The following is a 57,671-nucleotide window of genomic DNA, read 5'->3' on the forward strand; positions in this document are numbered from 1 at the left end:
TGCGGGATTACATAATATAAAACAGAAACAATCAGAAAAAACATTAAAAATTTTATTGAAGTAAATTGCATCATATACCTTCTTTCCATTACATAACGATAATTATAGACATATTTCTACAGCATATACTAACATATCTATATAGAATATACTTAAATACTAATAAAATAATGTTTAATCTAGGTGTCAATATTGTTAATAATTTGTAAACAATATGACAAAGTATTGTGTCACTATTAATCTATTCCCCACAAAAAATCAAAATAGAACTAAGAAAACTCACTCCTTAGTTCTATTTTAATTCTATATTAACAGCAGTATATATTATTTAAACTGCATGTTGTAAAGGTAAGAATATACTCCATCTTGCTCTATAAGTTCATCGTGTGTTCCTCTTTGGTTTATTCCCTCATCAGTAAGTACTACTATCTCATCTGCATTTTTTATTGTACTTAATCTATGAGCGATAACTAAAGTAGTTCTATTTTTCATAAGCTCTTCCAATGATTTCTGAATAAATTGTTCATTTTCATTATCAAGAGCAGAAGTGGCTTCATCAAGTATTAAAATTGATGGATTTTTTAAAAATACCCTTGCTATAGATATTCTTTGCTTTTGTCCACCAGAAAGCTTTACTCCTCTCTCACCAGTATAAGTATCATAACCATGCTTAAGACCTATAATAAATTCATGAATATTTGCCTTCTTGGCCGCCTCAATTATTTCATCTTCCAATGCCCCTGGCCTACCATATAATATATTTTCTCTAATGCTTCCAGCAAACAAATAAACATCCTGCTGAACTATTCCAATAGATTTTCTAAGTGATTTAAGTTTTATATTTCGTATATCAATACCATCTATTGTTATGCAGCCGTCATTTACCTCATAAAACCTTGGTATTAGGCTAGAAAAGGTTGTTTTACCACCACCTGATGGACCAACAAGTGCAATATTCTTACCTGATTGTATTTTTATATTTATATTACTTAATATGTCACTACTATTATTATAACTAAAAGATACATTGTTAAATGTTATCTCTCCCTTAGGATTCACTAATTCAACTGCATCCTCTCTATCTGTTATTTCTGGCTTTGTGGTTATAACTTCAACAAATCTTTGAAATCCTGAAAGCCCTCTTTGAAACTGTTCTGTAAAATTTACAAGCTTGTCAATAGGATTTAAGAACGTATTTATATAAAGTATGTATATTACAAGGTCAGTTACTTTTAATGAACCGTCACTTATAAATATACCACCTGCAAGAATAACACTAAGATAAAGCAATCCTTGAAAAAAGGTATTACCACTAAAAAATCTGCCCATTATAAAATAGCTATCCTCTTTAGTCTTTAAATATTCATTATTACCTTTAGTAAATTTAGCATTTTCGATTTCCTCATTAGCAAATGATTTCACTACTCTTATACCTTCTAAGCTGTCCTGGATTTGCGCATTTACTCCTGCTATCTTTTCCTTATTTTCCACAAAAACATTTCGCATTTTCTTATTATAAAAGTATGAGAAATATAACATTACTAATGTAAATAAAAGAAGTATAAATGTTATTTTTAAATTTATACCTGCGAGTATAACAAAAGATCCAACTATTTTTAATATGGATATGAATACATCCTCTGGTCCGTGATGTGCAAGTTCTGATATATCAAAAAGGTCTGTAACTATTCTCGACATGAGCTTTCCAGTACTTGCTTCATCATAATAAGAAAAAGATTGCTTTTGAAGATTATCAAAAATGTCTTTTCTCATATTTGCTTCCATTTTTGCCCCCATTATATGTCCCCATGAGGTTATGAAATACTGACAAAAGTAACGAACAATATACATAATTAATAACGCTATACCAACATATATAACATACTTAATTATCTTATTTCCATCTTGTAATACATAAACATCATTTAACAAATACCTTACTATTAACGGAAACACCAAATCTATTGCAGATAAAATTAATGCACAAAACATATCTGCAAAGAATAGAGCCTTATATGGCCCATAATAACTTATAAAATTTTTAAACATTTTCATTATTCTTGTAACCCCTTATCCTTAAAATTAGTTTACTCTTTTCAAAAGTTAAACTTAGTTAAATTATAACATGTTTTTTTGCTTTATGGTTCACCTACCTAACACCTCAAACTTAACTTTGAAGATGTTTGTCATAGAATACTAATGTCATTTTGCTATTTATAATTTTAGTCCTTCCAGTTTTCACATAACCTAATTTTTCATACAAATAACAATTCCGCGATTCTTGTAATATAGTATCTAATTCCCATACCTTTGCATCATAATATACTTCTTCAATAATTTTAAAACTCTTTTGTGCGATCCCAAACCCTTGGTATTCTGGTAAAATGAAAATAGGGCTAACACGATAGAGTTTATTATCCTTTTTCACTATTCTTATACAACCAACAGGTGTATTATCTCTTTTAATAATATAATAATCTGTAAATTCTTGATTTAAACGCATAATAGTTTTTTCTATTGATTCATTTGCAGGACTGGTTTCAAAATCTTGATATTTCGATAGTAAATCCATAAATGATTTGATTTGCATGACATGAATAGTTTCTGCATCATCTAGTATTGCTTTGGTTAAGTATATATCCATTGCCTTATTCCCTCCCATTATTATTAAAAATATAAACTATAATCCCCCGTTGGAATATCATCTTCTAATCCAACAACTTTAGGCCATAATCCTGTTTCTGCAATAATAAATCCCATAATCATTCCCATGTGACTGTGTAAATGCCTATGTTGTGCAAGAATTAACGTAAACCTTGTCCACTCACTGTTTTCAGGTTTAGCTAGAAGTATATCATCTGTTAAACTATTGTTGTATTTATTTATTTTCTCTTCAATTATTAAATAATAATGTCTTAATTCCTCTTTAGATAAAATTTTATCTGTCTTTACGTCCAAATTATTTAAATTTTCAATATGAAATAATGGCTGAGAATATTTTCGTGGATTGATATACCACATATCCAAAGAATGTAGTGTATGATAAATATGTTTCCACAGAGGCATTTCACAATAATTTTCATTCCAATATTCAATGGGTACACACTCAATAACATTGCTTAAACTCCACAGAGCACGCTTTGTTTGCTCTTTTATTATTTCAATATAACTTGCTTCATTCATTATGGTATACTCCCCTCACAATAGTATTCAACTATAGATTGTTTTTTTATTAAATTAAATATATAAGTCCATTAGTATTTCATCGTCAAAATTAGTTCTGGTATTCATGCATTAAGTTTAGCCATAAAATAATACCTCTTTGTTTAATTATCATATAATCATGTCTAAAATGTCTTCTCTACAATCCATTGAGCAGCCTCTAATAAATTATTTGCTACATAGTCCGGATCTATTTGTGACCATCTATATCTATCTTTCCCTAATGTCTCTTCACCAGCTCCAGTTAATACAAGTATTTTCCCCATATTAGCTCTCTCCGCAGCCACCATATCGCTCCACCTGTCCCCAATTACAAAACACCTTGATATGTCAAGTCCATATTCAATTTTTGCTTTTAATAACATTCCAGCTTCAGGTTTCCTGCATTTACAGTTATGTTCGGGGGTATGAGGGCATATATAAGCTTTTTCAATTCCAAATTCTTTTAATTCATTAACGAAATCTTCTTCTGTAGCTTCTCCGGCTGAAATACCAGGTTGATTTGTAAATGCAAATACTCTAATTCCGTTCATCTTTAGCATTTTTATAGCCTTTTCTGTAAATGGATATAAAAGAAATTTATCAGGATATGTTACATCGGTATCCCCGCCCATTGTGCCATCTCTATCTATAAATACTGCTTGGACCTTTTTTAAGCCAACCATATCATTTACTCCTTAAATTTTTATTTTCTATTTTCTACATATTAACAGTGCATGGTTACTACTTCCCAAAATGCTCTTCTCTCTACAACTACATAAATTATAATAAATCCATGCTTCATATTCTTCATCATTCATTTCATCTACAAGCTTTCCTAATAATGGACTTATCCCATCAGTTGCTACATGGTCAATAATTTTAATCTTAAATTTTGAAACTAGTAACTCCATGTCTGTTGGTGTGGTGAAAAATGCATCTGTCCAAAAACATTCTTTTTCACCTTCCTCTATAGTCCCACCACTTAAAATTTTATCAATAAACCCATGAGTTAAAAATTTTTTATCTTGAGACATAATATAATTAAGCACATAGTGTTTATTTATATATGCAACTGCTAGTATTCCTCCTTTTTTTAATATTCTTAAATTCTCACTAATACACGCTTCTCTATCCTTTTCATTTACAAGATGGTACATTGGTCCAAGACATAATACTACATCAAAACTTTCAGAATCATATTGCTTTAAATCTATAGCATTAGCTACTTCTGCCCGTAGTTTAATAGTGTTACTAGCTTTACTAAGCTTTTCTTTAATAATTTCTACATGCTTAGGCGTTATATCAGTAGCCACTACCTCATTTTCCTTATTTGCATAATAAAAAGAATACACCCCTGTCCCCGCGCCTAATTCTATAATTTTATCCTGATGTTTTATATATTCATTTAAAATACTTGTTGTTACATTAAATTCTACTTTTCTTGCTTTATTGGTTGAAACCCTGCTTTCTTCATCATATTTATTATAAAAATTAACGATATTATTCATAAAAACACTCTCCCTACATCTAATTATTTTTGAAAATGCTCCAACTCATCTGATTTATAGACATTTGTCCAATGGTACGCTTGCAACTCATTAAGTCTTACAAATTAAATAATATCCGTATTAATATCCTTAGTATCTCTCCTAGCTAACTCTTCAATATGTCTATTATCAGTCCCACAACATCCCCCTAATATTTTAAAATTGTTGTTATCCTTTAGTTCAATCATTGAATTAATTAATATATCAAAATCATCGGTTTGCAGCTTAATATTATCATTTAAATCTTCTGGACTTGCTGTAGATGTATTTGCTTGGATTCCTATTAGACGTTCCCTCACTAATGCTGTTTTATTTAGTGGGTTAGAAAGTGCCTCTTGTAATACAATCGGATGTACGCAATTTACCATATAACATAAAGGTTTTGGAGTTATAGTATTATCAATTTCCTCTATAATATCATTTATCTTTATTTGCAAAAGAAGACTCCGTTCTCTGTAGACGGAGATGAATTTTGTTGCTAAATTATTTTTATATAAATTAATATTATAGGCTCTATTACGGCATAATATATATTAGAGATTATAAAAAAGGTGGCGAATATTTTGAGGATAGAAACTAATTCTTCTACAAGAATATATAAAGATAAGCTCCGTTGCGAAAATTTTAATAACCTATCGAATATACTGTATGTTGTTAATGAAGCTAAAATTAAAGCTTATTCAATTCTTGTTTACAATCAGGAGAAAGGTCTTTCTAAGAGTATTCATTTAACTATTAAAAATATGTTTAATCTTAATACTTATTATACAAACTACGCTGTTTGTGAAGCTAAATGGAATAAATCTTCTAATGTTGAATTAAACAAAATGTACATAGATGATTTAAAGCAGAACATTAACCATAGAGAGAAATCTGTTAAGGATTTAACTAATAAAATTAAATTTTGGAGTAAGATTCATACTCATATTATCGATATATCTAAGGCTATTAAAAATAGTAAAAGTCTCCCCAAATTTAAGTATTATAGACCATATTATTTTTATATGTCAGATAATAAGATTTTTGTTGAGGCCAATTATAAAAATAAATCAATTATATATAATATATACGATTTTGAACATGCTCTTGTCGTAAAAAAAATTAGCAGATTAACTAATAAACTGAATATGATTAAGCGTGGTATAGGTTATCAAAAACAAAAACTTGCAAGGCTTAATACAAGTGTAGTAAAATCATGTTTTGGTACTAAGAGACTATTCAAAGCTCAGCATACATTATATAACGATCATTTTGCATGGAAGGAAGACTTCTATAAATCTAGACATAAAACTATAGAACTTCAAGGACTTAACACAGTTACACAAGGAAATGCTTGTATTAAATACAACTACGAAACCAATTTACTAAGTATCCAACTGCCCTATGAAAATAAAATAGGTGCATATCATAGTTCACAATGGTTTGAAGTAGAAAATGTTGATTTTCCTTACCATAAAGACTTATTAATAGAAGCTCTAAACACTAAAAATTCCCTTGTTTCTTGGAGAATTGAAGACAAAGGAGATTACTTTTTGTTTAAGCCATCTTATAAACTATTTAAAGATGAAAGTCAAATTAATTATTCTAAGGCAAATGGAATTGTAGGCTATGATATAAACTATGACCATATTGCATGGAGTGAAACTGATTGCATCGGAAACCTATTAGACTTTGGCACTATACATTTTAATATAGCAAATAAAACTTCAGGGCAAATTTCAAAAATTTTAGAAAAGAGTGCCATAGGGCTTGTTCAAATAGCCAGGGATAAAAATAAACCACTTGCTGGTGAGGATATTAAAAATATCAAGAAATCCAAACTAACATATGGGAATACTAAACGAAATATGAAAATCAGTATGTTTGCTCATAAAAAAATCATTGAAGCAATCAGTTCCAGGGCTTTTAAAGAAAATTTAGCCGTATTTTATGTAAATCCAGCATACACTAGCCAAATGGGTAAAATAAAATATATGAAAGCTAAAGGAATATCTATTCATGTATCCGCTGCATACTGTATATCTCGTAGAGCTCTTGGGTATAAAGAGAAAATACCTTTGATGTATAGAATATTTACAAACAATTGGAAGGTACTGTCCAAAGAAATTAAAACGCTTAAAGTTCATTACCTCTATAAAGTTTCAAGCACCTTCGGATACTCGAATTTAAAAGCTTTTGTAAAAGATACTATAGTAAGCAATTATGCTGTCTTCAAAGAAAAGCCTATTATAAAGTTTAGTTTTAATTAAATTATTCAGATAAATTACTTTAATATAAAAATAAAAAATTGCTTTATAGCTTATAGTTACCCTAAAATCTAAGGTTGCTACGCAGTGAAGGCACTTACGTGATAGGGGTGCATTAATTATGAGCTACTCATGAAATAATTATACTTGTAGCTTGTTTAGAATACTAAACAAGCTCTATGTTACAAGGATATTGTTTCTTACGGTTCTTAGTTCAATGAGAACTGGACCGCTTTTGCGGTTTACAATCGCCCACTTCTATAAGTGGTGCGTATGTTGAATATAGTGCCATCTAATAAGCTACCAGCTTTTCTGATTACAAAACTCAAAATATAAGGTATGCCTGTTTCAGCCATAGCTTTTGCTATACCAATTGCCTCCGATTTTGCGGGTAAGACCCCTGCAAATAAGAAATTTACATTTGTTTGTTTAAACAATTCTGCTTGAAGTTTATGGAATTTATATGCTTCAGACGTCTCTAATGCCTCATTAGGATTATAAGCATCACCCTTACATCCCATTAACCCTCCAATAAAGATTTTATTTTTATGAGCTGGGTAATTTTCTCGCAAATCTTCTAAAAATTCTACACAATCTTTTATAACACTCTTATCATGATAATTTGAACGATTAATTCTCTCTACGGTTGCTCTTCTGGTAGGTGTCATAAGCATTATAGGAATATTATAAGAATCAGCTATATCAATATACTGCTAATAAATTAAAGATAATATCTCAATGCCTTTTTCATCATATATTAGACCTGCAGGCAAAATATCCTTATCTAAAGGAATACAAAATTCCCTTTTTAATCTCTCTATAATAGCTCCTTCTGTTAATAAAAATGAAGTATTGTTAAATGTATTTAAAAACGAATTTTGTGGCTGACTATTATCTTTCATAAATCCTCCTTTTAAATTCTTTATCTTCTTTACATCATCCGACAGTGTTAACAATATCTTTGTTTTATTTTTAATAAAATTAAATTATTACTTAGCAAATGCTATAAAATAAAATACTCTCACCTCCAAGAATTGTATATCTTGGAGATGAGAGTTACTTGTTTACTCTTCTTAACATCACTTTATTATATAAAATTATTTTGTTAAATTATACATCTATATACTCATATTGTAAATATTATTTTCTTTTTTAAAAAAAGTTTTCAATATAGAGTTTGTCATCTATTTATTATTGTTTTGCCATGGTTTTCTAACGTAATGGCCATTTAATTTTTATTTTCTTATTTATTTTCATTAACAATTTTGTGATAAATAACATATGAATATACAGTAGGCACAACTACCATTACTACCAAAATGATTATGAAAACTATTCCATTAAAAGTTACACCTATAACAGTTAATAATATATTTACTATTCCTCCTATAACCCATATTGGTCCCGCCATTCTATGAGTTTTCCTCCATACTTCTTCATTTGCTAAAGTCCAAGGAGTTTTTATTCCCACAAAATAGTTAAACTTAAATCTCCCCATTATATTTCCTAATAAAATAAATAACAATGAAACCATTATTTGCGTGAAATCTGGTTTATTAACAATAGTGCCTGTGGCTATTAAAAGCGCATACACTTCCATTGCAAGAAAAAATATAATTAATAGATACTTTAAATATTGATAGGTTGCCTGAAATGCTTCATAATTTTTTCTTTTAGGATCTATATAAGGTAAAATAATAAATAATAAATACATTCCTAAATTTATCAGAGCTAATCCAAATGCTCCGAAGAATTTACTCCCATAACCATTTATTTGTCCATTTGAATTCCAATGCATAGGTATTCTACTTGGGAGTGATGGATAAAAATAAACTCCAAGTGCAAAACCTACAAATATAAGTATTAAAATTCCCTTATCTTTTTTTAAAACATTACTTATCTTTTTCATTTTCACTTTCCCCCTCATTAACATGTGTTGCATTAAAAAACCAATTAGTTACTTCTTGGAACACTGTAGTATCAAGCGAATAATAAATATATTGGCCCTTACGTTCATCTGTTACCAAAAGCGATTGTTTTAAAGCATTAAGATGGTGAGAAATACTTGGTTTAGTCATATTAAAATGTTCTGCTATTTCTCCAGCAGTCAAATCTTTCTCTTTCAATAATAAAATAATTTTTCTCCTTGTTGGGTCTGCAAGTGCCTTAAACGGTAAATTGAGAATTGACATATTAATTTCTCCTTATATTTTTTTTAGGTTTAGATAATCAATTAGATATTTAGATAACTGTCTAACCTTCTAATTGTATTGTATTCCCATTCTCTTTAAATGTCCACACTTTTTCATTCTTTATATGGTTATAATTTTCATATCTATAAAACTATATATACAAAAAAATAAAGGCTGTCCATCCCCCACCTGTACAGGATGGGAGAATTACACCTATTATTGTTAAAACACTTACCTTTGCTGTTTTTATTTTGTTTCTTATAATATCACGTCCATTTCTACCTTACATAAAAAACAGTATTGGCACAGAGTAATACTTAATGTGACTACTCCAGTCCTCATATATTCTAAAACAGTATTTACTTTTTCTCACATTCAATATATGCTATAGGAACATTAATCACTTATTATAGTTTGAATTTCCGTATGCATCTCCCAAACATCACACTCTCCATTGAACATAGTTTTATTGCTCAAAATTATAATTGTTGCATCAATCTCTGGATAATATGAAAGCATTGCACCTACACCATCGTTTAGGCCCTCTTTACGCATACAAAATACATTACCATTAACTTCAACGAACTCAAAGGCATATCCTTTTCTTAAGGTTGCGTTAACTGAAGGTTCACCACAATTAAATGGCTTGGCAAATTTACAATGAGGTGAAAATAACATATTCGTATATTCTGAATTTAATACCACATTTGATTTTAGGTTTCTTATAAAAATATCAAGGTCAAGTACTGTTGTATAGGCTCCAGAATCAGGAGATCCAATAGGTGGATAAGAGTAAATATTTTTTCTCCATTTAATATGATCCTTATTTTTTGCGTAGTGTCCAACATAACCTTCTGCCACATTTGCATTCACTTCATCCATAGCACAAAATTTTGTATTTAACATACCACTAGGCACAAAAATATTATCGGTGACAAATTTTCTATAACTCTGTCCAGATATTCTTTCTATCGCTAAACCCAATAAGACAAAAGCACAATTATTATATCTAACATTAGTGCCTGCCTTAAATAAAGGTTGTTTATATGCAAATTGCTTAAGAAAATCGCATGTATTTCTTATAGCATAATTAGGTTTATCAATAAATAAATCCGAGTAAATTTCTCCTGCTTCTTCGTCTGCGTCATCAGCGATTCCAGAAGTATGATTAAGCAAATTATAGATATTTACATCCTTAGGAATTGTAGTTCCTTTTAAATCAATAATACTTGTAATTTTGTCATCGAAATGTAACAACCCTTTTTCTATTAAGATCAAAATGGCCGTTGCAGTAAAAACCTTAGTTATTGACTTAACCAATGTTAACTTTAATTTTGTACGTGTATAAGAATCAACTTAATTACCATCTTCATGTCTTGTGAACTCAAGAATATAATTATACTCTTGCTCAGTCGACCTATTTACTCTAAAACTTTCCTCCCCAATACAATACCTCCACTTTTAGTTTTTACATAGTTCACGTTCATGTATTTAACTATACTTTTTATACAATATTTCTATCTACTCAAAATTTCATATAAAAACTATAAAAACTATCCATGTTTTTTTATAATCAATCAGTATATTCGGATTTGAAAATATTATAGTATAAGGTGGTAACTTCTTTATTATTTAATAGTTTTAACCTCTCAGTTTTTTGAAATCTATATTTAAATCCGCATTTTTCAATTACTCTTTTAGATTTAGAATTAAAATCAAAATGTCCACACCAAATTAAATCTAAATTTAATTCATTAAATCCATATTTTATTAAATAATTTACAGCCTCTGGAATAAACCCATTTCCCCAGTACTTAGGGTTAAGAACATATCCTATTTCCTTCTGCTTCAAGTCAGAAAGACTATCATCAGGTTTTCTATTATGCAGTCCTATACCACCAATTACTTTGTTTTCTGATTTTAGAACTACAGCATATGTTTCATTACTTTCAATGAACATTCTTATTATTCCTTTACCTTCTTCCTCATTCTTATGAGGTGGCCAGCCAGCACTTGGACCTACTAATTCACTTTTAGCATACTCATATAAATCAGTGCTATCACTTTCTTTCCATTCTCTTAGTATTAATCTATTAGTTACTAATGTTTCCATATTTGTTCATCCCTTTCTCTAAAAGTACCTACTCTTGACAACTAGTTTATTTGTAATTATTTTTATATTACATCAAATTTAGGATATTTATATTTTATTCTTTATCTAAATTTTTCTAATCTGTAATGTCCTTCATCATCAACAAATATTGTTAAAAGTATACTTTCATCTTCTTTTCCCCAAAAACTTGAAATTGCTCCACAAGCAATAATTTTCTTATCTAAACAAAAAACATACATATGTGCGTTCCCGCACCGCATATCGCCCCCCACTACAATTTTCTCCACATCTCTATACTATATTTCTAATTACACCAATCTTTTATGATGCTTACTTTCTTATTTGTAGCATCAAGTTCAATTTTACATCCTATTGGTAGCGTCATCATTGGGTGCGTATGACAACAATCAAAATCGGCAATAAACGGTAACTTATTATCTCCTAATACTTCTACTAAAATTTCATATGGTTTTCTACCTGTCTTCAAATCATCAAATAATTCATGTTTTCCAAGTATAATTCCAGAAACTTTATCAAATACACCATTTAATTTTAGAAAAGAAAAACTTCTTTCTATCGTTGCAGCATCTTTTAAAGAATCTTCTATAAAAAGTATATCTCCATCCTTTATATCAGGCATATATTTGCTGCCCCATATCCCTTGAATTGTATTTAAGTTACCACCCATTACCCTACCTCGGACATTTCCGCCATAAATTGTAATCCAAGAGTTTTCTCTTTTCTCTTTGCTTCTATCTTGTGTTTCCCAATTAACGTACTCATCTGTCCAGTATTCTGGAGTTTGAAAGCCATAAGGAAAACTCATTTTATCCATAGTGATTTCTTTGAAATATTTATAAGTAAGATCAACAAATGGCGTAAATTCCCCAAATGATGCCACTAATGCAGGTCCATAGTATGTACTTATTCCTGTTTGTGCATATATAGCAAGCAGAATTGCTGTAACATCTGAATATCCTATTATTATCTTAGGATGTATCTTAAACTCATCATAATTTATATAAGGAAGAATTGAATTTGAATTCATTCCACCGATTGTTGCCATGATACATTTTACTTCTGGATTTCTAATTAAACTATTTAATTCCTCTGCTCTTTGCATAATACTCCCTGACCTATAAAAATCATATTTCCCTGTTAAACTTCCTTCTATCAACTTAAAGCCTTTACTTTGTAAATATTTCTTGGCTTTATCAAATCTATTAGGACATGAATATGTTATAGGTGCTGATGGCGAGAAAATACCTATCGAATCACCGGCCTTTAATTTGGCTATTTCATCCATGTATATCCTCCTAAAATATTTTATTTATTTTCAATTTTCCACCATATTAATTCTTCATCTTCCTTATATTTAATAGCACCCACATTTTTTAATACTTTATGAGATTCTATATTATCCTTTTCTGTATCTGCAATTATATATATAGCCTTTGGATTTTCGAAAATCCATTTTTTTAAACCTTGTAATGCCTCCGTAGCATAACCCCTATTTCTGTACATATCTTCAATACCATATCCAACTATTACTTCACCATTTTCATTAGGACATCCTTTAATCATTATAAATCCTATTATCCTATTTTCTTCTTTAAGAACGATCGCCCAATTTGTTAACCATAAATAGTTTTTATTATCTTCAAGTACCTTTCGCAACCTTACTTTCATTGCATACTCCATTTCATCATCAAGTATTGTATTAGAAACACTTAATCCCAACTCACTCTCCATTTCCCCATAGTTATCTACAGCTAAAGAGAGGTGTTTTGCCTGTAAAGGTACTAAATTTAATCCTTCACTTTCTAATTTTATCACGTGATTCCTCCCCAATGATTTATTGAATAATGTATATTATTTGTTGGATGATAAAACACCAATATTCTACCTAATGCTAAGTTTATTCATCCTCGAGAATACTCATCTTAATCAATGACCAGTATTTTATGATTTCAAAACTATAAATTATTTTATGAATATTCCGTCTATTTTATTATTAGCTCACTTATAAATTTCTTTATACCTCCACTACTTTTCAAAATAATAATATTCAATTATGAGTGATTTTTTAATAATTCATAAATACGGGGACGCATAGCTCATAAGAAAAGATGATATGACATTAAATCTTTTGCTTATTATACCATATTCCCCAAATAAACTTAATATTTCATAAAAATTATATATCTTTCATTAAAGATTCATCCTTTTGCTCAGTTTCTTAATAATGTAAAAAAAAATAGAGCTAAGGAAACTCAATCCTTAATTCTATCAGAAGTCCGTGCACTTGGAGTAGATTATCACATTTTTAACTAAATATTATCCTCATTATTTATAACAACCATATATCTTAAAACTGTTTTTAATTTGGATTCTTCAGTTTTCCTTGCGTCAGAAAGATATATTTCTTTATGATGCACATTTGATACAATTCGTAGATTATTATCCATACAATATTTATCCATTAACTCAAAACTTTTAGGTTCATCATCATATGAGCCAATATGAATCATTTGAACAGATAATCCATCTTCTATAGTTTCAAAAATTACATCATCTAAAAAAGAATTAGGTTTTTTCTTTCTAACATTTTCAAATGCTAGATCCACTATTTCTTGTGTAACAAAATCAGGCTGTCTAATCATAATTGTATACACTAATTCATCTTTATTCAATTCTTTAAATTGTCTTCCTTTTTCAGTCAAATCCCATGTCGCCTCAAGTGGGTAAACAGTATATTCGAAATATCCATTTGGAATATACCCTTGTTTAGGCATCATTCTAATAGCATAAGCTAAAGAATACAAAACACCTATTTTCTCAGAGTACTCCTCATCATTAGGATTTCCTTGTCCACTTAACATAAAAAACTTTTGCTTCGGAACCGTTATTAAATTTGGTTTGCCATTTGGTAAGTATAAATTTTTCTCTTGCTTTCTCCATTCATATTTCATAATATCCCTACTTTCTACTAAATTTAATGTATTAAATCTTCTAAAACCTGTACTACTTTATTTACCCCTCCAAGATTTAATAACCGTTCTCCTGATTTTTTAGAATTATTAGCATAGATAGGTTTTATGTTTAACTCCTTAACTATCTTCTTAATTGTTTTGGCATTAAAATCACTTGATTCCAATGAAACTCCTGCACCTAAATGAACTATTGAAGATGCATTATACCGCCTCTCAAAGTTATTACCTGGACATATAATTTGAGGAACTCCATATATTAGACCTGTCATAATACTATTTTGACCTCCATGGTTTATGTAGGCTACTGCTTCTGGCATAAGTTCACTAAAATCAAATTTTCTATCAACATTAATATTGTTCTTCTTGAATGGCTTTACTTGTTCCGTTGCAATATATATTTGGAATTTACTCTCCTCGAATACTTTAGCCAAATTGTATATAACTGTCTTTGGCGTAATTGTCCCATATCCCATATATGCTATAATTTTATTCCTTGGTGTTTCTACAGTTTTTACATTAGGCACAAAGAATGGACCCGTAAAAACTATCTTTTTATCGTCAATCGGTTCTAATTCATAGGAACTTGGAACTACTTTTAAATCAGCCCAATCAAATATATCAAGGACTGACTCGATTGATGGCAGTTTATTTTCCTGTATAAACACTTTAACGCCTGCACTATATTCAGGATTAGAAGCAAAAGACTTCTGAACAGGATAACTAAAACCTGTAACAACTTTAACATTTTCCAACTTTGAAGCAACAATTGCAGAAATTCTAAATTCCGCATATACTACATCTGGCTTAAAGTTTTGTATTGCCTTTCTTATATAAAACACATCTTCTAAAAAATGATTATAAGTGATTGCTCCAATAAAATGGAGCACCTGTTCATAACTATTAACGCTTTTCTTCTGTTGAATCCCTAGTAACTGTACTATTTTAATCATTCTTTTCCCAATAAACATAGGCATACCGAGCGGTGATGGAATAGGTGCATAATAGTTTTTTATATTTTCTATAGGTTTGTAGTTTACATCCTTGGCTGCACAGAATGCGACTTCATGCTGTTTCTCATTCAATTTATGACATAAAGCAACTGCCCTTGAAAAAGGACCACTTGTTTCTGCCATTGCTGACATAGGTGCAATTAAAACCCTCATAAAATTAACTCCTTTACATGGTGTATTTACTTCATAACTAATTAACCCTTACAAGCCATTCTTTCACTAATGAATTAAATAATTCTTCCTGTTCTATTTGCAAACTATGTCCCGCTCTATCTAGTATAGCGAAAGTCGCTCTTGGAAAATTGTCTAATATATTCCATGAATCTTTATATCCAACACAATTATCTTGTTTTCCTAACAATATAAGAGAAGGTTTATCAAATTTATTATTTAACTTATCTACATCGAATGTGAATACATATCCATCTTTTTTAAGAGTTTTCAAAAATACCCTATCAGCTATTTTAGCTCCGGATATTATTTCATTTTCACATCTCTCATATATTTTTTCACTTTGAACTACTACACTAGAATTAAAGCCTTCAGCCACTTCTGGTGTCAGTTTAGCTAACAACTTACTATCTTTAAGCAAAACAATATGCTCCGGAACATTGCGTTTATTATGATCTGCTACTATAACTGGGCAAATCAATAAAACACCATCAACTCTATCTGCCATTCTATAGATTACTCCTCTTGCCAAATATCCCCCATATGACTCACCAGCAAGTAAAAATTTTTCATTTGGAATAATCTTATCAATGAAACTAATTACAATATCAAGCATAATATCAGAATCAATAATCCATTCATCACTCTCTGATTTGCCCATGCCTGGTAAGTCAACATATATCCTTTTATAACCATTTTCAGTGTTAAATACAGGTTCCATACATCCTGCCATTAACCTGTGGTCTACATTATAACCATGTAACATAATAATTGGTTTTCCATTTCCTATTATTTCATAGTTTATAAATATGTTTTTTATTTTGCATTTCATCCTTTTATCTCCTTTATTGAATTACTTTTACTCAATCCCTTCTATCTCTAACTTTAATCTATTAAAATATTCTTTCATGAATTCAAGTCTTCTTTTCCCTATTTCCTTTGCTTTTTTTGTATATAATTTATCGGGGATTTTTTTAAACTTTACTTCATATTCAATAAAAGGTGTATGTTTTGAAACATCTTTTATCCGCCCATTTTCAACAGTATTGGTATTTAAATAGTTATCAAGCGGTTCACCAATTGTTAATCTTTGTCCAAATTGTCCTGCTAACATAAAAGTACGTGCAATTCCACTTGCCCCTATAACATCAAGTTTATCTGAATCGAAAAGTATTTTTGCTTCTATCGTATTAGGCTCATTTCCAGTTCTAAATCTATGTGCTATAATGCAGTGTTTTATCTTATCTATCTTTTCTTCTTCATATTCCAAGTTCATTAATATTCCCTCTGCAATTTCACTGCCTAAAACAGCATGGTCAATTTTTCCTGTTTTATCTTCACTCTCTTCAACTCTTGCAATGTCATGCAACAATGCTGCTGGAATAAGAACCTCTAGATCAACATTTTTTTCATCTTTTGAAATCAACAGACAAAGATTGTACACCCTAAATATATGGTCTAAATTATGAGCAGAACAAGTTAATTTCTCCTTAACAATTGCTATAATTTTTTTATGTTTCATTTCCATATCCATTAATATTGCTCCCTTTTATATGTCGTATACAGAAGATTTATTGTTGATTCTCCTTGGTTAATTTTATTTCTTCAAATCTTTTCTCTGCTGCTTTTATAACTTCAACGCCTGTTTTACATAACACATTAATACCTTTTACAATAGTTACAATTACAAACGCTTCTACTAACTCTTCCATGGTTAAACCTGCTTCTATTGCAGCAACAGCATGTGCTTTTGCACCACTTACTTCATTATCTAAGCTATCCAATATCGTAAAAATTAATTCGCTTGTCTTTTTAGGCAAATGACCATTTTGAACGGATTCACGCATTACCAAATAACCTTTCAATCCCTCTGGGGAATATTTAGAGAGTATGTCAGCAAAAGGCGGATTCCATTTTAATTCATTCTTATAATAATTAAGTATATTTTCAACATTATCCATAATAAATTTAACCTCCATTTTATCAGAAACATTAGTGACTAAAAAATTTAATCCATAGACAAATTATGTAGCTCATTTAATTTCAATGCAAGTTCTTTGGCTTTATCTAAAGCCTCAATATCTTCTTTTGCTGGTATCTCATTAGTATGAATCGACCTTACACTACCAATTGGTGTCGTATTCATCTGGTTAAAAATAATATTCGCAGTTTTTTCTGAACGATCATAGTCACGTGTATCTCCACCTGCTGAAATAACAAGCACACCATTTTTCTTTTTCTGCTTAAACTCACTGTCTTTCCTTATACATCTAGCTGCATAAAATAACTGTAGTCTACTTGCAAAGCTTAAAAGTTGACCTGTAAGTTCAGAAAAATATAATGGTGAAGCTATTACAACATTATCAACTTCATTAAGCAGTTGATATACTTCTTGCATATTATCGTTAATAGAACATCCCTTGTTATGCCAACAATATCTGCAATCTACACATGGATTAATATTATTATAAGTTTCAATTATTCTTACTTCACCATCAAGATATTTTATCATTTCATTAACCAAAGTCATAGAGTCTCCGTTCTTTCTTGGTGAACCACTAATAATTAATGTTTTCATATTTTTTACCCCCTTTGAATGGATTAGATAATATTTTACCATTGCGCTGCTCTTTAAGAATGCTTCCTCTTAAACTGTTAGTTTTATATTAGTCAAAATAATCATCAACATCAAAAACATTATTTTTATAGTAATATTCGCGGTCTTCTTCAGTAATTTCACGAATAACCTTGCATGGATTCCCTACTGCTATCACATTATCTGAAATATCTTTAGTAACAACACTTCCCGAACCTATAACAACATTATTTCCAATGCGAACCCCAGGATTTACAACAACATTTCCACCAAGCCAAACATTATTTCCTATTGTTATACCAATACCATATTCATATCCAGAATTTCGTGAATCAGGATGTATTGGGTGACCTCCTGTATATAGAGAAACATTTGGAGCAAATTGAACATTATTACCTATGATTACTTTTCCCACATCTAAAATGGTACAGTTATAATTCGCAAAAAAACAATTTCCAATTTCAATATTCTTTCCATAATCACAATGAAAAGGAGCTTCAATATGTATATCTACACCTGCTTTACCAAGAATATCTCTTATTATTTTATCAATTTTTCCGTATTCATCTGGTAGACAGTGATTATACCCATATATCTTCTTTTTATTCTCCATTCTTTCTTCTGCTAATCCGTCTAACCACGCCTTATATGGCAAACCCGCCAACATTCTATCTTTCTGATTCATAATTTTTCACACCTTTCAGCCTATATTAATATGTACCATAATCTCTTTTCCCGAAAGAATCATATATTAAGGCCTCCTTATTTCTATCTTTTAAATTTCTATACTTTTCTTCCCAGACATCTAAATAATTTTGATTTATATCAATATTATTAATTTTATTACTAGTGTTAATGATAAATTTCTTTCATCATTAAGAACTCGGTTACTCCTGTTTTATACAAGTTTGGAATAACTCCAACTTCTGTATAACCAATACTCTGATATAATCGTTTAGCTTCTGAATTAAACTCTGCAACAACAAGAAATAACTTGGAATAGTTTTTAGAAGTTACTTTCTCAAAGTGTTTTAATAATTTTTTTCCTATTCCAAGATTACGAAACTCTTCTTTTACAGCTATAATATGTAAATACGGAAAGCTGTGAAAAGCACCATTAATAATAAACCAAACAAACCCTAAACATATACCTTCTTTGTCTATCGCAACAAAAATCTCTCCTTTAGAAATTCCTTCACTTAAAGTTTTAATTGCTTTATCTTCTTCTTCAAAATATACTCTTCCTAATTCAGATTTCATTAAAGTCACTGTACAGTCAATTAAGTGTTTTTTTTCTGCTTTGATAATATTTATATCCATTAACTATCTTCTCCAATCAATTTTATTTCACAGCTTCCCATTCATCTTTCAATATGCCATAACTCACAGAATTGTAATATTTATTATCAACAATTCTTGCTTTCCTATAAACAGCCTCTTTCTTCAAACCTATCTTTTCAGCCAGTTTCATCATTCTTTCATTTCCAGACCAAGTTGATAATCCAATCCTTATGAGCTTTGGGTTCTTTGCAAACACTTCATCAATCCACATTTTTAAAGCTTTATAACCAATACCTTGTCCCCAATAATCATCATTGAAAATAACAATTCCAATTTCCATCCAAAGAGTTTCTTGTGATTTCCAATACCAATTCACTTGACCAATTATCTTGTCGGTATCTTTGTTTGCTATTATCCTTTTGTCTTTGAGTACATTCTTTTCCCCTTTTAATAGTAATAATCTTAAATCTTCCACATGTTTTCTTAATTCCGTTTCACTTTTTTTCACGTAATATGGTCCATTAAATTTCTGGAATTCGCGTGATGGATGATTCAAATACAAATAATCCTCTAAGTCTTTAATTTCTAATTCTCTTAACACTATGTTTATTGATTTATTCATTTTATTTCTCCTTAAATTTTAAAAATATTTTCGATATTAATTTACTATAAACCTTATATCAAAGTTTAATAGTCATACCATCATATGCAAACCTAACATTTTCATAATCTTTTTCTAAATCAAGATAGTCATCATATTATTTTTACTTTTACTCTGAAAATATATCTTCTAAAATACCTACGGCATCCATTATTACTTTAGGACAAATACTATTAAAAAGTCCCTTTTAATATCGTTATATTATGGAATTAGCCAATTATACACTAATAATTTAAAACTCTAAATTGTAATATCTGTTACTAATTTTTCTACTTTATACTTGCTCTTAAGCCTTCCAACTGCTTGTTTTTTGCTAATTCCATCACTACTATAACAAATATCATCGAATATATTAAAAAATGCAAATTTCTTAGAAATACCCAAAACATACTCTTTATTCCCATTTGAACAAATGCACAGAGTATACCCTTTTTCCTTTAATGTATTTAAGCAGTTCAAAACCCCATCATATAACTCTCCATATTCTCTTATATATTGATTGCTTTTATATCTACAGTCTCCGTCCTAAAAAGTGTTCCATCTAAATCAAATATAACAAGTTTTATATCTTTCATAATAATCACCTATCTCCACTTTGTTAGCTATCATTGTCCATCAATTCATACTCTATCTCAAACCAGCTTACTACTTTATCTTTTTCAAACCCTAATTTCACTGCTAACCTCATTTATTTATCATACTATAAGTAATTTGATAATTTATCCACTGACTGCTTAAGCCCCCTAATAGTCTTTATTTCAAGAACTATGCGGCACTTATGTTCTCTCGCAAGAGAAATTCTTTCCTTTATATTAATTTCTCCTATACCTAACGGAAGGTGATTTTCTCTCCCCTTCCCGTCGTGAACGTGCATGTGATAAAGCCTGTCTATATGTTTATTTATAAATGCTTCATCGATACCATTCACGCTATGACTATGACCGATATCAAAGGTTAATGCAAACACATTGCTTTCTAACAAAAGCTCTATACCTTCTAATGCAAAATCTTTATAACCACTACAATTTTCAATACATATTTTGATATCGCTGTCACCTATAGCTTTTTTACACATATCTCTAAACTTCTTTAACTTAGTTAGGTAAATTTCTTTATATTGATTAAATAAAAATATTTTTTCATTAGGTAAAGTAAAATAAACTCCATTTGACATATGCATATTAAGTACAGGAATTTTCAGTTGTTTAGCAATATCAATAGTAGCCAATATAGTTTTTATATATGCTTTTGAAATTTCATTGTTAAAATCGCAAACATTAAAATTTTCATCAATATGAATTGTGAAATATATATTCTCATTTTCACAAATTGATTTAAATTTCTGAATATCTATACTTTCAATCTGATATTGAGGTAAATTCATATTTAGTTCGATGAAATCTAAAGCCAACTCTTTGCATAATTTAACACAGCTTTCAATACTGTTTGTCTCAATAAGTGTTGGCATACCAAAATCAACTGTTTTCATAGTACCCCTCCATTACTTTTTACTAATATTATATATAGTTTTATTCAATATTTCACATCAGTTTTACCTATTGGACACAAAAATAATTAAGTTAAAGAAATATTCAATAAGTATTTATTTACTCAAAGTTATATGTTCTCAATTTCCTAACCCTCAACATATTTTGATTCAAATGGGTATTTTGAATAAGCCGTTTTATGTTTTTTAAACCCTAATTTCTTATAAAAACCCTCATTCCCAAATGTTGAAGTTAGGTGAATTGTCATATGTTCTTCACCTTTTAAAAGTAACCTCATCAACCCTTTCCCAATGCCTTTTTTCTGATATTCAGGTAATACTGCAACATCAAAAACAGCCCCATAGCATATACCATCCGATAACATTCTACAAGACCCCACCAAAGTATTTTCTTCCCAGGCTGTAACAACCTTGTAACTCACTTGAAATGCAGACTGAATTTTATTAAATTCTTTACTTTCTATAAAACGCTTTAGCATCCCTACCTTTTCATATAAACTAAAAAGTTGAGACCACTCAATACACTCTAATCCAATTTTATAAGAAATCATTTTTATATCTCCTTCACTAAATTCATATTGAATTTTTTTCTATCTAAATGAATTTATGATTTAATAGAACTTAATATTTACTTATATACCACTTCAAATTCCTCAAATACTACTAACATATCTTGAGAAAATTCCATTTCCAGCTCTTTCAATTCTCTTGTAAAAAAATCTATATGTACCTTTCTCCAATACTCTAAAGACTTATCACCTTCACCTTCTATTTCCGCAAATTTTTCATTTACATCTTTAAAAGGTAATACTGTTACTTTTTTAGTTTTTATAACACATTGAGCAATTCCATTCCAAGTTGTAATAATGCTATGATTATCTTCCATAGGCAACTCTTCATTTTCTACACCATAGAAATAATAAAGTGAACATGTCCCTCTTTTAATTTTTCCTCTAACCAATTTTGCTAAATCATTCGCACTTTTTTCATTATCACAAAAATGCCATGAAGTATAATTTTTATCAGTATTGTACGTAGACTCTCCTATAGATGTTAAATACTTTCTCCACATTTTTTCTACTGATTTATGTTCTTGTTCCATAATTTAAATTCTCCTTTGCATATATAAGTTATAACGTTAACTTTATTAGTTAAACTTACCTTCACAATTTTAATTTTTTCTTATTTGAATATGTAGTAGTTTTCTTTTCTGACATAAAAATATAGTAACCATCAATTTCAGTTATTTTTACACCACCAAAAATTGAAACCAGCTTGTTCTTATACCAGTCTTTTCTTTTAGTAACCATATATATTCTCCCACCAATGGCTAATCTATTAAATCCTTTTTCAATAAACTCCTTTGGAACAGAAAAATCCGCATGATACGGAGGATTTGAAATAATTAAAGTTAAGTCTTTTTCATTAATATTCTTGAATCCATCACTTTGGTATACTTCAATTCCTTTAACATTATTTAGTTCAATATTTTCTCTTGTAAGCTCTACTGCTCTACTATCTATATCTGTCATAACTACATTAGTCGCTCCTACTACTTTCGCACAAAATATTCCAACTATACCATAACCACACCCCAAGTCTAGCACCTTATCATCATTTTTTAATTCAATAATTGACAACATCGCTAAAGTACCTTTATCCACATTTCGAGGTGCAAAAACTTCATTTGATGTATTAAATTTCATATCAATATCTTTTACATTTACATTTAACATTATTATATGCCTCCAAAGGTTTTCTTAACTTAAAATTTGTTCTATTATATATTGCTATTGTTATGTAACTATAATAAATTATACCATTATATACAATAGTTAACTACTCTCGCTGTATTTACATTTAATTGGCCATTTAGTATAATTTACATGAAAGGATAAAAAGTTAAAGATATATCCTTTTAAAATAATAATAATGTTAGGGGTTTATTCTATGGAAAATATTATAAATGTAATTTCTATGAGGTGGTTTACTACCTAAATCAAATTTATAGGTATTACTCCACCTTTAATTCTTTAATTCTATAAAATTATTTTAAATTGAAAGGTGGAAAATAAAGTGGATTTAAAAAACATACTTACAGACAGATTAATACTAATACCAGTAACATTTGAAATTACTCAATCCTTATTACGAGGAAGCAGTACTGAAATTGAAAAGCTCGGAGTAAAAACAGATAAGCAATGGCCTACTAAGGATACAATGGACATATTGCCTATTGTTAATAAATCCTTAGAAAAAGATAGGATACCAACTGGATTCGAATTTTGGATGATTGCAAAAAAAGATACTATGCAAGTAGTTGGAGACATAGGTTTTCACGGAAGGCCTAATGAAAAAAGTGAAGTTGAAGTCGGTTTTGGTTTAGTAGAGGATGAAAGAAGAAATGGTTTCGGTTTTGAAGCACTAAAAGCAATTATAAATTGGGCCATTTCTCAAGATAGTGTTAAAATTATTAAAGCAGATTGTTTGATTAGTAACAACCCTTCCGCACGGATATTAGAAAAGGTTGGTATGAAAGAATATAATAGGGACCAAAATTTGATTTATTTGGAGCTTGTTAAACCAATAAAAAGCAGGCATATATAAGATTTTTTTGTTAGTTAAAAAGGCAGCAATGTCTTTTTAACTATTTTAATATATACTAAAAATCTATTATTCCTAATATAAGCGTTAATTCTCGTCCTATATAATCTATCGTACATTACCCATTCGGATACGAATATGTTTCCCGTTTTAAAAGATGTTTCATCATATCAATCCACTTATCCGGATTAAATACAAGAAATTCTTCATGATGCATTCCCCCCAAGGCAACCAGTTCAGCTTTAGGAAAATGCTGTATATAACGTCTAGTCAACGTTTTGGTATCCTCCTTAGTACCATAAGTACAGTAGATTTTAGTATTTTGTAAAACTATATTATCTGCCACAGGAGTTACCAAATCCGTATAATAGACGTTGTATAATGACTTGTATGAGATGCCTTTATACATTACTCCCAATACTTTTGAGGAATCGCCATATATTTTATCCAAAAAATTTCTAAGCATTTTAACAGGATGCTTGGCCTTAACTAAGTAATAGAAAAGCGGGGTAATTAACGCAGCTGATAATGTGGCCCACGGATTAGCCTTTTGCTCAAAGTCAGTACTGCCAGTTATTGCAATATCAATTTGTACATTGTTTCTTTCAAGCAGCTTTCCAAGAACAGAGCCTCCTAGAGATGATCCATATACACCGTATAAATGGCCGTTATAATGTTCTTTAATATATTTTTCTATTCCAAGTATCTGGTCGTTAATATGCCGAAACGTATTATGATCATTTTTATCGTGTCCGTCAAAACCGACGCAGATAATCCTGTAATCTTCTGCAAGTCCATCAATTACCTCAGCGAATTCCCCCTGCCAACTAGAGGCTGTACCGTGAATCAACAAAACAGTCAGATTACCTTCTTTTCCAAATTCATAAAATTGCATCTTAACACCATCCTTTACACGTATATTTATTTTATCCGTTTTAATTACATACCGCAGCAATTATTACCATTTACTAATTTACCTTACGAATAAATGCTATGTTTTTTCTCATAGTTGTATAAACTATCCTTTATTTTTTAAGCATTTCCACATATTCTTTCGGATGATTTAACAAATATTCACAATGAGCATAACTTATTTTTTTCAAAATATTACTGTATTTATATTTTTTTAATCGAAATATGCATATACGGGCTGGTTCCTTGGTTCCGTATATAAAAGTAACTGATTTCTGTGCTGTTTCATCTAACTTCGGTAATGGAAAGCTATAGCATGCTCGAGACAGATTTTTAACACTTTCCTTACTTATATAGCAACACACATTAGACATCAGTTTACCTAAACCCGGGAATAATTTGTCTAATCTTTCAGTACCATTTTGGGGCCTTAGTCTCATTAAATAGCAAATACGCCAAAATTTTTTCATTGCAATCTTCTGAAATAGTGAACCAAATTTCAAAAATGGTCCTCCATCCAAAAACACTTTATTTATATGCACTATATTTCGATGATATACTGCAAACGCAATTATTGCACCCAAAGATGTACCTAATATAAAATCTAATTCGTCAATATTATTTTCTTTCAAATAAGTCAATATTTTATCTACTTCATCATCAATAGATAAAAAAGTGGAACTTTCCTCTACATCATGTCCATCTAACGTAGGCATAATTATAAAATAATCTTCTTTTAAATATTCTACCAAATTTAAAAAGCTCTTATACGTCATAAACATAGCATGTATAAGTAATACTTTGGGACCATTAGGGTTACCAATGGTTTGAAATTTCATGTGATTGTCCTCCTTTTTTATTTTTACGTATATAATAGCTAGTCTTTAGGTCGTAAGTGACCTAAGATGGTCATTTTATTTCAGTATTTATAAATTTAAAATCATAGTATTCACCACATTCCTTCCACCATGAGTTATAAAATTTATCCTTTATTTATATTATATAGAAATTCTTATTGATAATCAATATCACTATGACAAAATAATTAATAGACAGTATATTGACAATTATGAAATATTTTGCTATTATTAATTTAGACAGTATACTGTCAATAAAGGAGATATTAATGGATACTTACAGAGAGTTATTTTTAATGCAACAAACTTACGCAACACTGTTTTCCCTTGCCAATAAACTTCAAGTAAAAGGCGATGAATACCTTGTGAGCATGACGTCAAGACAGTATATGTTAATGGTAGCAATTGCTCATTTAAAGGAAGATGAAACAACAATTAACAATATTGCGCGAAAGTTAGGTACCACCAAACAGAGTGTAAAACAAATGATAACTATTCTAGAAAACAAAAAATATATAATAACTGTACCTAGTCAAAAAGATAAGCGTGCTATTAATGTTAAATTCACACAATATGGAAAGCAAATTTCGATGAAAGTTGCTGAAAGAGGAATTTATTTTTTTGCAGATCTTTTTAAAGATTTCAAAAAAGAAGAACTGGAGATATTGTGGATATTATTAAAGAAACTTTATCGATTCGACGGGGAAGAACAAGATGGATTTGAAGAAGAAGGTGTTGTAGAAATGGAGGATGAAGAAAATTGTAATAACGAACAAACAAGAATATTAAAGGAATTTGAACGAAGAAGAAATCAATCAAGAAAGGAACAATAAAAATGAATAATGTTGTTACCGTTAAAAATTTAGAGAAAAGTTATACTACAAGAAAAGCCGTTAATGGAATTGATTTTGTCGTACGTAAGGGCGAAATTCTTGGACTCTTGGGACCTAATGGGGCTGGCAAAAGTACAATCATTAATATTTTGGCTACCATTTTATCACCTGACAAGGGGGAAATAAGCATTTTGGGTCATGATCTAAGAAAAGATGTAAAACCTATTAAACTTGAAATTGGGATAGTCCCTCAGGACTTAGCCATTTATGAAGAAATTACTGCCGAGCAAAACGTTAGTTTTTTTGCAAGTCTTTATAAACTCAAAGGAGAAAAACTGAAAGACCATGTTAAAGAGGCTTTGGAACTAGTAGGGCTTTATGATAAAAAAGATGATAAACCAAAAACCTTTTCTGGTGGCATGAAAAGAAGACTAAATATCGCTTGTGGTATTGCCCATCAACCAAAACTTATTATCATGGATGAACCAACAGTAGGTATCGATCCCCAATCAAGAAATCATATACTCCAATCCATAAAAATTCTAAAAAAAAGGGGTGCAACAGTTATCTATTCTACGCATTACATGGAAGAAGTCGAAGAAATTTGTGATCGGATAATTATTATGGACGGTGGAAAGATTATTGCAGAAGGCACAAAAGAAGAATTAAAGCAGAAAGTAAATGATGAAATTACCTATTCTTTCCACGTTAATAATTTAAATAAATTAAGCACTAAGGAGTTTTATTTAATTGACGGTGTTACAAACGTTAAAATATCACAAAATATTATTGAAGTAACTATAGAAAACTCTAAGGACGATATCAATGAAATCATATCAGTTATAACCTTAAAGGGCTGTAAAATTGAAAGTCTAAACAGTAAAAAGGCATCTTTAGAAACTGTATTTTTAGAATTAACCGGAAGAAATTTAAGAGATTAGAGGGGAGAACTATGAATTTTATAAAAATTATAAAATTTGATTTTATGAATATTATTAGAAATCCAATGCTGCTAATTATAAATACAATATTTCCATTAATACTAATTGGAGTTATGGGTTTTGTAATGAGCAACGTTTTTGGTTCAGGAAAGATGAGTTACTATGATTATTATGGAATAAAGATGATGATTCTTGTAGCTTTATTAATTGCAATGACAGCTACTAATACATTTATGGAGGAAAAGGTCAAAAGTGGAAACAGTCGTATCATATATGCTCCAGTTTCAAAAACATCAATATATTTATCTAAATTAATTTCCACTTATATTTTGGGCACAATTTCATACAGCATACTGATACTTATAGGCCAATATTTGTTACACATTAACTTTGGTGGAGATAATATCCTTTATATTATATTATTAATCAATATACTATCTTTATTTGGTTGTAGTTTAGGCACCATGTTTTGTTGCCTTTTCAAAAGCGAAGAAGGCGCAAATAGTATTATGCAAATTCCATTAATATTATTTATATTTTTCGGAGGAATAATTTTTGGCGCACACCGACTTGGAAAGGCAGTAGCTGAAATGTCAAATTTATCTCCAATCAAGTGGGTTAATGAATGTGCTATTCGTATAATTTATGATAATGACTTCAGTATATACCTACCTGTACTTGCATTTCTTTTAATTGCAACTGTTGTTTGTATCATAATATGTCAAATCACCTTTAAACCGGAGGAATATGTATAATGAATATAATTAATCTATTTAAAAATAAATTAGACAGAATATTATCCAAGAAATCATTAATTATAGTTGCAGTGGTAGTTATACCAATTATGATTGGTATTGCTGTAATATTTTCAAACAAGGCAATATCAAAAGAAAGCATTGCTTTTCTTTCAAATAATGTAAAGAATATTCCTCAAGATAGTAGATATGATGTTCAAGTCGTTAGTAAAAAGCCAACTGAAGCCGATCTTGTATTAGGCCAATATGTTGCTATTGTGGAAGAAGAAAATGATGGAAATTATGAGGTAACAACATTAAAAAGTGAAGAGGATAAAAAAATAATAGAAAACTTTTTTAAATCTGGCAAAATACCTGCGAGTTATAAAGGTGAAGATGAAATACGAGCTGAAAGAGGTAGTGGAACCAATATTTTAGGATTTATCCTAATGCTTTTGTTAATGCAAGGGGTTGCACTTACAACACTTTTTGAAGAAGATAGAAATATAAAAACATTTAGAAGAATATTGACAGCACCAGTAAGTGAAAAGAAATATCTTTTTTCCCAGGGAATGTTTACATTTTTATGTCTTTTTATACCATCATATTTAGCAGTTACTATAATAAGTGTGTGCTTTAGAATAAATATTGGATATAGTTTTGGAATGCTCGCAATACTGATGATCATTCTTTCTGCTTTGTCAACTGCATTTGCTTTATTTATGACAGCAGTATTAGATAGAGATATTTCTTTAGCCGCAAGTGGAATTTCTTTGATAACATGTGTATTAGCAGGCTGTTTTATTTCATTTACTAACAATAACAAAGTTCTTGATACACTTTGTAGCATTTTCCCACAAAAATCATATATGACTTTAATTCATGGCATAGAAAAAGGTAATGGCATTTTAGAATTTAAAGGACAGCTTATATATTTACTTATTTGGATTATTGCTCTTTGGATCTTAGGAAGTATTATTACTAAAAGTAAAATGAAGAAAGGTATCTATTAAAGGAGTCTTCTGCAAATGAACTTAATCATTACAACAACGAATTAATGGCATACAAAATTCCATCAAAGCTTGCTGAAATAATTATGAGGCAGATGTTTAAAACAAATGAACTTGCAAGAAGAATTATGGAATTACATTCTAATATGGATGATTTAATTTACGTCTGTAAAAGTGTTTATGACTCTGGAAAAGAGTTGGGGGTAAAAACTCCCTTTCTCTCCGTAAAATATGAACAGTATATTCTTAAATTACGCTTAATATAAATATTATATTTTCTTTGAACTTATATTAACAGGATTATTTTTATCTTTTATTAATGTTAAAAAGGCATACAAGATAATTTTAAAATTATTTTGTATGTCTTTTATAAAACTAAAAACGAATTAACTATTAAACAAAACTGCAATATTTATATACTGTGTTAATTATAATGATATTACAAAACTACCTTTAGTTAATCCTAAAATTTTCTCTATCATATCAGTTAAAGCCTCTGATTTCTTTATAATTTGCTCTTTATTAAACCCAAAGACTCCCGGATCAAGTACAAAACCAAATTCCGTCAGCATGAATTCTGCGACTTCTCTTGGATATTCTGTATGAAATATACCTTCATCCACTCCCTGTATTATAATATCAGTAAAAACAGGAAGTTTACTAGTTATTCCCTGAACAATAACTTTATGATGTAAACTCGTATTTTCATCATAATGGAGTGCTTCAACGAGTTTATTCCCTTCTTTATTTTCCTTTGATTGAGCATATATCTCAACCACTCTTATTAACTTTTGAAGCGCATTAATATTATTATCTTTTGTTTCTTCCTGAAGCTTATTAATCAACACCTCAGAATTCCTTGCAAATATGTCAATAAACATATCTTCCTTGGATTTAAAATAGTAATAAAATGTTCCCTGTGATACTGATACTTTTTTTACTATATCGCTTACCGAAATTCCATTGTATCCTACTGTTGAAAAAAGTTCTTCTGCGGCATCCATAAGCTCATCTTTTCTTTCTTTTGGATCTTTTGAAATTCTCAAATAAAAAACCCCTTTCTTCCTGTTAAGGTTATTATATTAAATCGATTGACATAAGTCAATTAAATAATCCTATTATAATGTACCTGTCATTTTACTATTTAAACGCTTAATCTCAGGACATATTAAGATTAACATAATTACAGTTACAATAAAATCTGTAATAGGCGTTGAAACCCATATTCCATTTATACCCATGAATCTTGGTAGAATAATAGTAAGTGGCACTATTATTACAATTTGACGAAGCAAACTTAAAACTATAGAATATCCTGCTTTCCCAATGTATTGGAAATAGCTTAGCCCTATTATAACAAATCCTATTATTGGTGTGCTTATAGAGAATATTTTCATAGCTGGGGTTCCAATAGCTATTAACTGCGAACTATTTTTCCCAAATAGAATAAAAATATTTTTACTAAATAATTGAAATATAATAAATCCAATTGAAGATATAATGCTTGCAGCTATAATAGACAATTTAAGTGAATCTCGTACCCTATCATATTTCTTAGCTCCATAATTGTACCCTATTATAGGCTGCACGCCTTGATTTATTCCATATATAGGCATGTATATAAGCATAATAAGACTGTTTATAATTCCATACGCAGCCACAGCAATATTACCACCATAATACAAACACTGTTTATTAAAAAGAATAGTAATAAGACTCATGGACAGCTGCATTACAAAACCGGAAACCCCTATAGATAGTGAAGAAATAATAATATCTTTTCTGAGTTTTAAATTTTTATATCGAATTTTGATTGAAGCATTCTTTAAAAAATATGGTGATGTAGAAAATATTGTTCCTATTGCTGTAGAGAGTATAGTTGCCAGTGCAGACCCCGCAATTCCTAAATGAAATACAAATATGAATAAAGGATTAAAAATTACATTTAGAATAATTGATATAAGAAAGTTTATCATAGCTCTTTTAGCTTTTCCTTGCCCTTTTAAAATATTATTCATGGAATAACTTAAAATTTGAAAAGGAGTTCCAATCAGTAAAATCCCCGTATATATTTTTGCATACTCTAGAACTTTGCCACTTGCCCCAAATATAGAAAGCATAGGTGTCAGAAAACAATATCCTAGAATCATTAAGATAATAGAGACTATAAACGATAATGTAAATGTATTTCCAACTATAATCTCGCATTTTTCAATATTATGCTCTCCTAATTTTATTGATACTAATGAAGTTGCTCCTAAACCCACCAACATTGAAAATCCCATTATTGCTAAGGTTACAGTATAAGATATGCTTATAGCTGAAATCCCCAAGACACCAACGCCAATACCTACAAATACTTTGTCGCAAATATTGTATAGTGCATTGGCAAGCATAGCTATTATAGATGGAATAGAGAATTTGAATAATAATTTTCTTACGTTTTCTGTTTCGATTTCATTAATTTTTAACATGTTTTACCCCCTAAATATTTTTGACTTAAGTCAGTCATTTATTATTCTATACTTATGACTGACTTAAGTCAATATTATAAAATAATAATTTCATTAACATGTTTAAAATACCTTGACGTAATCAGATGGGAAGCATATAATAATTTTATTGAACATGTTCAATATTTATGAGGTGATAGTTAATGAACGAAGTAAGACAAAAGATATTAATTAGTGCAAAAGAACTTTTTATTCAACAAGGTTATAAGAAGACTACCATTAGACAGATTGTAGATAAATCAGGAGTTTTAATCGGAAGTATTTATTATTTTTTTAAAAATAAAGAAGAAATATTTCAATCACTTGTGTTAGGTATATTTGATGCTTGTAATAAATTGGTCGGTGAGCATTTCGAAGGAAAAGAAAGTCCTGTTTTTCAATATGCATTCATGTGTGCTGTAGAGTTGCAAGCAGTAGAACTGGATGAGCGAATAAGCGAGATTTACTACGAAGGATATAGTTCAAATGCTATATTAGATAAATTAGTAAGCCATGCAGCAGCAAAATCACAAGTACGATTTCAAACATATAATCCAAACTTTACTTATGAAGATTATTATGTACGCACTTTGGCTATCAAAGGAATAATGCGCAATTATATTGCAAATCGCTATTTTAAGCAGAATATCCCTTTAGAAACAAGAATAAACAACTTTTTAGATATGAGCCTACATGCTTTTAATATTGAACAAAAGGAAATCGAAGAAATAAAAAAGCGTATAGCCGATATGCGTAAGGAAATTATCGATATGACAATATTATTAGGAGCAGAAAGCTTTTCTTAATGAAAGACAGACATCTGAAACAGGCGCTACAAAACCGTATGTTTCAGATATTTTTTATAGCTATTTGAACATGTTAAATCATCTCCTGCGGAGCTGAAATATTAACAACTTTGGAAGCAGATTTAGACTGCCACCAAGCAATTGTCCTAGGCTAGACAACTGCTACTTATAGAAGATGGCACACTTGAAGCTTCCAAAATGTTGTTAAACAGTCTATGAATTATTTAAAAATAGTTGTACTAAAAATAAACATATATGAAAGGAAATTGCCATGAAACTTAAAAAGATAAAAATTAAAAATCAGGAAAATTATACATTGTGTTTGTTATCTGAAGATCAATGGATTTCATTTCGAGCTGTGCTTGACACTGTGCCTGACGACGGAACAAAAGAACGTTCCGAACTTGAAAAAGCATCAGATGACATCATAACTTTCTTGAAAAACAGAGAGTTCCTAGAACCCAAGCTCAATGAGCTGATTGAAGCGGCGAAAAATGTTACAACTGATCTTTTAATTGCTGGTAAGGATGTAATGCCTTATAGGCCATTAATGTATCGTGATTTTATGCTGTGTGAAGCGCACATCATTAACAGTGGCCGTGGATTTGTAAAATACACCATGCCAAAAGTTTTGCCATTCGTAAAAGTGTATGAAACACTTTTTAGTAAACCATTTCCTTCTTTTCTCCCCCCCAAAACATGGTATGATAACCCTGTATATTATAAGGGAAATGTAATGTCCTTTATTGGCGATGGTGAAACAGTAACTTATCCCCAATACGCCACTTTAAAGGATTACGAACTAGAACTCGGAATGATTATCACGAAAGACATTGTAAATGCAACCGAGGAAGAAGGGCTTAGTGCAATTGGAGCCTTCTGTGTATTCAACGATTTCAGTGCTCGCAATGTACAATTTGATGAAATGAAGAAAACTGGTTTTGGGCCCTGCAAAGCAAAAGATTTTGCCAGCGCAATCTCCACTGTGGTTGTTACCGCAGATGAAGTATTACCGGTCATTGATAGCCTCAAAACTCGTGTGATCATCAACGATAAAATTGTGGCAGAGGGTCAACTAGATTCATTTTACCATTCTTTAGGCAAGGCGGTTGCCTACGCTTCTAAAGGTGAAAGTATTTATGCGGGAGAGTTTATGGGAACTGGCACAATTCCTAATTGCTGCGGTATGGAAAATGATACACTTTTAGAGTGTGGTGATATCATCCGCATCGAAATTGACAAAATTGGTTCCTTGACGAACCCTATTAATACTAAACTCTTGTAGAAAATAAAAAAAGAGGATACTTTCATTGCTGTTGGCATAGCTACAATGTTAACAATACTACTTTGCCCAATCATCCAAAAATTTAATTGTATCATTCCATGCATCAATATACCTTTTGTTGCTCTGGTGCTTCTTTAGAAAATGCCATAAATGAATTACTTATGATCATAATATATCCCCCTCGATTTATAGTGTTTTACAAAACATAGTCTGTCCCCTTTCATTTACACTATTATACCATTTATTACAATTAAGCTCTATATTTACAAACAACTTATGTCAGCTATAAACATTTATATTTATTCAATGAAAGACAAGGCGGAAAATTAAAATATGTGGTGAAAATGTTGAGGATCACAGATTAACAACTATTGAAAATTCAGATATTACATTTGTTATAGAGAACGTTATAATTGTTGTGCAAGGTACAAGTAACGATTTAGTAGATAACGCAGGATTGTATATGAGGCTTAAAAATATATAATATTGTAGTTAAAAGTAATCTTTTATGTGTTGAATTAATATAATAATAGCGAATGAAAATTTTCAAGGAGGATTTACTATGCTATCTAGTACTGAATTCATACGACAATCGCTGGAAATACATCTTTTTTTCGCAAGAATTATGAAGGAACACTCATTCTTTTTAGAGGTAGGGTTTACACCAAAGGACTCCATTTATATTCAACAGGCGGATAACTTTAGAATAGAGTTTGACAGACTTTTAGCAGATACTATATCACTTTCTAATGGTGCTGTTAGCGCCAGTGTGTTACAGTCTGGTGAAGTAATAACACCTTTTACACTAAAAGCTGAGATGGCTTCAGCATATTTTACAGGAGTGAACATTTCAATTAATTTGACAAAATCAGAAGCTGGTTTAATGGGCAGTAATGCATCAATGCTAGGCAATCCTATAATTGAACAAAGAGTATATACACTTAATCAGAGAGCACTAGTATTAATTAAAGCCTTAGCTCAGTTTAAGACTATGGTTTTGTCTGAAGTTATATCCTGTAGAATGTTTACAAGTAGCTACCCTTTGCTTATAGACCATATATTAAGAGAGGCAAAATTCTATTTTCAAATAATTCAAAGGCTGCAAAACCGTGAGGAAATCAACTTTGAGAAAGATATGTATGTGCAAGAATCTTTTTGGAATAGAATTATGGCTGAACACTCAAAATTTATTCGCGGACTTCTTGATCCAACAGAAAATGAGCTTATAAATACAGCAAATAACTTTGGAAATGAATTTGATAAGTTGACAACAGAGTCAAAAGAAGCAATGGATAATATAATCCCAATCTCAAAAGTTACACAGGACAGCCTTACAGCAACTATTGAAATAGCTAAATTTAAATCGCAAGGTACGCAAGGATTGCTAGAATGTAAAATCAAGTCCATAATAATACCATTATTAGCCGACCATACTTTACGTGAAGCAAATCACTATTTACGTTTATTGAAAATATTTACAAAGAACAAATAAAATACAGATAAGTAAACCTTTTGTTTTTATTCTGCATAGTATTAATGACTGTTAACATAAAAACATGGAGAATTTTCATACCTAAAATTAATGGATAAAGTTTAACACCAACCCTATCCATTAATTTATTAAAGATATACAATAAATAAAGCAATAAACATTACCTTCATTGTAATTATTATTCATTTTTTTCTACTATTCCAATTTATCTTTGGTTGGCACTAATATTCTCAAATTATATTTGAATCAATTGTATTATCACTTTCTTTATAATGATTTAACCTGCAAACAGCTGGCCCTTCTATAATATCACCTTCAAAAGAAAATCTCGATCCATGGCAAGGGCAATCCCAAGATTTTTCTGCACTATTCCATTTTAGTTCACAACCTAAATGAGTACATGTTATATCAACTATATGTAATTCTCCAAGTTTATCTCTATATGCCCCATACCTTTCTCCATCAATCTCTACTATCTTTCCCTGATCATTTTTCAAATCAAAATTATATTGGCCAACTTGAAGCTTTCCTTTTATTAGCTGCTTTGCAACATCAAAGTTTTCCTTAACTAAGTTTTTAATTCCATCAGTTAAAATTTTACGTGATGGATTATATACTTCTTGATAGGGACTTTCATTTTTAACTATAATATCCCTTAGTATAGTCGCTGCTGCTGTTCCATTTGTCATGCCCCATTCACCATAACCTGTAGCAACATAGATATTTTCTGATGTAGAAGTAAGATTACCCACATAAGGTACACCATCTATTGTTATATAATCTTGAGTTGACCATCTATACAAAAACTTTTCAACATTAAAGTTTTTTTCAGCATAATTTTTTAAATTAACATAATGTTTAATCATGTCGCCACCATGAGCGGTCTTATGCTCTTGCCCCCCAATAATTATCATCTGACCATCCTTATACTTTTGTGAACGAAAATACCAACCTGCCTCTCCTGAATCTACAAATGTTCCATTTGGTAATTCATCCTTTATTATTGCAGATATTACATATGATCTTTGTGGTCGAAGTTTTGCAAAATATAACCCCAAACCATCATAAAATGGAAAATGTGAAGCTAAAACGACTTTTGAAGCTATTACTTTAAAGCCTGTGTCTGTTATTACAGTATATAAATTATCATGTTCTATATCTACCGCTCTTGTATGTTCATATATTTGACTATCATTACCAGAAATGTTTTCAGCAATTTTAAGGAGATACTTTCTAGGGTGAAATTGAGCTTGATTTTCAAAGCATAGTGCACCACTTATTGAAAATGGTAAATCTAGTTTTTCAATATATTTTGCTTTTATCCCTAGGCTTTTAGCCGCTTCTGCCTCTGCCTTGATAGTATCTGTATAGCTTTCATCTGTTGTATAGATATATGCAGGTAACCTACAAAAATCACAATCAATGTTATATTCCTTTACCCTGTTTTCTATAAAATCTATGGCACCTTCATTGGCATCTGCATATTGCTTAGCTTTCTTAATTCCCATCGTGTTAATTAGATTACTATATATTATATCATGTTGTGAAGTAACATAAGCTGTAGTGTGTCCTGTAGTTCCCTGAACTATTTTATCTGCTTCAATTAATGCAACTTTGTAACCTTCATTTTTCAATAGGAGGGCAGTTGTAATTCCTGTAATACCTCCTCCTATAATTGCTATATCAACTTTAATGTCTTTTTCTAAAGTTGGATAGTTTGTTTCATCCGTTGAATCAAGCCAATAAGATTTTGGTGTTAAAATATTATTAATACACATATTATTTTTTCCATTCATGAATTCGCTCCCTTCCTATAACATAATTAACATATTTATTTTATGTTTATAACCATTCTCATACATTGTATTTTTATTTTATTAGTTCCCTTTATCATTAGGATAATTAGCTGGAAATATACCCACAATATATTAGAAACAATTTAAATAAATCCATAATAAATTTTTTACTTCTGGGACAATATATAAAAATACAAGAATTTAACCAAGGAGGTATTTAATTATGGAGAATAAAGAGAAGAAAGGTACTTTTAGTGGCATACCAAGTATAATAATAAGATTTGTAGTAACTTCAATTATATTAGCTATAACGTCATTTTTAACACCAGGCTTTGTACTTGTTGGTCTACGGTCAATTATATTAGCGTCGGTAGTTATATGTTTAATAGATTATTTAGTAGAAAAACTTATGAGAGTTGATGCATCACCTTTTGGTAAGGGAATAAAAGGATTTGTAATAGCGGTTATAATATTATATATAGCACAATTCTTAGTTCCTGGAATGAGAGTATCTATAATAGGCGCTATACTTGCTTCAATAGTCATTGGAATACTAGATGCAGTAATACCTGGAAGATCCATATAATCACCCATACACTTCAGATAATTTTGGACTTACCTGATTAAATATAAGATTGAAAATTTAGTAATTAAAATTGCACATATCGGTTATAAATAAAGCAAAACCATTCAAGAAAAAAAATTATCTTGAATGGTTTTTAATTTTGGATTCTGTATGATTAAAGTTCATAATACAAGATTATTGAAACCACCAAACATAAAGGATACAACAAAATTCTCGTCACATGCTATTTTATATGTTTATTGGCAAGTTTATACACCTGATTAGTTGTTTTTTCTGATAAATCCCATGTTTCAAGTTCTGACTTTATTAATTCACTATGCTTTTTACTTATATCCTTTAATGCGTTTCCAACCGATTTCCTAACATATTCGCTTTTATCATTTTTTAAATTAGATATTAAGCTTATTGCTATATTAGGATTCTGTTTGAAGTAATCCCTACTTGTCCATATTCTTAATCCCTCGGTAACTGCTCTCCTTACGTTTGGATTGCTATCATTTAACCAAACTTTAATTATGGGTAATGCATTTTCATATCCTATATCACAACAGTATGTATCAAAAGACTTTGCCAAAATCTCTTGAACACGCCAATTTGCATCTAAACTTACTTTTTCTTTTAAAAATACTAATGCCTCCTTTAACTCACATGAAATTGAACCACAGATAAATGTAGATAACTCCCTAACTTGATAAAATTCTGAGGAGTAAAACTCTTTTGCAATAATAAAACATTTATTAATAGAATTATTGTTGAGAATAAATATAGATTCTTTTTCTATTTCTTTAAATCCATTTTTCACCATTTTAACTTTTTCAATTATATCATCATACAATTTTAGCTTAACCTCCTAACACCACGATAATTTTACGGATATTTTATCTTTTATATATCATCTTTAAGGTATCAATAATTAATATGAACATTATATCCTTTATAAATACATACTTAACCTAATCATATCAATACATTCAATTCCATTTTCAATAATAATTTCTTTATAATGTTTTTTAAAGAAATCTCTATCTATACCAACTATACAGAATCCGCATTTTTGATAAAGTGCTAACTGATGTATGCTGGAATTTCCTGTTCCAACCTCTAAGACCCTTGCACCTTCTCCTCTTGCCATATTTATTGCACTGAATATTAACCTCTTACCTATGCCCTTACCTTGATATGCTTCACTAACTGCAATATTTACAAGTTCTAAAGTCAATGGTCTTGTCTTAATAATTACATAAGCAGCTACAATATTATTATTTATATAAGCAATATAACAATCACCTCTATTTACATAATCATTAATTATATCCATAGATGGGTCTGCTAAAAGAAGCAACTCATAAGGTACTTCTTCGTCACTACTTAGCTTCTTTATTACAACATCATCCATTTACTAACCCTCCCCCTGCTCTTAATAATCTACCTTGGTGGCTCTATAATTTATACACACTCTTCACTCTGCCCAAATAAAATGTACTAAATCTTAAACTAAGGATTTATAGACTACCTTACCTTCATTCAAATCCACAATACACAAATAACTATCATTATTAAGCAATTCATAATCTTATTTCTATTTTTTAAAGCGTGACTGCAATGATTATGACTCTATAACCCTTAAAAGCCATTCATTCACTAATGAATTAAATACTTCTACCTGTTCTATCTGCAAATTATGTCCTGCTCTATCCAATACAGCAAAAGTTGCTCTTGGATAGTTGTCTAAAATACCCCAGGCATCTTTATAACCTACACTTGAATCTTGTCGTCCTAATAGTATAAGAGTCGGCTTGTTAAACTTTTCATCCAGTACATCCACATCAAATGAAAACTCATTCCCATTTTGTTCAAGCTTTAGTAAAAAATCACTATCTGCCAATCTTATGCCAGATAAAATTTCATTTCTATATCTATCCCAGATTTTTTTACTTTGTACTACTTGTATTGAATTAAAACCCTCGGCATCAGACTGATCAAGTTGCGATAATAATTTATCATCTCTTTTTAAAATAATATGCTTTGGAACATTGCGTTTTTTTAAATCCGTTGTAATAGAAGGACATAGTAAAAATAATCCATCTATTCTATTTGCAATTTTATGTACTATTCCCCTTGCTAAATACCCACCATATGATTCACCTGCAAGTAAAAAGTTTTCATTTGGAATAATTTTATCAATAAAATCAATTACAATATCCAGCATTATATCTGAATTTGTAATCCACTTCTCAGCTTTAGTTTTTCCCATCCCTGGCAAGTCAATATATATCCTTTTATAACCATCTTTATTACTAAATATAGGTTCCATACATCCTATCATCAATCTATGGTCCACATGTGAACCATGTATCATAACAATTGGTTTGCCACTACCCATTACCTCATAATTTATAGATATATTTTCCATCTTACATTCCATCCTTTTTCCTCCTCTCATCTGACACACATTTTAATATTAAATCATCAAAAACTGCAAATACATTTTCACCAATTTTCACAGTGTATTATTTCCTCGAGATTTTTCCGTGGTCGGGCTTTTGGTGTTTCATTGGCATAACCCAAAGTGACAATGCCAACTACGTATTTATCAGTAGGTATATTTAAAATTATTCTTATTTCTTCTTGTATAAACCATGCAACCCAACAAGAACCTAATCCTAATTGTTCAGCTTCAAGTAACATATATCCTATAGCAATAGATGTATCTCTTATTATTTGTTTAAGCTCTCCTTGCGGACTGTCTTCATTTAACAATATATCTACATCTTCATCTATCCTGCAACGTATATCTGCCACACATACAATAAAAACTGGGGCAGTAAGCATCCATTTTTGATTATGAGCTACTTTAGATAATTTTTCTCTACTTAATTCCGATTTTACTACAATGAAATGCCAAGGCTGTGTATTACTACCAGGATGGAGCAAGCCTTGCACTCTCAAGTAAACTAATTATTTTATCATTTTCAACTTGTTTATTACTATATTTTCTTATACTTCTACGCATCTTAATTTCCTTAATCATTCTATTAAATTCCTCCATTTAATAAGATATAACATTTAGAATTGGTACATAAGGTCTTTCATATATTCATTTCTCTAACTTTTTTAATAAAGACTTATTAAAAAGAAGAATTAAAATATTGTTTACCGTTACTTATTTAAATCTTCTATAAGTTCATCACTCAAAGTTCCATATGCTATTTGTCTAACTTCTCCAGTCATTTTTATATTCCAATTATCGTCTATTTCTATTAATAATTCTCCACCAAGCATTTTAATTTTCACTTTATTATCAACCAAATTCTTTTTCCTTAAAACACTCGCTACCGCACAAGATGAAGTTCCAGAAGCTAATGTAAACCCTGCACCTCTTTCCCATATTAATATTTCCACTTCATTTCTTGATATTAATTTAGCAAATTGAACATTAGTTTTGTTTGGAAATTGACTGTGATTTTCTATTATCTTTCCATACTTTTTTATTTCGTCAATTTTTAATTCTCTTTTTAAAATAACACAATGAGGATTTCCAATTGAAACGCAATTTATTTCATATTGTTTATCATAAGCTTCCAATTTTTCTCCTATTACTTCGTTAGAAATAAAATTTGTAGGAATCTCTTTTGAATTAAAAATTGCTTTCCCCATATCAACTGAAATTAATTTTGCTTTTTTATTTGAAGTTTCAATAATATTAGCTTCCACTATTCCACCTTTTGTTTCAACAGAAAACACTTTATTATTAGTTAGTGCATAATCATAAATATATTTGCAAAATATTCTCAATCCATTACCACTTTTTTCTGCTTCGGAGCCATCTGGATTAAAAATTCTTAATCCAAAATTTGCTTTATTTGATTGAACTTTAAGTAAAATTCCATCAGAACCTATACCGAAATTTACATTACATATTCTTTGTATTGCCTTTTTTGTTAATGTAAAATTTATATTTTCTTTATCTAAAACAATATACTCATTCCCTAATCCATGAGTTTTCACAAAATAGTTCATATCCATTTTTTCTCCTTTTCTTACCTCTAATTCTGCATCTACGGTATTGGGCTAACATAGTCGAAAACATAATTTAAATTTAGCACACATAAATTCACTGTTCTGTCCCACCCTGTGTCATACCATAGCCCGTAACTGTTGCTGTCAATTTCTTTTAGTATTTTTTATACATTACTCTTCTAATAATTTTTTTTCACTTTTTAAACACAACGATTTATCATCTATGGCTCTCATTGTTGCAATTATTCCGTCGAGATGGTCATATTCATGTTGTAATAATTCTGATAAATCCCCTTCAAGTTTCATCTCATTATCAATAAAATCCATGTCCTTAAAATGAATTGTACATCTACAATGCCTTTTAACCTTTACCAATAGCTCAGGAAAGGACATACAGTCATCTATAACCTCCATAAATTCATCATCCTCAAAAATCAATATTGGATTTATAAAAACTACCGGCTTGTCAATATTCATATATATCAACCGCTTAAATACACCTATTTGTGAGGAAGCTATTGCTCTACCTAACCCATTCTTGTTTCTAAAATTCATAAGTGTATCATGCAAATCAATAACAAGTTCTTTTATAATGTCCATTTCATCCTTTTCTATAGTAGAGCTTATCTGATATAATTTAGGGTTTCCCAACAAAATGATTTTTTTTACCATACATGCAACTCCTTCAAGCTATTATAAAAATATTCTTCTTATCTTATATTTCGTATAAATTCCAATAACCTATTGACGATGGTATGAATTATCTATCCTTTCTTTATATACCTTTGGGTATATGGACATATCTCTATGCATTTACCGCATAATGTTATTTCTTTATCTATTTTATCATTTGCTATCTGACGTGCCTTACGTCGACAATTAATAATGTTAATAAACTCATCTCTATCAATGCCAACATGCCATAGTTCACCTGAAATGGCTCTGCCAGGGCAAGCATCTTTGCATTTTAAGCAATCCCCACACTTAGATTCTGTTACTGGCGTTCCATAATCTAATTTTGCATTTGTAATAATTGACGTTAACCGAATAGACGAACCAAATTCCTCTGTTGTTAACAATGCATTCTTCCCAATCCATCCGAGTCCAGACATTGTTGCAACGGTCTTATGAGGTAATAATGTTCTATAGTTAGATAATTCTTTTACAACGTCAGTAGTTTGTGCAACTGCTTTATATCCTTTGTTTTGAAGATATTCAGCCCCACTATTGGCTATTTCATTCAATTTATTATTAAGCGAGTGGTATTGATTAAAATAATCCATATTAGGTCCATTACAAATTGACTTAACGACTTTCACTGGTATATTTATCGCAATAGATATTCCGTGATTTATTTCACTATCTACAATAGATTCTAAATTCGCAAATCCAACCAAAGAAGCCCCTTTATGATACAGATATTCTTTTAAATCCTCACTATTTATCATAATATTTTTTTCACCTCCAAATCAATAAAATGTGAATTGCTATCGTAATCCCAATGAACAAGCTACTATACAGAAGCCACAAGCATCTTTTCTATCATATTTTTTTATATAATCCTAAATGTACATTTTTAGACTAATGAGAATATTATAATAATTCAATGTAATATTACCATAACATGGCATTAAAATAAAGATGAGTTACGATTTAGTTTTTGCTGACTTATGCCAACTTAATTTTGGAGATAAATTTCTCTTTCAAAATCGAGTAATATAGCCTATCTACATATTGTCCATCCATATAAAAGAAATCTCGTAATGCTCCTTCATAAATGAATCCACATTTTTTAATGACGCTCCGAGAAGGACTATTTATTGATTTACAACAATTTAAATATACTCTAAGGTAGTTCACCAATTGATAAATAGTAATAGAGGGTTTATAATTGTATAATATAGTGATATATCCGAATTTATTACTGTAAAAAAATTTAGGAAGTGACTTTATGATAAATGCAATAGAAGACAATAAATTATTACAATCATTTTATAACTTAATGCCATATTTTCAGCATTATTTTGATGATGAATTAGTATTTACAATATCCAATACTGAAAAGTTCCTTTTAGTACAAGATTGTGAAAATCTAAAAATGTCATCAAAAACAGGTGATACAATACCCACTGGTTGTGCAGCAGATATATGCTTAAAAGAGAAAAAACCAATATCAGTTATAGTACCTAAAAATGTTTTTGGAGTACCATTAAAGACAATGGCAGTTCCGGTATTTGAAAATGATAAAATATCAGGAACAATGATAATAGGCATGAGTTTGAGTAAAAAAGAAAAAATGTCAGATTTATCAAATACATTATCAGATTCATTATCAGAAATAAGTACTAATTTATTTGATATGACATCAGGAATTCAAAAAATAGCTGAAACAAATTCAGGTATTCAAAAATTCATTGAAATAACAAAGGATAATTCTAAAAAAACTGATGAAGTATTAAGTTTTATAGAAGGTATTGCTAAACAAACGAATTTGTTAGGATTAAATGCTGCAATAGAATCTGCTAGAGCAGGAGAATTTGGAAAAGGATTTAGTGTAGTATCAAATGAAATTAGAAAACTTTCACAATCAACCAAAGAATCTGCAACGCAAATTAATAACATGTTAAATACTATCCAAGATTCAATAAATGAAATTTATTTGAGATTTAATGATTCGAATTTAATATTAGATAATCAATCATCTGGACTCGAAGAAATTACTGCTACAGTACAAGAACTTAATTCTACTGCTACAATTTTAAATGAGTTTGCTTCAACAATGTAAAAAGGGGGGTCTAAAATGAAAATAACTACTTTAATAGAAAATACTCAAGATGAAAATCAAAAGTTAAACTATGAACATGGGATTTCTATGTTTATTGAAACTGAAAAGTGTAATATTCTTTTCGATACAGGAAAAACAGGAAATTTTATTGAAAATGCTGAAAAGTTAAATATAGATCTTAAAAGTATAGATGTTATAATTTTAAGTCATGCTCATTATGATCATTGTGGTGGTGTAAGAAGATTACTTGAAACTTACAATATAACTCCTCAAATTATAGTGAGTGAACATTTCTTTCAAAATTCCAACAAATTTCATTATTCTGACGGCAGTCTTAAATCGGATTTTTCAAAAGAAACGGGATATACATATGTGGGAATAGATTTTAATAAAGAGTATTTACAAAGCAAAGGAATTTCTATAAATTTCGTACAAGCTGATACTCTAGAAGTAAGTGATGATGTTTTTGTGTTTTCTAATTTTAACAAATATTATGATTTTGAAAAATTAAATAAAAATATGAAACTTAAAATTGATGATGATTATAAAATTGATATTTTTAACGATGAAATTGCTGTAGGACTTAAGACTAAAGACGGAATAGTGGTTTTACTTGGATGTGCACATCCTGGATTTTTAAATATTGTAAAAACTATTCAAGAAATAACTAAAGAAAAAATAGTAGGAATAGTGGGTGGGACACATCTTATAGAAGCTGATGTAGAAAGAATAGATAAGTCAATTGAATGCATAAATAATTTAAATTTAAATTTATTAGGTTTATCTCATTGCACAGGAGACAAAGCTGTTAAAATGTTTCATGAGAATTGTAAGAATTCATTTATGAATATAACAGGAACAATCTTAAGGTTAGAATAATATAATAAATACACCACAAATAGGTAGTCAGACTTTAATTTAGATTGGGTTGCGTCAACATAGCCATCAAGCTAAGCAATATTAAATAATATTGGATTGTTATTTAAACAATTTTATGGCGCAACAAAAAACACTTGTATAGTGCCAAATTTATGATTTTATTAAACTCACTCTACCAGATATAGTCTACTTTATATCCAAGTCTTTTAATAAATCTTTTGCCTTCTGAGCATATTTTATTGGAACTTGTATTTCCATAATATTATTAAGTACAGCAATACTTCTAATCATTTCGCCTTTAATAAAATATCTTATTTTCTCAGAATCTAAGATTGACTTAACAATAGGTATTATAGAAAAGTCCATTGTTTCTGCTACAGTAACAAGTTCTGAATACTCAAATTCTTCACTTGCCAGTTCTTCGCTTGGTAATTTTTCAACCAATTCAATTTTACAGTCTGAACAGAAATTAAATCCATCTCTATATTCACATTTGCATTTTGGACAAAACATTTTATGCCTCCTTAAAATTTTATTTCTTTTCTCTTTGCTTTAGTTTTGACAACCCAAACCATATTTCATAGCCTATAAATGATCCAATTGTATTCGTTAGTACATCCTGTAAACTTCCATAACGTTCTTTATAAATGTTAAGCTTCACCATAGTATTTTGCAAAATAGAAAATCCCTTTTTTACGAACTATATAATTCTGTAGATAATCACGTGTGGCTGGGTCTCTCGGAATAATAACTAATTCGTAACAATGAGCATTTTCAGTTTGAAGGTATTTACTATCTATCTTATTGTGTAATACATCATCATTTATTGGTGTTATACAAGCTATAATTGGGTGACCACTAATAAACAAGTGAGTTCTTAATGCTCCCTTTGGTGTAAGACATGAAGCGTTAAAAGCACCAATTATAATTATAACAAGAACGATTAATTTCCACTTTTTAATTTTCAATAATTTTTTCATATTTACCCCCATTAAAAGTAATTGTTAATAAATAATATTCTGCAATTTCGACTAACAATGTTTATTTAATTATACCATGCTTACCATAAATTAAGTCATTTACAAATTTTTAAAAAATAGTATAATTAAACAAGTATTATTAAAACATAAAGGAGAGATGAAAAATGTATATTTTAATGTTAACATATGTAAAGCCACTTGAGGAAGTTGACAAAGAGATAAGTTCTCACATAGAATATTTAGAGAAATTTTATTCATTACAAAAATTTATTTTCTCAGGTAGAAGAAACCCAAGGATAGGTGGAACAATTATTTGCAATGCAAAAGATAAAAATGAAGTTGAATTAATAATAGGACAAGATCCTTTTTTTATTAAAAAGATTGCAGAATATGAAATAATTGAATTCCTACCTACAAAATGTGCTAATGGGTTAGAACATTTTCTTTAAAAACATTTCACATAATAAGTTTATTCATAAAATTAACTATAGCTTATGTTAATTTTATGATGTTACTCTCCTCAATTATAGAGTGACCAGTCGAATTGTCACCATTTGTCCACTGCCATCGTTCTAATAGACTTATTCTTCCATCCGGTAAAATTTTTGGTGTTGACAAACATTTTCCAGTACGTATTTCACTCTTTTGATTGATATGTTGATATGTGAAATTCAAGTTGCTTTTATCATCACATGTGCCAATTAAATAACCTTTTAGTATATCGCCACCATTATATTCAGCCCAGATTATATCTTTATTTTGATGATATTGAAAAATAGTTGCACTTGAAACCTCTCCATTATGAGTATTTGAAACTGATGAAAATAATCTATTATTATAATTTATTTTTCCATCAATACACCTACCAATAGCTTTTTTCATAATATTGAAACATAATATATCCTTATTTGTTGTTATGATTTTATTGTATTTAATAGGAGCATATCCACGATTTATATATAAATTATATGCTGGCAATGAAGAATCTAACACAATTTCAGAATATCCTTTAGCTATTATTGATTCTAACCTATTCATGATTAATGTTCCATATCCTAATCCTTGTAACTGTGGCAATACAAATACTCTACTTATCTCGTTTTCATTGGCACTCCCAGTGCCTACAATTATTCCATTGACATCAATTAGTAATACCATTTCTGTTTCTATTCCTTTTCGTATATTATCATCACAATGATGGGTTAAAAAAAATTCAACTACACCGGCTGGATAGTAATGTGGATATATTGTTTTTATTGTTGTGTTTATAATGTTTTTTACTGTATTAAAATCTGCTGAATTAGCTTTTACAAGTTTCATTCTACCCTTCACCTTCCTTTGAATATTCTTTACTTTAAGATATATTTAAATCCAATTAGTACCTTTTATCATTAAAAAGATTATTGCTTTCTTGTATTATGAAGTCAATATAAGCTAAAACATCTACTCGTCTCTCAAAAATTGATTTATAATATGACTTTGGGTTACCCTTTCGTAATCTCATTGCCTCATTAATTACCTTATGCCATCTTTGAGGCACTGTCTGTAGTATATATTCACCTGCCCCTACTTTCGATGTCATATCCCCTTCTTTGAATGTGAAATATAGACGAGAAACACCTAAAACTCCCCATTCAATCATTCCTAAGTCAACAAATAAGCCTATGTATCTTTTGGATAAAAACTTTTTGCAGTCGTCATTCCAGTTAAACCAATAAGTATTAAGATTTTCTCTCATATTATGAATCAAGGTCTCCCAGTTTACTGTAAAGTTAAACTCATCAATTTCTTTCCCTTTAACAGTTAAACCATATTTTTTTAGTTGAAAAGCGTCAATTGAATTTTTCTCAAATTTTTCAAGACCTTTATATACTCCACCTATGAAACAAGGGCATGATTTCTCATTTTCATGCTCTAATTGAAGATCATTTCTCATTATATAAATTCCCATTAAATCTGTTTTAAGAAATTTTTTTTTAATATTCCTATGAATTTTTTTTAGAACCTCTATATCTAATTCTGTAACTTTTCTTTTAACTACTGCAATAAAATCAATATCACTCAGCCCATAATTAAATGCCCCTAATGTAATAGAACCATAGATATAATATGCTTCTAAAAATTTCGGCAATTCTGACTCAAACAAATCTAAATACTCTTTCAATATTGTATTAACGCTTTCTGGAATACTATTCATTTTACCCTCCTCTAATATCATACAAATATAATATTATACTATCTTAAATAAATCTTCGAGATAGGTAAATGTATCCGCAAATTCTCCAGATTCTATCATGGATTGAATCTGGTTTTGAGTAGCCCACTTTGCTCCACATACTTCTTCTGGTTGATAAATAACTTCTGTCATATCTACTTCTTGTTTGAACAGCCACACATCTATAAAATCTGGAAAGTCAAAATGCTGTCTTTTTAATCTAAAGAGAAATTTTCCATTTGCAGGGGATAAATTAATACCTATTTCTTCCTTTACTTCTCTTAATACAGCTTTCAAGCTATCATCGCCAATAATTGCAGACCCACAAGTTGTTTCCCACATATTTGGTAATATTGTCTTGTTTGGTGTACGTTTTGTAATTAAAAATTCTCCATGCCTATTTTTTATCCATACCTGTACAACTAGATGGTATTCATCTTGTCCCATAGGTTTTCCACGTTCAACAGTCTTACCCGTTTTCTCCCCATTTCCATCGAGTATATCACAAAGTTCCATTTAAAGACCTCCAACAAATAAAATTATGCTCCTTCCCTGGATATAAAAATCCCCTTCATAAACTCTGACTTATTATGAAATCTATATATCGTTTCTTTTTCATTATTAGTACAACCACTCAGTATTTTTATTTCAGAATCTTTTTTCAATAAATCCACAATACATATAATCCCATCTATTTCATGTTTTTCATCCGTTCCTCTCCATATATCAATTCCTCCACCATCCATAGAACTTGTATCCTTTAAATATCCATAATCAACTTCATATAACATATCAGGATATTTAGGATGTCTTGAACCTTTAGGTCTATTTATTACTATTTCAGAACCGCTTACTAAATCGTCTAACATACTCCAAAATCCTTTGTTATTATAATCCATTTTTTATCCTCCACTCATTTCTATAATTGCAGCACAAGATTAAATACCAGTATGACACAATATATAAAAACCATTTTTAATAATCTATAAGTAATAAAATTAATAAACAGTTACTATTATTTTTTCTACCTCTACTCTATCTCGAACCAACTTACTACTCGATCTTTTTTAAACCCTAAACTCATTGCTAACTTCATAGATTTTTCATTTTCTTCCTCAATATGCACAAATGGTATCTTGTTTTCATCACGAACTTTGTTAATTAGGTCTCTCATTACATCTCGCGCGTATCCCATCTTTCTATATTCAGGTAAAACATGCAAAAATCCTATAGCTCCATCGTCTTGTGTAATTCCCCAAGCTATTAATTTATCCATATAACGTATACATGAACTTACTCCATTTGTTATTCTTTCAATGATATATGGCATAGATATAAAATCTTTATAATTTGAATTTTCATATATAAATTCAGAATCACAAATCGCCAATTTTGATACACTATGTTTTGGTTCAGCTATAACTTTTATATTTGATATTACTAATTTCATAGTAGATAATTTCCACTTGATTTTATTACCTTTAATTAAAATTGGAATCATCCACTCTTCAATAATTGCGAAATTCTTATCCTTATAATCTAATCTGCTTTTTATTATTGTGAGTTCCTCCTCTGATTTAGAACTTATATAAACCCAATTTCTATCACTTGTCCCCTTAACTATAACTGAATCACCTATTTGTTCTAAATAGAATATAGGATAACTTTCAATAAAATTAATAATGTTTATGTTATCAATTTTATTTTTTATTAAAATCTCTAATATTTTATTCTTTTGGTCCAAAATTTTCTCCTCTCCGCCTCAAATGTAATGTATTGTATTTATGTTTTGCTCTGATAATTGCTTATATGTTTTTTTTCATAATAACAGCAGGTAAGATTTTTCCTATCCACTCTAATTCCACATCTTTGATTTTATCAAAACCATTCTTAACCCAAAAATTAAGTACTGCATTATCATAGTTAGTAACTACATCTATTCTCATACACTTGCTTTTTACTTCTTTAGCATATTCCTCTAAAGCCTGATATATTAGTTTTCCAAGCCCTTTATTTTTATAATTCTAATGTATCATTAAGAGTGATAGGTAAGTTTCCTCACCTATTTTAAATTCTATTATCCCCTTTATTTTCCTTGAACTCTTCTCAACTACTTTGCAAGAATAGAAACCTACTTTTCTCATATTCTCTAATTCTTCAAGTACCCATTCATATCTAACTTTATCTTTACCCATATGATTTACCAAAAAATATTTATTGGAATTGTACACTTCAACAATAGCATTTATATCTTTATCCCCCACAAAGTCTATACAAAAATCTCTTAATTCAAAAATCATTTTATAATCACTTCCCCTGATTGCAAATGAATATATTACAATGTTTTAGAATTATTAATATCTACATAACGAATATAATAATCCATAATAACACTACCTTTTAGTACAATCTATATTATAAAGAAAGGCAATTAAATATTATTATGGTTTTGTTGTCATAATAATTGAACGTGGATAAAATCCTAATTTCTGATAAAACGATACTGCTTCGTTCCCATATACTACTGTAAGTTCTATATCATTTATATGATTTTCACCAAACCACTCCATGGCACTACTCATTAATTTGACACCTAATCTATTTCTTCTATATTTTTCGTCAACAAAAAGAACTTCTACCTTTCCGCCAATCCTTTTGATATATGCTATGCAAAATCCTATAATATTGTTTGTTTCAGCGTCAATCAATAACTCAATTCTGTATTCTCCTAATTTTGCGTTTTTTCTATACACCTCTACACGCTCTTCAAACGTTATTCTTGGATAATCACCAGAAAAATATTCTGATTTACTGTTATGGTATTTATGAAGTTTATCTAATGATTCTCTTAAAATTTCCATTTTTTCAATAGGAACCTGTTTAGTAATAATTTCCACACTAACACCCCCTAAACACTTTTGTAAATATGTCTGATTCCATTAAATATAAACAGCTAATTTAACTAATAAAAATTTTTTCTGATAACATTTGTTCCTCATTTATATCACTCTTTACAGTACACTTCTATATCATTGCCTTCACTATCAGTAAATTCTAATACCCAATTTTCATTGATTTTTGTTAAAGGGAAGATTATTTCTGCCTTTAAAATCTTTAGTTTTTCTATTAATTTATTTATATCATTAACTTCCAAACTTGGCAGACAATTATCACCCCCAATTACTGTTTCATTAACTTTACTATTATTAAACAAACAAAATCTAAAGCCCCTTATAATAAAAATACTGAATATATCATCTTTCTTATCTACCGACTGTTCAAATAATTGTTCATAAAAACTAATAGCTCTATCCATATTTTTAACACAAATATATAATGAATTCACAGTTATTTCAAGTTCCAATTTAACTTCCCCTCATATAATAATTTTTTTAATTTTAAACCCCATAATATCTTTAATATAGTTTGATTTTTCTTTGGATGTTAATAATTCTAATAGCTTAAAATCGACATCTATTGCTGTTGAAGGATTCCAACAAGTTATTATGTTATCATCAATTACCAATGGCTCATTTACAACATCGACTTCAAACTCTCTAATAATATTATACTATTTTACCATAAAATAGTATAGCCATAAAAATTGGGATAATAATTTTATAAATAACATTAATATTAACAATAAAAAATGATTATGTTTTACCATAATCGTTTTTTATTGTTAGGTTTATAATCATATTTTTGAACCTTACTAAAAATAAAGTATTATTAATAAAAACATTTTCCATTTTTGGAATTTAGTTATGTGGAAACATGATATAATTTCTATATAGTTAAGTCAGTTTTGTAATTTATCTCGGTACATTATTTATATAATAAGGGGTTGAAATTATGGATATAGAACAAAACATGTACAGAAAGGCTGTTGAATTTATTGACCATCGTTTTCCAAGTGGATGGGGTGGTGTTGCAGTAATTCATACTGAGGATGATAAATATTTAATAAGTGTGGCATTGGAATCTTTTAATAGTAGTGTGGGCGTTTGTATGGAAACAGGCGCAATGTGTGAAGCACAAAAATACAATGAAAAAGTCACACATTGTCTCTGCGTAACCCGTGATGATGAAAATTCTCCATTTAAAGTTCTCTCACCTTGTGGTGTATGTCAAGAACGACTACGTTATTGGGGAGAAGATGTAAAAGTGGGAGTAACAACAAAAAATAATACTTTAAAATTTATAATTTTAAAAGAATTACAACCATACCACTGGACAGGAGCCTATCCAAAAGAAGAGTTAGAACATTATCAGAATGTAGACGTAGCGAGTAGCAAATAAATATAATCTTTATTAATATCTATTAGATATGATAGGTTAATATACTTTCAGAAGAAGTGTATTATTTTATTAATGAGAATAAAAAATTGTGGGGGTTAAGTTATGAAAATCGTGGTACTTGCAGGCGGATTAAGTCCAGAAAGGGACGTTTCATTATCTTCTGGAAGTCAAATTGCTAATGCTCTTAGAGCAGCTGGTCACCATGTGCTGCTATTAGATGTATATGAAGGTTTAAAAGCAAACGAAACCGAATTTGAAAGTTTATTTGAAGATAACATTACTGGAAAGCCATATTATTATAAGGTTAAAGGTACCGAGCCTGATTTAAATGAAATAAAGAGAAAAAGCAACAATGGTGATTCTCTTATAGGTAAAAATGTGTTACCTCTTTGCCTATTTGCTGATGTTGTATTTATAGCTCTACACGGTTCAATGGGGGAAAATGGTCAAATACAGGCAACTTTTGATTCAATGGGAATTAAATATACTGGAACTGGCTATATTGGTAGCCTTCTTGCAATGGATAAGGATTTAACAAAGAAACTGTTACAACAAGTAGGTATTCCTACAGCTAAATGGTTGACTTTTATTAAAAATCCACTATCAACAGAATATATAGTTAAAACGATTGGTATACCGTGTGTAGTGAAACCTTGTAGTGCTGGTTCAAGTATAGGAGTATCAATTGTTTATAATATTGAGGAGCTTGAAGCGGCAATTGCTACAGCTAATAAAATTGACTCAAGTCTACTTATCGAGAAAATGATAGTAGGTAGAGAGTTTTCTGTAGGTTTATTACAGGGGAAAGCATTACCTGTTATTGAAATAATACCAAAAGAAGGATTTTATGATTATAAGAATAAATATCAAGCGGGATTAACTCAAGATATATGCCCTGCAAATCTTTCAGAATACGATACAAAGAGGATTAAGAGTCTAGCATTAAAAATATGTGAAACTTTACGGCTTGGGACATATTCTAGAATTGATTTTATTTTAGATGAGAGAGACGAATTTATATGTCTTGAAGCTAATACGCTTCCAGGTATGACACCTACAAGTCTAATTCCTCAAGAAGCTTTAGCTGATGGTATTTCATATATAGAATTGTGCAATATCATTGTTAATGCTAGAACAAAATAATCCATTAAACACCGTATTATTCATACTGAATTTACGGTGTTTAATATCATACTTTAAATCTTAAATAACATTAAATTTAGCATATAAAACAACATTAAATTTAGCATATAAAACAACATTTAAATACAATTTATGTGGTTAAGTTTTTGAGCAACAATTACAAATCTATGTTGCTTGCTTTCAACAAAGCCCCTTTGCTCAACTATTGATTGTAATTGACATAATTGGTTAAAACAACTATCAACAGAGAACTTAGGGAATTCCCATTCGATAATTCTCGCATAATAAACCAATGCTCCCACATCCAAAAATCTCTGTTTTGGAAAACATTCATCTGCTTTTAAAATACTAAACCCTTTACTTTTGATTAAACCCAGATTACTTTTTAACGTGTGTTCATTAGCACTCATTTCATTAAAACCACTTATTAAAAACCTTCTTAGTTCCTTATTGTTTAATTCACCAACTTGCTGAGTAATAAACAACCCATTCGGTTTTAACAATCGATAAACTTCGTTCATATCAAAAGACGCTTGTCTGTTTATTATGACGTCAAACATATCATTTCCAAATGGCAAGTAATTATCATTAAAAACTTGTCTAACATCAATCCCAAGTGGCGTTAGTGTCTTTTTGCACAATTCAAAGTTAGGTTGATACGCCTCTGTAGCAAATGTATTATTGTAAGGGTGCTTTAGCATCAATAAATGTTCCCCACCCCCAGTTCCCATATCCAATAAAATTGAATTAGTACTTAAATATTGGTGAACTATCTTGTCATAGTTCCAAGGTAAGGATTGTTCTGATTTTCTTTCACCGATATATGAAAAATCCCACCCTTCAAATATCTTTTTTTCTTCCGACAACCAGTATTCTTTTAACTTCATATATTCCATAACATAAACCCCTTTTCATAATTAATTTTGATGAAAAGCAGTGCAGTTATCTGATGCCAAATTTAACTATCTCGATACAATCTGTTATCAGATTATGTTAACTGCACCAAGTATTTAATTAGCTTTATTCTTTTCATAGGAGTCACCGCCTTACATAATAGTATTAAAATTTTTAATCATCAAATGACTGTGATTCGTTAGGTAATGCCTTAATCTTTCTTATAGCTTATCTCTTCAATCCCCTTAATAAAGAACACTACATCTAACTTTATTATTGATTATGATTATTTCTTGGTTTATATTTATCGACATATTCTTCTTTTGCCTTTTCTGTATATTTTAAAATAAAATTTGTTTTAGCATTTGTATATCCATCTCGGTCATGCTCATATTTTTCTATAAGTTCTAATTTAAGTTCACCATATTCTTTAGCCACTTCATCATGTTCCATAAGGTAGTCTCTAAAATACAATTCGTTCCAGTTATCATAGTAGCGGACATGCAAATGATATACTTTTTCTGCAAATCCCTCTTTTGTATATCCTTTATTAAATACCATTTTCATGAATGGCTTATTTTCAAATGACATCAATAGCCAACCATTATGTAGTATGGCATCTCTTAATTGCTCAATATTGCTTTCATTATCTATTTCCAACAAAATATCAACTGTTGGCTTAGCAATCAAGCCTTCAACCGCACTACTTCCTATATGATTAATACGCCTAATATCTTTTTTATCAATACACCTTAAAAGTTTTTGTTTTTCAGTTTCATACCACTCTTTATAATCTATATTATGTTTTTTTAATATGATCGGGAATAACTCCCACAATTCTTTCAGCGCCATTTCTGACAATTCTTTTCCCATTTATACATACCTCCACAATATATCAAATTTATGTATTTCCATATTCCTCCGTTAAATATAAAAACCTCATTTTCTTAACTTTATAATTGCTTATTATATTTTTGCTTCTTCCATTTAATAGAAACAATGTATATAACAATTTACTTCTTTGCTTTAAAAATACACGATTTTGTAGTTATTGCTAACTTTCCTTTTTCTTTAATATAATCTCCTACATACTTTGTAAACTCACGCTTCTTTTCCCCTACAAGTACCGAACTACCTTTTATAGAAGAAGCTTTATAAGATACCACCAGTTCAGCATTATCTACTATTATTTTCCCTTCAAAAATACCCACCTTAACTTCACTAAAATATTCTTTTAGCAATAGTTGTCCACACTCCAAATCAAACCTATTGCACATTCCATTATCATGCAATCCCATACTACAATCAAAGTTTTTTACAAGTTCATTCAATTCCGCCATAATGTCACCTGAGTTTGTGGTTACATAAAACAAGCCACCTTTAACAAGAACTCTCTTTATTTCAGATATAGCTTTCTTAATATCTGGTACAAAATAAAGCATATGTCGTGCAATGACTACATCAAAGCTTTCATCTTCATAAGGAATATTTTGAGCATTAATCTCCTCATATAAAAAGTTACCATCTACTATGTCCAATCTATCTTTTGTGCTACTTAGCATACCTTTAGAAAAATCTGATAAAGTTATTGTCCATTCCTCATTTATATTATGACTATTTTTACTCCACAACTCCCCTGTTCCACATCCAAGTTCCAGTATTCTGGCTTTAGTGGGGATTTCATTTGATTAAAGCACCAGGTATTCCAATCTGTCTTATTTGTATTATAACTATGAAGATTACCCCTTAAATTAAGATTTTCATCAGTCTTATACTGCTCAATTACCTTATTTCCCATATTAGTTATCTTGATAATATCAATTAGTTTATCAACCTCTAAGAATCCATTTTCTTTTATTTGGTTCTCGGCCTTGTTAAAGACAGTTATAACTGATTCTATATGTTTTTTCTTTTCTTCTAAAGCTTTCTTTTGAATAATGATCATATTTTCTAAATTTGCTTCTGTTTCATGCAAAATCTTTATTATCTCACTTAAAGATAGACCAATAAATTTTAAAGTAGTAATTTGTTGAAGTATCAAAAAATCTTTTTCGCAATAAATTCTATATCCACAGTCAGTTTTTTGTGATGGTTTCAATAATCCGATTTTATCATAATACAGTAACGTCTTTACAGTTACTCCTGCTCTTTTAGCAAACTCGCTGATTTTCAAGATATTACCTCCCTTCAACTGTATTATAAACTCTGACCTCAGAGTAGAGTCAATACAAATTTCTATTGTGGTACACTAAAAAAAATATGAACTAAGAAACTCAAATAAATACTTTATATGCTTTGGGTATTCACCTTGTTTTTTTTAACAAAACATGGTTGTAAAAAGATATATTTATATAATCCTCTATATCAGAAACCATCATTTCAACCTCAAACATCTTTTCTTGCCAAATTGGGTCATATCTAATCTCATTATTTGGGTGCAAAGCAAAAAACGTTCTAATTCCAAGCACCTTTTCAATATTAATACCTAATTCACCTATCCACCCCCTAATATCATTGATATTATAATAATTTACCTGACCAAAATTAGCTACATTACTTACTCCACCATTAAGCAACCTGATTGCCT

The 57,671-nt window shown here is 29.7% G+C and carries 68 protein-coding genes and 3 pseudogenes (1 of these 71 running past the window's edge); 15 read left to right on the forward strand and 56 right to left on the reverse strand.

Going from position 1 to position 57,671, the window contains the following annotated elements; translation table 11 throughout:
• Positions 1–324: 324 nt before the first annotated feature.
• The 6 genes from KPL54_RS14700 to KPL54_RS14725 form a co-directional block, all read right to left on the reverse strand.
• On the reverse strand, positions 325–2,055 hold the full coding sequence (locus tag KPL54_RS14700) for an ABC transporter ATP-binding protein (RefSeq protein ID WP_216107273.1): 1,731 nt from the start codon (positions 2,053–2,055) through the stop codon (positions 325–327).
• 112 nt (positions 2,056–2,167) lie between these two features.
• The gene (locus KPL54_RS14705; RefSeq protein WP_216107274.1) at positions 2,168–2,644 is read right to left on the reverse strand and encodes a GNAT family N-acetyltransferase; all 477 of its coding nucleotides are present in this window, start codon (positions 2,642–2,644) and stop codon (positions 2,168–2,170) included.
• Between the two features lie 23 nt (positions 2,645–2,667).
• Positions 2,668–3,183: a hypothetical protein gene (locus tag KPL54_RS14710; RefSeq protein WP_216107275.1), complete on the reverse strand. Its 516-nt coding sequence runs from the start codon at positions 3,181–3,183 to the stop codon at positions 2,668–2,670.
• Positions 3,184–3,347: 164 nt separating this feature from the next.
• Positions 3,348–3,887 (reverse strand): HAD-IIIA family hydrolase, encoded by a 540-nt coding sequence (locus KPL54_RS14715; RefSeq protein ID WP_216107276.1) that lies wholly within the window; start codon positions 3,885–3,887, stop codon positions 3,348–3,350.
• A gap of 27 nt (positions 3,888–3,914) precedes the next feature.
• Complete coding sequence (locus KPL54_RS14720; protein ID WP_216107277.1) at positions 3,915–4,712, reverse strand: class I SAM-dependent methyltransferase; 798 nt, start codon at positions 4,710–4,712, stop codon at positions 3,915–3,917.
• Between the two features lie 104 nt (positions 4,713–4,816).
• On the reverse strand, positions 4,817–5,188 hold the full coding sequence (locus KPL54_RS14725; RefSeq protein ID WP_216107278.1) for a homocysteine S-methyltransferase family protein: 372 nt from the start codon (positions 5,186–5,188) through the stop codon (positions 4,817–4,819).
• 126 nt (positions 5,189–5,314) lie between these two features.
• Between KPL54_RS14725 and KPL54_RS14730 the strand changes: the two genes are divergently transcribed.
• On the forward strand, positions 5,315–7,000 hold the full coding sequence (locus KPL54_RS14730; protein WP_216107279.1) for an IS200/IS605 family accessory protein TnpB-related protein: 1,686 nt from the start codon (positions 5,315–5,317) through the stop codon (positions 6,998–7,000).
• Positions 7,001–7,239: 239 nt separating this feature from the next.
• On the opposite strand, the gene KPL54_RS14735 is transcribed toward KPL54_RS14730, so the two are convergent.
• The 23 genes from KPL54_RS14735 to KPL54_RS14845 form a co-directional block, all read right to left on the reverse strand.
• Positions 7,240–7,671, reverse strand: coding sequence for a homocysteine S-methyltransferase family protein (locus tag KPL54_RS14735; protein ID WP_216107280.1), 432 nt, complete (start codon positions 7,669–7,671; stop codon positions 7,240–7,242).
• 39 nt (positions 7,672–7,710) lie between these two features.
• Positions 7,711–7,899 (reverse strand): hypothetical protein, encoded by a 189-nt coding sequence (locus KPL54_RS14740; RefSeq protein WP_216107281.1) that lies wholly within the window; start codon positions 7,897–7,899, stop codon positions 7,711–7,713.
• Between the two features lie 341 nt (positions 7,900–8,240).
• Positions 8,241–8,906, reverse strand: a complete 666-nt coding sequence (locus KPL54_RS14745; RefSeq protein ID WP_216107282.1) for an SdpI family protein — start codon at positions 8,904–8,906, stop codon at positions 8,241–8,243.
• Positions 8,890–9,189, reverse strand: coding sequence for an autorepressor SdpR family transcription factor (locus KPL54_RS14750; RefSeq protein ID WP_216107283.1), 300 nt, complete (start codon positions 9,187–9,189; stop codon positions 8,890–8,892). Before KPL54_RS14750 ends, KPL54_RS14745 begins: the two co-directional genes overlap by 17 nt.
• 396 nt (positions 9,190–9,585) lie before the next feature.
• Positions 9,586–10,509 carry a serine hydrolase domain-containing protein gene (locus KPL54_RS14755; protein ID WP_216107284.1) on the reverse strand — a complete coding sequence of 308 codons (924 nt, stop codon included), beginning with the start codon at positions 10,507–10,509 and terminating at the stop codon, positions 9,586–9,588.
• Positions 10,510–10,762: 253 nt separating this feature from the next.
• On the reverse strand, positions 10,763–11,302 hold the full coding sequence (locus KPL54_RS14760; RefSeq protein ID WP_216107285.1) for a GNAT family N-acetyltransferase: 540 nt from the start codon (positions 11,300–11,302) through the stop codon (positions 10,763–10,765).
• A 101-nt stretch (positions 11,303–11,403) separates the two neighbouring features.
• Complete coding sequence (locus tag KPL54_RS14765; protein ID WP_253203483.1) at positions 11,404–11,562, reverse strand: hypothetical protein; 159 nt, start codon at positions 11,560–11,562, stop codon at positions 11,404–11,406.
• 44 nt (positions 11,563–11,606) lie between these two features.
• Entirely contained in the window at positions 11,607–12,608 is a 1,002-nt protein-coding gene (locus tag KPL54_RS14770; protein ID WP_216107286.1) for a S66 family peptidase, read from the reverse strand.
• 20 nt (positions 12,609–12,628) lie between these two features.
• Complete coding sequence (locus KPL54_RS14775; RefSeq protein ID WP_268037611.1) at positions 12,629–13,138, reverse strand: GNAT family N-acetyltransferase; 510 nt, start codon at positions 13,136–13,138, stop codon at positions 12,629–12,631.
• 494 nt (positions 13,139–13,632) lie between these two features.
• On the reverse strand, positions 13,633–14,274 hold the full coding sequence (locus KPL54_RS14780) for a GyrI-like domain-containing protein (RefSeq protein WP_216107287.1): 642 nt from the start codon (positions 14,272–14,274) through the stop codon (positions 13,633–13,635).
• Positions 14,275–14,297: 23 nt separating this feature from the next.
• Positions 14,298–15,458 carry a glycosyltransferase gene (locus tag KPL54_RS14785; RefSeq protein WP_216107288.1) on the reverse strand — a complete coding sequence of 387 codons (1,161 nt, stop codon included), beginning with the start codon at positions 15,456–15,458 and terminating at the stop codon, positions 14,298–14,300.
• Between the two features lie 37 nt (positions 15,459–15,495).
• Positions 15,496–16,308 carry an alpha/beta fold hydrolase gene (locus tag KPL54_RS14790; protein WP_216107289.1) on the reverse strand — a complete coding sequence of 271 codons (813 nt, stop codon included), beginning with the start codon at positions 16,306–16,308 and terminating at the stop codon, positions 15,496–15,498.
• 27 nt (positions 16,309–16,335) lie between these two features.
• On the reverse strand, positions 16,336–17,010 hold the full coding sequence (locus tag KPL54_RS14795) for an HD domain-containing protein (protein ID WP_216107290.1): 675 nt from the start codon (positions 17,008–17,010) through the stop codon (positions 16,336–16,338).
• Positions 17,011–17,047: 37 nt separating this feature from the next.
• Positions 17,048–17,437, reverse strand: coding sequence for a carboxymuconolactone decarboxylase family protein (locus tag KPL54_RS14800; protein WP_216107291.1), 390 nt, complete (start codon positions 17,435–17,437; stop codon positions 17,048–17,050).
• A 47-nt stretch (positions 17,438–17,484) separates the two neighbouring features.
• Positions 17,485–18,054, reverse strand: coding sequence for a flavodoxin family protein (locus tag KPL54_RS14805; RefSeq protein WP_216107292.1), 570 nt, complete (start codon positions 18,052–18,054; stop codon positions 17,485–17,487).
• Between the two features lie 88 nt (positions 18,055–18,142).
• Positions 18,143–18,757 (reverse strand): sugar O-acetyltransferase, encoded by a 615-nt coding sequence (locus KPL54_RS14810; RefSeq protein ID WP_216107293.1) that lies wholly within the window; start codon positions 18,755–18,757, stop codon positions 18,143–18,145.
• 167 nt (positions 18,758–18,924) lie between these two features.
• The gene (locus KPL54_RS14815; protein ID WP_216107294.1) at positions 18,925–19,392 is read right to left on the reverse strand and encodes a GNAT family N-acetyltransferase; all 468 of its coding nucleotides are present in this window, start codon (positions 19,390–19,392) and stop codon (positions 18,925–18,927) included.
• Positions 19,393–19,414: 22 nt separating this feature from the next.
• The gene (locus KPL54_RS14820) at positions 19,415–19,975 is read right to left on the reverse strand and encodes a GNAT family N-acetyltransferase (RefSeq protein ID WP_216107295.1); all 561 of its coding nucleotides are present in this window, start codon (positions 19,973–19,975) and stop codon (positions 19,415–19,417) included.
• A gap of 279 nt (positions 19,976–20,254) precedes the next feature.
• Positions 20,255–20,473, reverse strand: coding sequence for an HAD family hydrolase (locus tag KPL54_RS14825; protein ID WP_253203484.1), 219 nt, complete (start codon positions 20,471–20,473; stop codon positions 20,255–20,257).
• 241 nt (positions 20,474–20,714) lie between these two features.
• Positions 20,715–21,503 (reverse strand): sugar phosphate isomerase/epimerase family protein, encoded by a 789-nt coding sequence (locus tag KPL54_RS14830; protein ID WP_216107296.1) that lies wholly within the window; start codon positions 21,501–21,503, stop codon positions 20,715–20,717.
• 146 nt (positions 21,504–21,649) lie between these two features.
• Positions 21,650–22,072 (reverse strand): GNAT family N-acetyltransferase, encoded by a 423-nt coding sequence (locus KPL54_RS14835; RefSeq protein WP_216107297.1) that lies wholly within the window; start codon positions 22,070–22,072, stop codon positions 21,650–21,652.
• 77 nt (positions 22,073–22,149) lie between these two features.
• A complete protein-coding gene (locus KPL54_RS14840) occupies positions 22,150–22,623 on the reverse strand; it encodes an ASCH domain-containing protein (protein WP_216107298.1) in 474 nt (157 codons plus the stop codon).
• A gap of 61 nt (positions 22,624–22,684) precedes the next feature.
• On the reverse strand, positions 22,685–23,257 hold the full coding sequence (locus tag KPL54_RS14845) for a class I SAM-dependent methyltransferase (RefSeq protein ID WP_216107299.1): 573 nt from the start codon (positions 23,255–23,257) through the stop codon (positions 22,685–22,687).
• A gap of 340 nt (positions 23,258–23,597) precedes the next feature.
• On the opposite strand from KPL54_RS14845, the gene KPL54_RS14850 reads away from it, so the two are divergent.
• Positions 23,598–24,128, forward strand: coding sequence for a GNAT family N-acetyltransferase (locus KPL54_RS14850; RefSeq protein ID WP_216107300.1), 531 nt, complete (start codon positions 23,598–23,600; stop codon positions 24,126–24,128).
• Positions 24,129–24,243: 115 nt separating this feature from the next.
• On the opposite strand, the gene KPL54_RS14855 is transcribed toward KPL54_RS14850, so the two are convergent.
• Together KPL54_RS14855 and KPL54_RS14860 are read right to left on the reverse strand one after the other, a co-directional pair.
• Entirely contained in the window at positions 24,244–25,020 is a 777-nt protein-coding gene (locus tag KPL54_RS14855; protein WP_216107301.1) for an alpha/beta fold hydrolase, read from the reverse strand.
• Positions 25,021–25,150: 130 nt separating this feature from the next.
• Positions 25,151–25,876, reverse strand: coding sequence for an alpha/beta hydrolase (locus tag KPL54_RS14860; RefSeq protein ID WP_216107302.1), 726 nt, complete (start codon positions 25,874–25,876; stop codon positions 25,151–25,153).
• A gap of 287 nt (positions 25,877–26,163) precedes the next feature.
• Here KPL54_RS14860 and KPL54_RS14865 point away from each other — a divergent pair, with 287 nt between their 5' ends.
• From KPL54_RS14865 to KPL54_RS14880, 4 genes are read left to right on the forward strand one after another with little or no spacing between them, the layout of a single operon-like run.
• A complete protein-coding gene (locus KPL54_RS14865; RefSeq protein WP_216107303.1) occupies positions 26,164–26,727 on the forward strand; it encodes a MarR family winged helix-turn-helix transcriptional regulator in 564 nt (187 codons plus the stop codon).
• Positions 26,728–26,729: 2 nt separating this feature from the next.
• Positions 26,730–27,668: an ABC transporter ATP-binding protein gene (locus KPL54_RS14870; RefSeq protein WP_216107304.1), complete on the forward strand. Its 939-nt coding sequence runs from the start codon at positions 26,730–26,732 to the stop codon at positions 27,666–27,668.
• A gap of 11 nt (positions 27,669–27,679) precedes the next feature.
• A complete protein-coding gene (locus KPL54_RS14875; protein WP_216107305.1) occupies positions 27,680–28,423 on the forward strand; it encodes an ABC transporter permease in 744 nt (247 codons plus the stop codon).
• Positions 28,423–29,415 (forward strand): ABC transporter permease, encoded by a 993-nt coding sequence (locus KPL54_RS14880; protein WP_216107306.1) that lies wholly within the window; start codon positions 28,423–28,425, stop codon positions 29,413–29,415. The genes KPL54_RS14875 and KPL54_RS14880 overlap by 1 nt, the downstream gene beginning before the upstream one ends.
• A gap of 425 nt (positions 29,416–29,840) precedes the next feature.
• Here the strand turns inward: KPL54_RS14880 and KPL54_RS14885 are convergent, their stop codons facing one another.
• Positions 29,841–30,458, reverse strand: a complete 618-nt coding sequence (locus KPL54_RS14885; RefSeq protein ID WP_216107307.1) for a TetR/AcrR family transcriptional regulator — start codon at positions 30,456–30,458, stop codon at positions 29,841–29,843.
• 72 nt (positions 30,459–30,530) lie between these two features.
• Positions 30,531–31,886, reverse strand: a complete 1,356-nt coding sequence (locus KPL54_RS14890; RefSeq protein WP_216107308.1) for an MATE family efflux transporter — start codon at positions 31,884–31,886, stop codon at positions 30,531–30,533.
• Between the two features lie 182 nt (positions 31,887–32,068).
• Here KPL54_RS14890 and KPL54_RS14895 point away from each other — a divergent pair, with 182 nt between their 5' ends.
• From KPL54_RS14895 to KPL54_RS14905, 3 genes are all read left to right on the forward strand, one after another.
• Complete coding sequence (locus KPL54_RS14895) at positions 32,069–32,710, forward strand: TetR/AcrR family transcriptional regulator (protein WP_216107309.1); 642 nt, start codon at positions 32,069–32,071, stop codon at positions 32,708–32,710.
• A 271-nt stretch (positions 32,711–32,981) separates the two neighbouring features.
• The gene (locus KPL54_RS14900) at positions 32,982–33,995 is read left to right on the forward strand and encodes a fumarylacetoacetate hydrolase family protein (protein ID WP_216107310.1); all 1,014 of its coding nucleotides are present in this window, start codon (positions 32,982–32,984) and stop codon (positions 33,993–33,995) included.
• 562 nt (positions 33,996–34,557) lie between these two features.
• Positions 34,558–35,487, forward strand: coding sequence for a DUF2935 domain-containing protein (locus KPL54_RS14905; RefSeq protein ID WP_216107311.1), 930 nt, complete (start codon positions 34,558–34,560; stop codon positions 35,485–35,487).
• 230 nt (positions 35,488–35,717) lie between these two features.
• Here KPL54_RS14905 and KPL54_RS14910 read toward each other — a convergent pair whose 3' ends face one another.
• Positions 35,718–37,283, reverse strand: a complete 1,566-nt coding sequence (locus KPL54_RS14910; protein ID WP_216107312.1) for an FAD-dependent oxidoreductase — start codon at positions 37,281–37,283, stop codon at positions 35,718–35,720.
• A 223-nt stretch (positions 37,284–37,506) separates the two neighbouring features.
• On the opposite strand from KPL54_RS14910, the gene KPL54_RS14915 reads away from it, so the two are divergent.
• Positions 37,507–37,869, forward strand: a complete 363-nt coding sequence (locus KPL54_RS14915) for a phage holin family protein (RefSeq protein ID WP_216107313.1) — start codon at positions 37,507–37,509, stop codon at positions 37,867–37,869.
• A gap of 223 nt (positions 37,870–38,092) precedes the next feature.
• Here KPL54_RS14915 and KPL54_RS14920 read toward each other — a convergent pair whose 3' ends face one another.
• The 7 genes and pseudogenes from KPL54_RS14920 to KPL54_RS14950 all read right to left on the reverse strand — a co-directional run bounded on the left by KPL54_RS14920 (position 38,093) and on the right by KPL54_RS14950 (position 43,337).
• A complete protein-coding gene (locus KPL54_RS14920; RefSeq protein WP_375372996.1) occupies positions 38,093–38,704 on the reverse strand; it encodes a DNA alkylation repair protein in 612 nt (203 codons plus the stop codon).
• Between the two features lie 99 nt (positions 38,705–38,803).
• Positions 38,804–39,265 (reverse strand): GNAT family N-acetyltransferase, encoded by a 462-nt coding sequence (locus KPL54_RS14925; RefSeq protein WP_216107314.1) that lies wholly within the window; start codon positions 39,263–39,265, stop codon positions 38,804–38,806.
• A gap of 210 nt (positions 39,266–39,475) precedes the next feature.
• A complete protein-coding gene (locus tag KPL54_RS14930) occupies positions 39,476–40,294 on the reverse strand; it encodes an alpha/beta fold hydrolase (protein WP_216107315.1) in 819 nt (272 codons plus the stop codon).
• Between the two features lie 65 nt (positions 40,295–40,359).
• Positions 40,360–40,900: pseudogene (locus tag KPL54_RS14935) on the reverse strand (nitroreductase family protein).
• A 128-nt stretch (positions 40,901–41,028) separates the two neighbouring features.
• On the reverse strand, positions 41,029–41,895 hold the full coding sequence (gene dapF / locus KPL54_RS14940; RefSeq protein WP_216107316.1) for a diaminopimelate epimerase: 867 nt from the start codon (positions 41,893–41,895) through the stop codon (positions 41,029–41,031).
• Between the two features lie 165 nt (positions 41,896–42,060).
• Positions 42,061–42,561, reverse strand: coding sequence for a peptide deformylase (locus KPL54_RS14945; RefSeq protein ID WP_216107317.1), 501 nt, complete (start codon positions 42,559–42,561; stop codon positions 42,061–42,063).
• 92 nt (positions 42,562–42,653) lie between these two features.
• Positions 42,654–43,337, reverse strand: coding sequence for a 4Fe-4S double cluster binding domain-containing protein (locus tag KPL54_RS14950; RefSeq protein ID WP_216107318.1), 684 nt, complete (start codon positions 43,335–43,337; stop codon positions 42,654–42,656).
• A gap of 503 nt (positions 43,338–43,840) precedes the next feature.
• Here KPL54_RS14950 and KPL54_RS26530 point away from each other — a divergent pair.
• Positions 43,841–44,674, forward strand: a complete 834-nt coding sequence (locus KPL54_RS26530) for a methyl-accepting chemotaxis protein (protein WP_216107319.1) — start codon at positions 43,841–43,843, stop codon at positions 44,672–44,674.
• Positions 44,675–44,689: 15 nt separating this feature from the next.
• Positions 44,690–45,553 (forward strand): MBL fold metallo-hydrolase, encoded by an 864-nt coding sequence (locus KPL54_RS14960; RefSeq protein WP_216107320.1) that lies wholly within the window; start codon positions 44,690–44,692, stop codon positions 45,551–45,553.
• Positions 45,554–45,739: 186 nt separating this feature from the next.
• Here the strand turns inward: KPL54_RS14960 and KPL54_RS14965 are convergent, their stop codons facing one another.
• Both KPL54_RS14965 and KPL54_RS14970 read right to left on the reverse strand, forming a co-directional pair.
• On the reverse strand, positions 45,740–46,066 hold the full coding sequence (locus KPL54_RS14965; RefSeq protein ID WP_216107321.1) for a zinc ribbon domain-containing protein: 327 nt from the start codon (positions 46,064–46,066) through the stop codon (positions 45,740–45,742).
• A 137-nt stretch (positions 46,067–46,203) separates the two neighbouring features.
• Positions 46,204–46,533, reverse strand: a complete 330-nt coding sequence (locus KPL54_RS14970) for a hypothetical protein (protein WP_216107322.1) — start codon at positions 46,531–46,533, stop codon at positions 46,204–46,206.
• 164 nt (positions 46,534–46,697) lie between these two features.
• On the opposite strand from KPL54_RS14970, the gene KPL54_RS14975 reads away from it, so the two are divergent.
• Positions 46,698–46,982 carry a YciI family protein gene (locus tag KPL54_RS14975; protein WP_216107323.1) on the forward strand — a complete coding sequence of 95 codons (285 nt, stop codon included), beginning with the start codon at positions 46,698–46,700 and terminating at the stop codon, positions 46,980–46,982.
• 43 nt (positions 46,983–47,025) lie between these two features.
• On the opposite strand, the gene KPL54_RS14980 is transcribed toward KPL54_RS14975, so the two are convergent.
• The 9 genes and pseudogenes from KPL54_RS14980 to KPL54_RS15015 form a co-directional block, all read right to left on the reverse strand.
• A complete protein-coding gene (locus KPL54_RS14980) occupies positions 47,026–47,853 on the reverse strand; it encodes a GNAT family N-acetyltransferase (RefSeq protein WP_216107324.1) in 828 nt (275 codons plus the stop codon).
• A 55-nt stretch (positions 47,854–47,908) separates the two neighbouring features.
• Entirely contained in the window at positions 47,909–48,730 is an 822-nt protein-coding gene (locus KPL54_RS14985) for an aminoglycoside adenylyltransferase domain-containing protein (protein ID WP_216107325.1), read from the reverse strand.
• A 33-nt stretch (positions 48,731–48,763) separates the two neighbouring features.
• Positions 48,764–49,264: an NUDIX hydrolase gene (locus KPL54_RS14990; protein ID WP_216107326.1), complete on the reverse strand. Its 501-nt coding sequence runs from the start codon at positions 49,262–49,264 to the stop codon at positions 48,764–48,766.
• Positions 49,265–49,287: 23 nt separating this feature from the next.
• Complete coding sequence (locus KPL54_RS14995) at positions 49,288–49,647, reverse strand: inorganic pyrophosphatase (RefSeq protein ID WP_216107327.1); 360 nt, start codon at positions 49,645–49,647, stop codon at positions 49,288–49,290.
• A gap of 131 nt (positions 49,648–49,778) precedes the next feature.
• Positions 49,779–50,492: a GNAT family N-acetyltransferase gene (locus KPL54_RS15000; RefSeq protein WP_253203485.1), complete on the reverse strand. Its 714-nt coding sequence runs from the start codon at positions 50,490–50,492 to the stop codon at positions 49,779–49,781.
• A gap of 61 nt (positions 50,493–50,553) precedes the next feature.
• Positions 50,554–50,760: pseudogene (locus KPL54_RS26100) on the reverse strand (GNAT family N-acetyltransferase); the annotation flags it as partial.
• Positions 50,761–50,772: 12 nt separating this feature from the next.
• Positions 50,773–51,048 carry a hypothetical protein gene (locus KPL54_RS26105; protein WP_253203486.1) on the reverse strand — a complete coding sequence of 92 codons (276 nt, stop codon included), beginning with the start codon at positions 51,046–51,048 and terminating at the stop codon, positions 50,773–50,775.
• A gap of 141 nt (positions 51,049–51,189) precedes the next feature.
• Positions 51,190–51,645 (reverse strand): GNAT family N-acetyltransferase, encoded by a 456-nt coding sequence (locus KPL54_RS15010; protein ID WP_216107328.1) that lies wholly within the window; start codon positions 51,643–51,645, stop codon positions 51,190–51,192.
• A gap of 107 nt (positions 51,646–51,752) precedes the next feature.
• Positions 51,753–52,112, reverse strand: coding sequence for a VOC family protein (locus KPL54_RS15015; protein WP_216107329.1), 360 nt, complete (start codon positions 52,110–52,112; stop codon positions 51,753–51,755).
• 488 nt (positions 52,113–52,600) lie between these two features.
• Between KPL54_RS15015 and KPL54_RS15020 the strand changes: the two genes are divergently transcribed.
• Together KPL54_RS15020 and KPL54_RS15025 are read left to right on the forward strand one after the other, a co-directional pair.
• On the forward strand, positions 52,601–53,047 hold the full coding sequence (locus tag KPL54_RS15020; protein WP_216107330.1) for a cytidine deaminase: 447 nt from the start codon (positions 52,601–52,603) through the stop codon (positions 53,045–53,047).
• A gap of 102 nt (positions 53,048–53,149) precedes the next feature.
• Positions 53,150–54,190 (forward strand): D-alanine--D-alanine ligase family protein, encoded by a 1,041-nt coding sequence (locus KPL54_RS15025; RefSeq protein ID WP_216107331.1) that lies wholly within the window; start codon positions 53,150–53,152, stop codon positions 54,188–54,190.
• A 119-nt stretch (positions 54,191–54,309) separates the two neighbouring features.
• On the opposite strand, the gene KPL54_RS15030 is transcribed toward KPL54_RS15025, so the two are convergent.
• From KPL54_RS15030 to KPL54_RS15045, 4 genes and pseudogenes are all read right to left on the reverse strand, one after another.
• Complete coding sequence (locus KPL54_RS15030; RefSeq protein ID WP_216107332.1) at positions 54,310–55,086, reverse strand: class I SAM-dependent methyltransferase; 777 nt, start codon at positions 55,084–55,086, stop codon at positions 54,310–54,312.
• Positions 55,087–55,357: 271 nt separating this feature from the next.
• A complete protein-coding gene (locus KPL54_RS15035; protein WP_216107333.1) occupies positions 55,358–55,957 on the reverse strand; it encodes a GrpB family protein in 600 nt (199 codons plus the stop codon).
• 140 nt (positions 55,958–56,097) lie between these two features.
• Positions 56,098–57,257: pseudogene (locus KPL54_RS15040) on the reverse strand (MerR family transcriptional regulator).
• A gap of 130 nt (positions 57,258–57,387) precedes the next feature.
• Positions 57,388–57,671: the 3' portion of a class I SAM-dependent methyltransferase gene (locus KPL54_RS15045; protein WP_216107334.1), read on the reverse strand. Its footprint extends 442 nt past the window's final position; the window shows 284 of its 726 coding nt (coding positions 443–726); its start codon lies beyond the right edge, outside the window; it ends in the stop codon at positions 57,388–57,390.

The organism is Clostridium estertheticum, from assembly GCF_018861295.1.
GTDB classification, from domain to species: domain Bacteria; phylum Bacillota; class Clostridia; order Clostridiales; family Clostridiaceae; genus Clostridium_AD; species Clostridium_AD estertheticum_D.

Excerpts from the sequence above, each read along its gene's own strand:
- KPL54_RS14700 (WP_216107273.1), bottom strand. The coding sequence starts at position 2,055 with ATGAAAATGTTTAAAAATTTTATAAGTTATTATGGGCCATATAAGGCT.
- KPL54_RS14705 (WP_216107274.1), bottom strand. The coding sequence starts at position 2,644 with ATGGATATATACTTAACCAAAGCAATACTAGATGATGCAGAAACTATT.
- KPL54_RS14710 (WP_216107275.1), bottom strand. The coding sequence starts at position 3,183 with ATGAATGAAGCAAGTTATATTGAAATAATAAAAGAGCAAACAAAGCGT.
- KPL54_RS14715 (WP_216107276.1), bottom strand. The coding sequence starts at position 3,887 with ATGGTTGGCTTAAAAAAGGTCCAAGCAGTATTTATAGATAGAGATGGC.
- KPL54_RS14720 (WP_216107277.1), bottom strand. The coding sequence starts at position 4,712 with ATGAATAATATCGTTAATTTTTATAATAAATATGATGAAGAAAGCAGG.
- KPL54_RS14735 (WP_216107280.1), bottom strand. The coding sequence starts at position 7,671 with ATGCTTATGACACCTACCAGAAGAGCAACCGTAGAGAGAATTAATCGT.
- KPL54_RS14740 (WP_216107281.1), bottom strand. The coding sequence starts at position 7,899 with ATGAAAGATAATAGTCAGCCACAAAATTCGTTTTTAAATACATTTAAC.
- KPL54_RS14745 (WP_216107282.1), bottom strand. The coding sequence starts at position 8,906 with ATGAAAAAGATAAGTAATGTTTTAAAAAAAGATAAGGGAATTTTAATA.
- KPL54_RS14750 (WP_216107283.1), bottom strand. The coding sequence starts at position 9,189 with ATGTCAATTCTCAATTTACCGTTTAAGGCACTTGCAGACCCAACAAGG.
- KPL54_RS14760 (WP_216107285.1), bottom strand. The coding sequence starts at position 11,302 with ATGGAAACATTAGTAACTAATAGATTAATACTAAGAGAATGGAAAGAA.
- KPL54_RS14765 (WP_253203483.1), bottom strand. The coding sequence starts at position 11,562 with ATGCGGTGCGGGAACGCACATATGTATGTTTTTTGTTTAGATAAGAAA.
- KPL54_RS14770 (WP_216107286.1), bottom strand. The coding sequence starts at position 12,608 with ATGGATGAAATAGCCAAATTAAAGGCCGGTGATTCGATAGGTATTTTC.
- KPL54_RS14780 (WP_216107287.1), bottom strand. The coding sequence starts at position 14,274 with ATGAAATATGAATGGAGAAAGCAAGAGAAAAATTTATACTTACCAAAT.
- KPL54_RS14785 (WP_216107288.1), bottom strand. The coding sequence starts at position 15,458 with ATGAGGGTTTTAATTGCACCTATGTCAGCAATGGCAGAAACAAGTGGT.
- KPL54_RS14790 (WP_216107289.1), bottom strand. The coding sequence starts at position 16,308 with ATGAAATGCAAAATAAAAAACATATTTATAAACTATGAAATAATAGGA.
- KPL54_RS14795 (WP_216107290.1), bottom strand. The coding sequence starts at position 17,010 with ATGGATATGGAAATGAAACATAAAAAAATTATAGCAATTGTTAAGGAG.
- KPL54_RS14800 (WP_216107291.1), bottom strand. The coding sequence starts at position 17,437 with ATGGATAATGTTGAAAATATACTTAATTATTATAAGAATGAATTAAAA.
- KPL54_RS14805 (WP_216107292.1), bottom strand. The coding sequence starts at position 18,054 with ATGAAAACATTAATTATTAGTGGTTCACCAAGAAAGAACGGAGACTCT.
- KPL54_RS14810 (WP_216107293.1), bottom strand. The coding sequence starts at position 18,757 with ATGAATCAGAAAGATAGAATGTTGGCGGGTTTGCCATATAAGGCGTGG.
- KPL54_RS14815 (WP_216107294.1), bottom strand. The coding sequence starts at position 19,392 with ATGGATATAAATATTATCAAAGCAGAAAAAAAACACTTAATTGACTGT.
- KPL54_RS14820 (WP_216107295.1), bottom strand. The coding sequence starts at position 19,975 with ATGAATAAATCAATAAACATAGTGTTAAGAGAATTAGAAATTAAAGAC.
- KPL54_RS14830 (WP_216107296.1), bottom strand. The coding sequence starts at position 21,503 with ATGAAAACAGTTGATTTTGGTATGCCAACACTTATTGAGACAAACAGT.
- KPL54_RS14835 (WP_216107297.1), bottom strand. The coding sequence starts at position 22,072 with ATGATTTCTTATAAAATTGGATTAGAGTGTATTGAGTGGTCTCAACTT.
- KPL54_RS14840 (WP_216107298.1), bottom strand. The coding sequence starts at position 22,623 with ATGGAACAAGAACATAAATCAGTAGAAAAAATGTGGAGAAAGTATTTA.
- KPL54_RS14845 (WP_216107299.1), bottom strand. The coding sequence starts at position 23,257 with ATGTTAAATGTAAATGTAAAAGATATTGATATGAAATTTAATACATCA.
- KPL54_RS14855 (WP_216107301.1), bottom strand. The coding sequence starts at position 25,020 with ATGCAATTTTATGAATTTGGAAAAGAAGGTAATCTGACTGTTTTGTTG.
- KPL54_RS14860 (WP_216107302.1), bottom strand. The coding sequence starts at position 25,876 with ATGAAATTTCAAACCATTGGTAACCCTAATGGTCCCAAAGTATTACTT.
- KPL54_RS14865 (WP_216107303.1), top strand. The coding sequence starts at position 26,164 with ATGGATACTTACAGAGAGTTATTTTTAATGCAACAAACTTACGCAACA.
- KPL54_RS14870 (WP_216107304.1), top strand. The coding sequence starts at position 26,730 with ATGAATAATGTTGTTACCGTTAAAAATTTAGAGAAAAGTTATACTACA.
- KPL54_RS14875 (WP_216107305.1), top strand. The coding sequence starts at position 27,680 with ATGAATTTTATAAAAATTATAAAATTTGATTTTATGAATATTATTAGA.
- KPL54_RS14880 (WP_216107306.1), top strand. The coding sequence starts at position 28,423 with ATGAATATAATTAATCTATTTAAAAATAAATTAGACAGAATATTATCC.
- KPL54_RS14890 (WP_216107308.1), bottom strand. The coding sequence starts at position 31,886 with ATGTTAAAAATTAATGAAATCGAAACAGAAAACGTAAGAAAATTATTA.
- KPL54_RS14895 (WP_216107309.1), top strand. The coding sequence starts at position 32,069 with ATGAACGAAGTAAGACAAAAGATATTAATTAGTGCAAAAGAACTTTTT.
- KPL54_RS14900 (WP_216107310.1), top strand. The coding sequence starts at position 32,982 with ATGAAACTTAAAAAGATAAAAATTAAAAATCAGGAAAATTATACATTG.
- KPL54_RS14905 (WP_216107311.1), top strand. The coding sequence starts at position 34,558 with ATGCTATCTAGTACTGAATTCATACGACAATCGCTGGAAATACATCTT.
- KPL54_RS14910 (WP_216107312.1), bottom strand. The coding sequence starts at position 37,283 with ATGAATGGAAAAAATAATATGTGTATTAATAATATTTTAACACCAAAA.
- KPL54_RS14915 (WP_216107313.1), top strand. The coding sequence starts at position 37,507 with ATGGAGAATAAAGAGAAGAAAGGTACTTTTAGTGGCATACCAAGTATA.
- KPL54_RS14925 (WP_216107314.1), bottom strand. The coding sequence starts at position 39,265 with ATGGATGATGTTGTAATAAAGAAGCTAAGTAGTGACGAAGAAGTACCT.
- KPL54_RS14930 (WP_216107315.1), bottom strand. The coding sequence starts at position 40,294 with ATGGAATGTAAGATGGAAAATATATCTATAAATTATGAGGTAATGGGT.
- dapF (WP_216107316.1), bottom strand. The coding sequence starts at position 41,895 with ATGGATATGAACTATTTTGTGAAAACTCATGGATTAGGGAATGAGTAT.
- KPL54_RS14945 (WP_216107317.1), bottom strand. The coding sequence starts at position 42,561 with ATGGTAAAAAAAATCATTTTGTTGGGAAACCCTAAATTATATCAGATA.
- KPL54_RS14950 (WP_216107318.1), bottom strand. The coding sequence starts at position 43,337 with ATGATAAATAGTGAGGATTTAAAAGAATATCTGTATCATAAAGGGGCT.
- KPL54_RS26530 (WP_216107319.1), top strand. The coding sequence starts at position 43,841 with ATGATAAATGCAATAGAAGACAATAAATTATTACAATCATTTTATAAC.
- KPL54_RS14960 (WP_216107320.1), top strand. The coding sequence starts at position 44,690 with ATGAAAATAACTACTTTAATAGAAAATACTCAAGATGAAAATCAAAAG.
- KPL54_RS14965 (WP_216107321.1), bottom strand. The coding sequence starts at position 46,066 with ATGTTTTGTCCAAAATGCAAATGTGAATATAGAGATGGATTTAATTTC.
- KPL54_RS14970 (WP_216107322.1), bottom strand. The coding sequence starts at position 46,533 with ATGAAAAAATTATTGAAAATTAAAAAGTGGAAATTAATCGTTCTTGTT.
- KPL54_RS14975 (WP_216107323.1), top strand. The coding sequence starts at position 46,698 with ATGTATATTTTAATGTTAACATATGTAAAGCCACTTGAGGAAGTTGAC.
- KPL54_RS14980 (WP_216107324.1), bottom strand. The coding sequence starts at position 47,853 with ATGAAACTTGTAAAAGCTAATTCAGCAGATTTTAATACAGTAAAAAAC.
- KPL54_RS14985 (WP_216107325.1), bottom strand. The coding sequence starts at position 48,730 with ATGAATAGTATTCCAGAAAGCGTTAATACAATATTGAAAGAGTATTTA.
- KPL54_RS14990 (WP_216107326.1), bottom strand. The coding sequence starts at position 49,264 with ATGGAACTTTGTGATATACTCGATGGAAATGGGGAGAAAACGGGTAAG.
- KPL54_RS14995 (WP_216107327.1), bottom strand. The coding sequence starts at position 49,647 with ATGGATTATAATAACAAAGGATTTTGGAGTATGTTAGACGATTTAGTA.
- KPL54_RS26105 (WP_253203486.1), bottom strand. The coding sequence starts at position 51,048 with ATGATTTTTGAATTAAGAGATTTTTGTATAGACTTTGTGGGGGATAAA.
- KPL54_RS15020 (WP_216107330.1), top strand. The coding sequence starts at position 52,601 with ATGGATATAGAACAAAACATGTACAGAAAGGCTGTTGAATTTATTGAC.
- KPL54_RS15025 (WP_216107331.1), top strand. The coding sequence starts at position 53,150 with ATGAAAATCGTGGTACTTGCAGGCGGATTAAGTCCAGAAAGGGACGTT.
- KPL54_RS15030 (WP_216107332.1), bottom strand. The coding sequence starts at position 55,086 with ATGGAATATATGAAGTTAAAAGAATACTGGTTGTCGGAAGAAAAAAAG.
- KPL54_RS15035 (WP_216107333.1), bottom strand. The coding sequence starts at position 55,957 with ATGGGAAAAGAATTGTCAGAAATGGCGCTGAAAGAATTGTGGGAGTTA.